The sequence below is a fragment of the Halomonas saccharevitans genome, from assembly GCF_032333995.1.
GTDB classification, from domain to species: Bacteria; Pseudomonadota; Gammaproteobacteria; order Pseudomonadales; family Halomonadaceae; genus Halomonas; species Halomonas saccharevitans.
The window spans coordinates 55121-100193 of record NZ_JAVXUR010000001.1 but is presented as its reverse complement, the minus strand read 5'-3'; the positions used below and the strand labels follow the sequence as shown (position 1 = coordinate 100193).

Here is a 45073-nt window from a genome sequence, read left to right as displayed (position 1 = left end):
AGCGCATCACCATCCAGATCGCTGTCGACGCCGGCACCGTCGTTGTCGGTGATCAGGTTGCCGCTGTCGCTCAGCGCCGCGTCCTCGGTCACCGCTGCCGTGTTGGCGGTGGCCACCGGACCGTCGTTGGTGCCGGCGATGGTCACCGTCAGATCGGCTTGACTGGTGTCGCCGTCGGCATCGGTCAGCGTGTAGGTGAAGGTCTCGGTGAGGCTGTCGCCCTCGCCCAGCGCCTGCACGGCGGAATTGCCGTTGTCGAGCTGATAGCTCCAGGTGCCGTCGCCGTTGTCGGTGAAGGTACCGTACTGCACGCCGCTGACGTCGGCAGCGTCAAACGTCACGCCCTCGGGACGGTCGGCGCCCAGGGTGTCATTGATCAGGACGTTGCCGCTGATAATGTCACTCGCATCGTCTTCCCGAAGGCTCGCCATGTCATCCCGGGCCGTCGGAGCATCATCGTTGATGTCGATAGTGAGCGTCGCGGGGGCAGAGACATCGCCATCATCATCGGTCACGCGTACCCCGAACAGATCCTGTAACTGATCGGCCTCACCGCTCTCGCCGGCTACAGGATGATCAGCACTCTGGGTCAGGGTGTAGGACCAGCTGCCATCGGTGTTCACGCTCAGCGTGCCATACTCACCGCTTACCTCGGTGCCGTCGGCCGTGACAGCAATCCAGGTGCCATTTACGTTCTGCACCTCGATGAGAGCCAGAAGATCATCGCCAGTATCGATCTGAAACGCCCCGGACGTGTTCAGCGTGCCGCCACCGCTGCCCTCGGAGAGGGCAGCTTCCCACACGACATCACCGTTACCATTGAGATCGACCGTCGCGACAGTCGGTATAGAGTCCGGCGCTTCATCGAGCGCTTGATCCTGAGTCTCGAAGGTTGCGCCCAGAGAGTTTAAGCCGTATTCGAAGGCGAGCGGATCGAGGTTCTCGCTGATGCGCGCCAGACGCACGAAGTCATGACCACCGCCCGGGCCACCGGCGCCCCCGGCGCCTGCTGCGGTGGCATCGAGCCCCTCGAGCAGGTCGCCCTCGCCCTCATCGAGGGCCGTCAGCAGCGCTTCCAGATCGTCATCCTGGACGCTGGCCTCCTCCGCGGTCACCGGCTGCTCGGCGTCGAGATCGGCCGAGATGGCGATCTCCTGCCCTTCGCCAATCACGGTGGGGTCGAGGCCGTCGGCGAAATCGAGCACCACCCGGCCATTATCGGAGGTGACGAGAATCTCACCCTCCTGCAGGGTATCGCCCACCCGCAGCTCGCGGAGATCGCCCGAGGCATCGCGCGCCCAGGCCTGGCCAGTAATGGAGATGATGGTAGCGATGGTCATGAGTCGACTCCCTGCGTACGAATCGCGTGCGAGGCCGCCCAAGGAAGAACGGCTGATACCCAGACACTAGAGCAGCCGTGAAGGCCACACTATTGTACCGATGGCCATGGTTCGGCCTGCTGACAGTCGGCATGACTCGAGGCGTCCGAATCAGACCTCAACCGTAAGGGAAGGTAAACGTCAGGCGGTTTCCCGCTGACCGAGCTTCAGGATCAACTGCAGCCGGTCGCGCACGCCAAGCTTGCGGAAGATGGCACCGAGGTGGGCCTTGACCGTGCGCTCGGTGATCTCGAGCCGGCGTGCGACCTCCTTGTTGCTCTGGCCTTCCGCGACAGCCAGCGCCACGGCCCGCTCGCGCTCGGTCAACTCCGACAGGACTTCGTCCTGCTGTCGCGACTCGCCACCGAGGGCCCGGTAGGCGCTGCCCATGACCTGAGCCAGCAGTTCGGGTGGCACCCAGATTCCCCGGTGACTCGTCACCAGGGCCATCTGGCGCAGAAGTTCGGGAGGTGACAGGGCATGGGCATAGCCGCGGGCGCCGGCGTCGAGTGCCCGCAGGGCCTCCAGCGGGTCGGGCGCATAGCTCAGCACCTTGACGATGGCCCCCCGACCACTTAGCAGGGTGACAAGGGTTGGCCAGGCCTCGATATGGCTCATCACCCATACGCTGTCGCCTTCCCCTGCCTGAGCACGGGCCTGCTGGCGACTGACGAGGCGCGCCTCACTGAAAGCGGCTTGCCAACGCGGGATATCGTCACGCCCGTGACAGACGAAGAGCTGTGTCATCAACGTTCTCCCATGGAGTTCTCCCAGGCCCGCAGCACGGGCTTGAGCAGGTACTGCATCACGGTGCGCTTGCCGGTCAGGATGTCCACCTGGGCCGTCATGCCCGGAATCACCTCCAGTTCTCGGTGCCGCTGGGCATCCTCCCGCGTGCGCACCCGCACCAGGTAGAAGGTATTGCCCTCGTCGTCGGTGATGGTGTCGGCGCTGATGTGATCGAGCTCGGCCTCGAGGCCGCCGTAGATGGCGAAGTCGTAGGCGGTCAGCTTGATGGTCGCCGGCTGGCCGGGCCGCAGGAAGGCGATGTCCTGGGGGGCGATGCGCGCCTCCACCAGCAGGGCATCGTCGGTGGGGACGATGTCGACCACCTCCTGGCCGGGCTGTACCACCCCGCCGAGAGTATTGATCCCCAGGCGCTGCACCACGCCGTCGACCGGCGAGCGGATCTCCGACAGGCGCACCCGATCCTCGAGCCCGGCGCTCGACTCATCGAGCGCGGCCAGCTCGCCCAGGGTCCGCGAGAGCTCGGTTCGCCACTCGTTACGGGCGTTCAGCTCCACTTCACGAAGCTGGGCCTGGGCCTCATCGATCGCCGACTGCAGGCGCTCTACCTGAGCGGCCGCCTGGGTGCGCTCGCCGCTGGCCCTCGAAACATCACGCCGCAGTCGCAGCACCTCGACCTCGGAGACGGCGCCGGACTGCAGCAGAGGCCGCGTGAGATTGAGTTCCTGACTGGCCATGCCGAGCTCCCGTGCCGCGGTATCCCGCCGCGACTGGGCCTCTTCGAGTTCGGCGCGGCGCTGGGCGAGCCGCTCCTCGAGGATGCTCTGCTCCTCGGAGAGCTTGTCGAGGCCGCTCTCATACAGCGCACGCTCCTGGGCCACGATCGCCGGGGCCTGCTCGAAGAGCGCGTCCGCGGGCGTGAATGACGACCCGGTGGCCAGCGCCCTCAGGCGCTCGGCGCGCGCCTGCAGCGACTGAGCGGTGGCGCGATTCTCGCGGAACGTCGACAGAAACCGCGTGGGGTCGATGCGCATCAGCAGCTCGCCGGCCTCGACGCGCTCGCCCTCGCGCACCAGGATCTCCTGCACCACCCCACCGTCGAAGGACTGCACCCGCTGCAGCTGGCTGGAGGGGATCACCCGCCCGGTGCCGCGGGTCACCTCGTCGATAGGCGCCAGCCAGGCCCAGACCAGCAGCGCCGCCACGGCCAGTACCACCACGTAGAGAAAGGCCCGGGCTCGGATCGGGTCTTGCTGCAGCCGCGCCCAGTCGGCGTCGCTTGCCCAGTCGCGATTCAGGTGCGCCGCGCTGACGCGGCGAGCGAAGAGTCGATCGATGAAGGGGCGAAACGGTCGCCCGCCCGTCTCGGAGAAACGGCCGATGGCCTCGAAGCCCTGCTGCTCGGCGCTCTTGCGAGACTCGGTCATCAGCTGGCCCTCCCGATCTGTCCCTTGCGCAGGGCCTCCACCACCTTGTCCCGCGGCCCGTCGGCCACCACCTTGCCGCCATCGATGACCAGGATGCGATCGACCAGCGACAGCAGCGAGGTGCGGTGGGTGACGATCACCAGGGTCTTGCCCTGGCCGTAGGACTTGAGGCTGGCCTTGAAGGCCTCCTCGCTGGCGTGATCCATGGCGCTGGTCGGCTCGTCGAGCAGCAGGATGCGCGGATCGTGGACCATCGCTCGAGCGATGGCCACGGCTTGGCGCTGGCCACCGGAGAGCATCTGGCCGCGTTCGCCCACCGGCAGGTCGACGCCTTGGGGGTGGCCGTTGACCAGGCCGTCGAGGCCGCTCAACTTGATCGCCCGCAGCAGTGCCTCGTCATCCACGCCGTCGCTGCCGCCGCCGGCGAGGATGTTGTCGCGCAGCGAGCCGTAAAACAGGCTGACGTCCTGGGACACGTAGCCGATGTGGCGGCGCAGCTGCAGCGGATCGAACTGTCGGATGTCCACGTCATCGATCATGACCGCGCCCGCCGTGGGCTGGTAGAGCCCCAGCAGCAGCTTGTTGAGCGTGGTCTTGCCACAGCCCACGCGCCCCAGCAGCGCCACCCGCTCACCCGGCTCAATGGTCAATGAGACGTCGCGCAGGGCATCGCGCTCCGCCTCGGGATAGCGCAGCGAGACCTTGTCGAAACGGATCTCGCCGCGCACCACCGGGCGATCGATGAAGGCCTTGCCCTCGGGTCGCTCCACCGGGCGCTCCATCACCTCATCGAGGGACTGCAGCGCAGTGGAAGCCTGGTGATACTGCGCCAGCAGCGCCGCCGCCTGGCTGATCGGGGCCATGGCGCGAGACGACAGCAGGTAGGCTGCAATCAGCCCGCCCTGGGTCAGATTGCCTTCGATGATCTGGAAGACCCCGATGAGGATTACGCATACCGCCACGCTGTGCTGGGCCCAGAGTGCCACGCTCGACACCGAGGAGCTGACCAGGCGCAGCTGAGCGGAGGTGCGCGACAGGAAGGCCGAGGCCTTCTCCCAGCTGCCCTGGATGCGGCTCTCGGCGCGCAACGACTTGACCGTTTCCAGGCTGGAGACCGATTCCACCAGGGTAGCGTTGCGCTGGGCCCCCACCCGCCAGGTGGTCTCGGAGAGTTCATGAAGCTTGCCCTGGGCGGCCATGGCATAGAGCAGCACGAAGACGATGCCGACCAGCAGCGGAATCACCAGCGGCGGACCGATCAGCGCGATGATGCCCACGAACATCAGCACGAAAGGCAGATCGACCAGCGACACCACCGTAGCCGAGCCGATGAAGGCCCGCACCGACTCGAAGGACTGCAGGGTGGCCGCGAAGGACCCCGTGGAGGCCGGCCGCGCCTCCATGCGTAACCCCAGCACCCGGGCCATGATCGACGACGACAGCTTGACGTCGGCGCGACTGGCCGCCAGATCGACGAAGGCGTTGCGCATCAGTCGCAGGGCCAGGTCGAAGCAGAGCACGATGAAGATCCCCGCCGCCAGCACCCAGAGCGTCTCGGTGGCGTGGTTCGGCACCACCCGGTCGTAGACGTTGAGCACGAACAGCGGCATCGCCACCGCAAAGAGGTTGATGACCACCGAACCCGCGATGACGTCGCGATAGAGCTTGCGATTCTCGCGGATCACGCCCCAAAACCAGTGACGCGAACGCTGGCGGTTGACCTCGGGCCCACGGGCGTCGAACCGAAAGCGCGGGCGCACATAGATCGCCTGGCCGCTGAAGCTCTGCTGCAGGCCGTCCAGGCTCACCTCGGTCTCGGCATCGCCCAGCTCGGGGAAGATCACCCGCGCACGCCGCGCCTTCAGGTCCAGGGCCACCAGCACGCAGGCGCGCCCCGGCTCAAGCAGCAGCACGGCGGGAAACAGGGCGGGGTTGAGCTGTACCAGGCGGCTCTCGGTGATCCGTGCGGTGAGCCCGGCGCGAGACGCGGCGCGAGCGAACACGCCAGGCGTCAGGCGCCCCTCTTCGAGGGGCAGGCCGGCGATCAGCGACTCGGCCGTGGCCGCACGATCATGCACTTGAGCAATAGTCTGGAGGCACTCGAGCAGTTCATCACGCACCGCCGATCGAGAGGGCCCCGGGCCCGGATCCAGCTCTTCTTTCTGTGACACAGCCACCTCATACGTCAAATCGCCCCACCGCGTTCACGGTGGAGCGGGGCATTACAGCATGCCTTATCCTGCTCGCGTTCCGCCCGGTCGTCCGGTCAACCGCGAACCGCATAGCTACCGGCGAGGCCCTGAGCGTCGCGCCAAGCGGCGGCAAGCTCACCACTTGGTGTCGGTGAACCGGCCTTGAGATCACTATCGAGGCCGCTGAGATCCAGGTTCTCGCCGACACGCTCCAGGGTGACCTCGACGCGACGGTTCTGGCGACGTCCGTCCACCGTGGCGTTGCTCGCCACCGGCTGGCGGGAGCCATAGCCGCGGGTCTCGATCAACCCTCGCTCGACCCCTTGGCTGACCAGATAGCGCGCCACGCTGTCGGCACGTGCCTGGGAGAGCGGGTCGTTGATGGCATCAGAGCCGGTGATGTCGGCATGGCCGGCGATGAACACCCGGGCCAAATTGTTCATGCCGCGAATCTCGGCGGCCAGCGCATCGAGCTCGGCGCGGGCATCGCCGCTCAGCTCGGCGCTGTTGATCTCGAACAGAGCATCGGCGGAGAGGGTCACGTCCGGTGCCCGAGCCGGCGCCTCGATGCCGCCGGTGAAGTCGGCCAGGGTGAAGCCCTGGGGGCCCTGGGCGGGACAGATCACGTCGGGATTGATCGCCACCCCGTCGCTGCCGAGCTCTGCCAGGGTTGGCATGTCGTCGCGACGTACCTCAAGCGTCTGCATCAGCTGGCCCATGGCGGCCAGGGTGCGGGCATCGGCCAGCGCCACGTCATATTGGGCATTGGCATAGGCGCGACTCGCCTCGAAGTACTCGTTCTCGCTGTCGAGGACGTCGAGCAGGGTGCGCTGGCCGATATCGAACTGCTGCTGATAGGCCCCGCGGACCCGGTCGATCGACTGGCGATGCTCGTTGAGGTAGCGCAGCTGCTCGCGCAGTCGCTGGGTATCGTTGTAGGCGATTTGGGTGGTCTGGCGGACGTCGACGCAGGCCTTCTCTCGCAGGTTGACGGCCTGCTCGACCCGCTCGCTGGCGGCCAGGAAGGAGGCACGGTCGCTGCCGCCGCGATAGAGGTTCATGCTGGCCACCAGCTCAATGCTGTGGCGATCACGATGCTCGCCGTCGGCAACCCCGTCGTAGCTGCCGTCGTTGTTCTCATAGGTGCCGGTACGGCCGCGCAGATCGAGGCGCGGCTGGAAGGCCGAGCGGGTCCCACGCTGCTCGGCGCGGGAGGCCTCGATGTTCTCGATGGCCGCGTGGAACTCGGGATTGCCCTGAAAGGCCAGGTCGACGGCCCGGCCGACATCCGCCGGCAGGCGCTCGTCCATCTCCGGCACCGGCGCCAGGTTCTCGGCCGGCAGGCCGCCGACGATGCGCTGGAAGCGCGCCGTCACGTCGTGCAGGTTGGAAGCCTCAGTCAGCAGGTTGGACTCGGCCAGCGCCAGACGACCACTGATCTGCTCCAGGTCGACGCGTCGCCCCGCCCCCGACATCGCCCGCTCCTCGATCTGGTTGTAGACCCGCAGGTGCTCGCGGTAGTTGTCCTGAGCCAGACGCACCAGTTCACGGCGGCGCTGCACGTCCAGGTAGGCGCGGGTCGCTTCCAGCGCCACCTCCTCGCTCGCCCCCAGCAGCTCGTAGTAGCGCACCAGCTCGGCACGATCGAGGCGCTCGACCTCGCTGGCCGTGGCCAGGCCGTCCCAGAGCATCTGGGTGATGGTCAGCTCGGCGTAGCTGGTATCGTAGCTGCCACGCTCATCGAGCTGGCGGTCCTCCAGGCCGATACCCGCCGCCACGTCGACGCTCGGCAGGTAGTTGCCTCGCGCAACGCCGATATCGTTACCCGCGGCCTGGAAGCCGTTGAAGGCCGCCATGACTTCAGGGTTGGTCGAGATCGCCTGCTGCACGACCCGGCGAAGATCGGTGCTCCCCGGAACCGCCAAGCCCTGTGGCAGCGACTGGGCGACCGCCGCGGCGATCGGCGCAAGCGACAGGGACGCGCCCACGACGACGGAACCGACGAGACGGCGGGCGTGGACGAGTGGCACAGCATCGGCGATGAATTTCATGGGCATTCCCTTTAGAGGAGCGGTGGCATGTGCGAAAGCGAACCAACATGCCGGGCGATGAGGTAGTGGTGTTGTCGTGACGGCTTTTACCCATCTTCAGCAAGCCGACTGACGCCTTTGCCACTCGCGGATTACGACCATCGCACAACGTTAGTGCCGGGCAGGAAAGTCGAGCAAGCAACGGCGTTAAACGCTTCATGCCTTTGCATGATGTGTCGGTTTGTAATCAATAGTAACTTAACAGCGGCATTTGTCCACCTTCCGCCTGAGCGACACGAAGACATGCCGTACCCAGGCGGCACGAGTGAAGGCAGCCTAGCGTCACGTACGGCGGCAAACGTGGTATCGTCTGACCGTCACCGAAACGGCGTGGTTACACCAAGGAGAACGTCATGGCCTCATCGGAAATCCAGAAGACCCGCGTGATCAACGAGCTGCGGGACTTCATCAAGAAACTCCTGCAGGATCCGAAGATTCTCGAGCAGTCACTGGACATTACCCGGCGCCAGCTCACCGAAGCGGGCGACGGCGATGTGATGGCGCGGATCGCCAACGAGATCTCCGAAACCACCAGCGTGCACATCCCCGAGGACCCCACCGAGCACTCGGAGGCCGACCGGCTATTCCTGGAGCTGCTCAAGGAAGTCGCCAGGGAGGAGCAGGCGCTCTACTGAGCCCTGTCGCCCGACGGTGTCTTCGTGATCGCGCCCGGCCTTATGCCGGGCGCGGCAGTAAGGTACCTTCCCCAGCGAGACTGCGCCGTGCGAGCGTTACACGACGTTGGTAGAATGCCGGCCACATCGTCACTGCTGCTCCCCTCGAATGACCTATCTGCTCAAGCTCCACCCCGAAATCACCATCAAGTCCCGCTCCGTGCGTCAACACATGACCCGCTGCCTGGCCAGCAACGTGCGCAATACCCTGCGCCTGCTGGAACCCGGCGTGCGCGTGAAGGCCAGCTGGGACGCCCTGCGCGTCCGCTTCCCACAGTCCCTGCCCCCCGAGCGTAAACGCGAGCTGGAAGAGAGCCTGACGCGCATCCCCGGCATCAATGAGGTGCTGGCGACTCAGGAGGTCTCCTGCGTCTCGCTCGATGAGGCCGCCGAGTGGATCGTGCCCCACTGGACGCCGGCGATCGCCGGTCGCCGGTTTCGCGTCCGCGCCAAGCGACGCGGCGAGCATGCTTTCTCATCGGTGGATCTGGAACGCCACCTCGGCAGCGCCCTGCTGGCGGCCGAACCCTCGGCGCGGGTCGATCTGAAGCATCCTGAGGTGGTGGTATCGGTGGAGCTGACCGGGGAGCGACTGCAGCTGATCCGCTCGCGCCGCCCCGGCCTCGGCGGCTACCCGCTGGGCGTGCAGGGCGAGGCCCTGGCGCTGGTCTCGGGCGGCTTCGATTCGCCGGTCGCCGCCTGGCGCATGCTGCGCCGCGGCATCAAGACGCACTATCTGTTCTTCAACCTGGGCGGGCCGGCCCATGAGGCGGGCGTCAAGGAGGTGACCCATCACCTCTGGCAACGCTACAGCGCCTCGCACAACGTCGACTTCACCTCGGTGCCCTTCGAGGGCGTGGTCGCCGAGATCCTGCGCAGCATTCCCGACGGCCTGATGGGGGTGATCCTCAAGCGCATGATGGTCCGCGTGGCCAGCCGCATCGCGGCCCGTGCGAACATCCCGATGCTGGTCACCGGTGACGCCATCGCCCAGGTCTCGAGCCAGACGCTCACCAACCTGGCGCTGATCGATGCCGCCAGCGAGCGGCCGATCCTGCGACCGCTGGTCACCGAGGACAAGCAGGAAATCATCGACACCGCCCGGCGCATCGATACCGCCCGCTTCGCCGAGCAGATGCCGGAGTACTGCGGCGTCATATCGCGACGCCCCCACACCCGTGCCCCCGCCGACAAGGTGATGGCCGCCGAGGCCGCCTTCGACTTCTCGGTGCTGGAGGCCGCCGTCGACGCCGCCACCGTGACCCGAGCCAATCGGCTGGGGGATAAGCCGTGCGAGCCCGGCGAGGTGACCGTCGTCGATGGCCCGGCGCGGCTCGCCGAGATGCCGGCGGTCAGCGTGATCGACATCCGAAGGCCCGACGAGTGCGAGGAAACACCGCTCAAACTTGCCGACGTGCCCTGCCTGGAGATCCCCTTCTACGAACTACAGGACCAGGCGCAGCACCTGCCCGCCGACCGCGAGTACCTGCTCTACTGTGACCAGGGGGTGATGAGTCGCATGCAGGCCCTGCACCTGGCCGACCGGGGGCTCGATCACTTCGGGGTCTATCGCCTCGCGGCGACGGGCTGAGCCGCGACGGCCGGCCGCGTCGCCGCGGTGGAAGATGGCTTTCAGGGATGCCTAGCAGGAAGCATTCACCGGGATGGCTCGAGGGGATGGCTAGAAGAGATGGCTAGTGGGGATGCCTAAGATGATCGACGAAGGCGCGCCAGCTCGCCGGCAGCGGTACCCAGCCGGCATCGACCATCTTCGGCAGCGCGACCAGCAGGCAGACGACCACCGCCCCCACCGCCATCGCCCAGCCGCTGTCGATGGCGATCCCCTTCCCGGCCAGCACGTAGATCAAAGTCATCGGCGACATGCCGAGTGCCGTCGCCACCAGAAAGCGGCTCGTGGAGAGCGCCGTGAGCCCTGATGCGTAGCTGATCAGCGCGAAAGAGACGACGGGAATCAGCCGGGCCACCAGCACCATGCTGAAAAGAATGTGCTGCGGGCACTCGGGAAACAGGGCGACATGCCCATGCAGGAGCCGTTCGATGACCGGCCGACCCACCAGCCGCGCGATCCAGAAGCTCAGGCCGGCGCCCGTCAGGGCCCCGGTCATGCTAAGCACAAAGGCCAGCAGGGGATCATAAATCATGCCCGCCGCCACGCTGACCACCATGGTGGGAATGGGACCCACCACCACCGTGAGCGCCATCACGCCCGCCAGCATCAACGGCCCCCAGGGCCCCAGCCTCAAGCCCAAGCGCTCCAGGCGCACGGGATCGATCCACCCCGCCTGATAGACCCAGAGCCCCAACGCCATCAGCCCCGCCAGCATCACCAGTGCCAGCAGCGCCTGCTTCCCATGCCGCGGCTCGATTCGCATACTGCCATCCCTTGCCCGTGGGTCAGACAACGTGTGACGGGCGACCGCGCGCCAGCAGCACAAGAGGGCACGGGCCTTCTCCTACAGTCTAGCCCGATCAACCTGCCGGCCCGGCGCCGACAGGAGACGATCATTGCCCCTCAATGGCCGACCGCCAGGCGGGTGCAGTGGGGGACGAAGATGCTACAATCCCAGCCCTGATTTCACGGATATTTCGCATGGCGGCCTCGACTTCGCCCAGGCGTCGAGTCGGCCGCCATGTACCACGCTACGGGAACCTCTGAGCCATCATGTCGAATACCGCTCCGCGCAAGATCCTGGTCACCAGCGCCCTGCCCTATGCCAACGGCGACATCCACCTGGGCCACCTGCTGGAGTACATCCAGACCGACATCTGGGTGCGCTTCCAGAAGAGCCGCGGCCACGAGTGCCACTACGTCTGCGCCGACGACGCCCACGGCACCGCGATCATGCTTCGCGCGGAGCAGGAAGGCATCACCTCGGAGGCGCTGATCGAGCGGGTCTCGCGTGCCCATCAGACCGACTTCTCCCGCTTCGGGGTGGCCTTCGACAACTACCACTCGACGCACTCCGTGGAGAACCGCCACTTCAGCGAGCTGATCTACACCCGGCTGCGCGACAAGGGCCACATCGCCACCCGCGATATCGAGCAGATGTACGACCCCGCCAAGGGGCTCTTCCTGGCCGACCGCTTCATCAAGGGCACCTGCCCGAAGTGCAGGACCGAGGATCAGTACGGTGACAACTGCGAGGCGTGCGGGGCCACCTACACCCCGGCGGAGCTGATCGACCCGGTCTCGGCGATCTCCGGCGCCACCCCCGAGGTGAGGAGTTCCACTCACTACTTCTTCAAGCTGCCGGAGTTCGCCGACTTCCTGAAGGCCTGGATCGACGATGATCATGTCCAGCCGCAGATCCGCAACAAGCTGATGGAGTGGTTCGAGTCGGGCTTCAACGAGTGGGACATCTCTCGCGATGCTCCCTACTTCGGCTTCGAGATCCCCGATGCGCCGGGCAAGTACTTCTACGTCTGGCTCGACGCGCCGATCGGCTACCTGGCGAGCTTCAAGAACCTCTGCGAACGCGAAGGCCTCGATTTCGATGCGTACTGGTCGCCCGGCTCCGACGCCGAGATCTATCACTTCATCGGCAAGGACATCGTCTACTTCCACGCGCTGTTCTGGCCGGCCATGCTGCACGGGGCCGACTTCCGCACCCCCACGGCCGTTAACTGCCACGGTTTCGTGACGGTGAACGGCGCCAAGATGTCCAAGTCCCGGGGCACCTTCATCAAGGCGGCGACCTACGCCGACCACCTGAACCCCGAGTACCTGCGCTACTACTTCGCCGCCAAGCTCACCTCGCGGGTCGACGACCTGGACCTCAACCTCGAGGACTTCGCCGCGCGGGTCAACAGCGACCTGGTCGGCAAGGTGGTCAACATCGCCAGCCGCTGCGCCGGCTTCGTCAAGAAGCTCGGCGGCGGCCAACTCGCCGCCCACTGCAGCGAGCCCGACATGGTTGCGCGCTTCATCGCCGCCGGTGACGAGATCGCCGATGAGTTCGAGGCGCGTGAATTCGGCCGCGCCATGCGCCGCATCATGGAGCTGGCCGACGAGGCCAACACCTACATCGCCGAGGCCGAGCCCTGGGTGCTGGCCAAGCAGGAGGGCCGCGAGCAGGAGGTGCTCGACATCTGCTCGGTGGGCATCAACCTGTTCCGCCAACTGATGGTCTACCTGGCCCCGGTGGTGCCGGTGATGGCCGACCAAGCCCGCGACTTCCTCAAGCTCGAGAACCTCGACTGGCACAGCCGCCACGCCCTGCTGGTGGATCACGAGATCGCCAAGTTCAAGCCGCTGATGACCCGCGTGGAGCGGGACAAGATCGACGCCATGATGACGGCATCGAAGGAGGATCTGGTGGAAGAACAGAAACTGAAAGAGGCCGCCAAGGGGCCCCTGGCCGAGACGCCGATCGCCGACGAGATCACTTTCGACGACTTCGCCAAGGTCGACCTGCGCATCGCCCGCATCGCCAAGGCCGAGTACGTCGAGAAGGCCGACAAGCTGCTCAAGCTGACCCTGGACCTGGGCGGCGAGAGCCGCACCGTGTTTGCCGGCATCCGCGCCGCCTATGCCCCGGAGGCCCTGGAGGGACGCCTGACCGTGATGGTGGCCAACCTGGCGCCGCGCAAGATGCGCTTCGGCGTCTCCGAGGGCATGGTGCTCGCCGCCGGCAACGACGATGGCATCTATCTGCTCAGCCCCGACGCCGGCGCCGAGCCGGGCCAGCGGGTCAGCTGAGCGACCGTGGCGACGCCAACCGCTGACGCCTCTCGCGCCGAGCTGATCGAGGCGGTCGACGCCCTGCTGCCCCAGACCCAGTGCGGCAAGTGCGGCCAACCGGGCTGTCGCCCCTACGCCGAGGCGATCGTCGACGGCGAGGCGATCAACCGCTGCCCGCCCGGCGGGGAGGCGACGGTGGCCCGGCTGGCCGAGCTGACCGGACGCGAGCCTGTGCCGCTCGCCGAGCCGGCCCAACAGCCCCTGGTAGCCTGGATCCGCGAGGACGAGTGCATCGGCTGCACCAAGTGCATCCAGGCCTGCCCGGTGGATGCCATCCTCGGCGCCGCGAAGCGGATGCATACGGTCATCGCCGACGAGTGCACCGGCTGCGAGCTCTGCGTGGCGCCCTGCCCCGTGGACTGCATCGACCTGCTGCCCCATCCCGCCTGGGAGGCCGCCGAGAGCGATGCGGCGCGCGACGCCTACCTGGCGCGCCGCGCCGCGCTGGGTCGGCGTCGTCATCGGGCCCGCGAGCAGCGCCTGGCCAGGCAGGCCCGCGAGAAGCGCCTGGAGCGCCAGAAGCGGCTGATTCAGCAGCGCCAGCGCTCAGCAGACACGGCGGCGGCCGGCCCCACGCCGCAGCGCCAGCGGCAAATGGCCGTCAAGGCGGCGGAACAGGCGCTGCGCCGAGCCCGCCAGCAGCTGGCCCACGCCGAACGCCAGGGCGACGCGACCACCCGGGAGGCGGCGCAACAGCAGGTCGACGCCGCCCAGCGGCTGCTCGACGATGCCCGCAGGGCGCTTTAGCAACCCGACGCGGCAGAATGACACCCGACACCTTCCCGCACCATCGCGTGGGGCTTATCCGGCAACTGCCGCCCCCCGCTCTTGCCAGGGACTGCCTTGACTACTCCTCTCCCTTAAGAAAGAGGATTCCCAATTCACCGAGAACCGGACTCGGAGACGAGCTCCATGCCACTTACATTCTCTCCAAGGGCTAACACCGCCAGCCCGGCGGCTTTAATGTTGACCGCAGCGTTCACGTCACGGTTGTGCTCTGCGGCGCACTCAGGGCATGTCCAGGCGCGAATCTGCAACGGCATCTCGGGCATCACGTACCCGCAGGCGGAGCATCGCTTGCTCGACGGATACCACGGGTCAATGGCCGATACCTGTCGATCCGCCCAGGTCGCCTTGTATTCCACCTGGCGCACAAATTCGCCCCACCCTGCATCGCTGATCGACTTAGCCAGCGAGCGGTTGCGCAGCATGTTCTTCACCTTGAGGGATTCGACGCAGATCACTTGGTTCTCGTTGACGATCTGCCGGGACAGCTTGTGCAAGCGGTCCATCCGGCAATCGGAGATTTTGGCGTGAAGGCGCGCCACTTTCTGCCGGGCCTTGGCACGGTTCTTCGAGCCGAGCTTCTTCTTGCTCAGCCGACGCTGTGCCTTGGCCAGGCGGGTCGCGTATTTCGCCGCATGGCGGAGATTGCCGATTCGATGCCCATCGCTGGTGACGAACAGGTCTTTCAGACCGAGGTCAATGCCCACCATCTTCGGGGTGACAGGCAATGCCTCGGGGTCGAACTCGCACAGGCAGCTGACGAAGTAGCGCCCCGCCGAGTCCTTGGAAACAGTCACGGTCGTCGGCTCGCTGGGCAAGTCACGACTCCAGCGGATCGCGAGCGGCGCCTTGCACTTGGCCAGGAACAATTTCCCATCGCGATACGTGAATGCCGATCGCGTGAACTCCGCCGACTGGCGGTGTCGCTTGCTCTTGAAGGCCGGGTAGCGAAAGCGGCCCTCAAAGAAGTTCTTAAAGGCGGTCTGCTGGTGACGAAGGCACTGCTGAAGCGGTACCGAACTCACTTCGCTGAGGAACGCGGTGTCTTCGGCCTTCTTCATCCGCGACAGCTCAGCATTTGCCGCTGTAAAGCCGATTTTCTCTTGGCGCTGCTGGAACGCATCGGTGCGATAGCGCAGCACGGCATTGTAGACGAAGCGCACGCACCCGAAGGTCCTGGCCAGGAGCTGTTCCTGTTCAGGCGTGGGGTAGAAGCGATATTTGTAGGCGCGTTTCGTCATATCCGTACTGTATGAATAAACATACATAGATAGCAACCACCAGAGAAGGAGGCAGCGAGAACAGGGTCGTCCTGGCGGACGAAGGGCTATCCCTTCCCGCACTAAAAAGTACGGGGTATCTCGCGCAAAACTGATGAACGCCCAGAAACGCTTTGACATCTTCGCGCGGCTGCGCGACCACAACCCCGAGCCGACCACCGAGCTTCACTGGTCTGGCCCCTTCGAGCTGCTCGCCGCGGTGCTGCTCTCGGCCCAGGCCACCGACGTGGGCGTCAACAAGGCCACGGCTCGGCTCTTCCCGGTGGCTAACACGCCCCAGGCGATCCTCGACCTGGGCCTCGACGGCCTGAAGGAGCACATCCGCACCATCGGCCTCTACAACACCAAGGCCGAGAACCTGATGAAGGCCTGCCGGATCCTGGTCGAGCAGCACGCGGGCGAGGTCCCTCGCACCCGCCAGGCCCTGGAGGCGCTGCCGGGCGTGGGGCGCAAGACCGCCAACGTGGTGCTCAACACCGCCTTCGGCGAGCCCACCATCGCCGTGGACACTCATATCTTCCGGGTGTCCAACCGCACCGGGATCGCCAAGGGCAAGGATGTGGTCGAGGTCGAGCAGAAGCTGATGCGCCATGTGCCTCGGGAGTTTCGCCAGGATGCCCACCACTGGCTGATCCTGCACGGACGCTACACCTGCCTGGCCCGCAAGCCTCGCTGCGGCAGCTGCGTCATCGAGGACCTCTGCGAGTTCAAGGACAAGATCGACCTCTAGAGCTTGTCGCGGCGGGTCGCATCGATCGCCCCGCCAACGCCGGAGGATCGATCACGCGCTTCTGATGCCGATATGCCTCGTCGATCCGGCCTAGGGTCTTCGCATCACAAGACCCGGTCGCCGAAAGGGCCCGGGGAGGGACCGATACCGAACGGGCGGCGCGGCTTTGAAGGCTGAAGGCTAGTAAGTGAAGCTCGCCCTTGGGCGAGCTTCATCACGCGTGTCGATGGCGCGCGGTGGCGATCACTCCAGGGTATTGCCCTGCTCGATCACCCCGCTGCCGACGCTTTCGCCGTTCTGGAACCACTCCAGCTGGTTGCCGTCGATCTGGGCGGCATAGCAGCCGAAATCGGTGCCGGGATAGCAGACGCCCTCCTCGGTGATCTCGTAGGTACCACCGCCGGCGGCATCCACGTAGGTGCCGTCCTCGGCGAAGTAGCTGGTATAGACGCCACCTCCCATCCCACCTTGGAAGGTATTGCCGACCAGCGCTTCGCGCAGCTCATCCGCACTCGAAGCGGCCATGGCGCCGGTCGTTCCCGCCCCCATGGTCACAAGGGCGGCAAAAAAGGCGGTGCGGGTCATCTTGGACAGAGTCATCGAGGCTCTCCTGGGTGGATGATGTCTAGCTTTGTAAGGATACCGCTTTGGGCCAAACGCGCCCGTGAGCCCCGGTCGGCCCGCATTACAGGGCACCTGCCGTTTCATGCACAGAGCCGACATGGCACACAGCCGACCCGGCAAATATCACAGCGATAGCGGGCTCTTAACGGGCCCTAATCCATTCGGTTTTACGAATACACAAACGCATCGTCCTGGCTTCACGTTCAGAATTCAAGTCGCCCGCGCGGCACCACTGGCATCAAGCGCCCCGGCAGCACACGCCTGCAACACCCGAAACGCATCCCGGTGGCCCAGCCGCGTCTGGAAGCGATTCCTCGGCGAGTGATCGCACCTGGGTTGCCCGGGAGAAGCGCGGTCGTATCGGGCCGTGAGCATGCTCGGTTGTCTCACGCTGCATGGTAGGCGCAAGAATGATCGTTGGAAATGTGGCTGGAGTAAGCGGAACACCCAGCAAGCGTTTCGAGAGGCGCTCTGCTAGGGTGAGCGGCACCGCGAATGACGGACGACACGAGGCCTCTACCGCCATGGCGATGCTCAAGTATCTGTTACTTCCCCCGCTGGCCAATGGGCTGCTGACGCTGCTGGGAATGGCGCTGTGGTCGCGGATGCGGCTTCTCGGCGGCCTGCTGGTGGTACTGGGCCTGGGCGGGCTGCTGGTGCTCGCCACGCCGATGACCAGCTATGCCCTGCGCCAGGGACTCGAGCCAGCGGCGCTGGCCGGCCCGAGTCAGCTGCGCGAGGCCCGGGCCATCGTCATCCTAGGGGGCGGTCGCGACGTCGATGCCCCGGAGTTCGGCTGGGGAGACGCCCCCGCCAATGCCAGCTGGCGGCGGCTGGCCTACGGCGCCCACCTGCACCGCCAGACCGGGCTGCCAATCCTGGTCAGCGGCGGCCGAGTCCATGACGAACACAGCGCCGAGGCGAGCCTGATGGCCGCGGCGCTGCGCGAGGTCTTCGAGGTGCCGGTCAGGTGGATGGAGGGAAGCAGCCGCGATACCGCCCAGAATGCCCGCCACACCGCCGAGATGCTCGGCGCGGACGGGATCGAGCACGTCGCGCTGGTCTCACAGGCCTGGCACCTGCCCCGGGCGCAGGCCGAGTTTGAACGGGCAGGACTTAGCGTGACGCCCGCTCCGACCGAGTTTGCAAGCCCGCCGAGCGGCGGCACCGCCGACTGGCTACCCCGCGCCTACCATCTCCACCAGAGCACGCGCGCCCTGCATGAATGGCTGGGACGCGCCGAACTGGCGCTGCGCGAGCGTCTGCTGCGCCGCGGCGAGTGACCCGACGTCCACACGCCGGACGGTCCCGCCCTTGAGAGGCAGTGAGATGCCCGGCGAGCACGACCTCCCATTTCCCTCGGCACTTTCTCTTCAGCCCTTTCTCTTCAGCCCTTTCGCCTCGACCCATTCTCATCGACAAGAGACTCGACATGCTGGACCTTCTGCTTCCCCTGAGCCTGTCCGCCGTCTTCGGCACCGTGGTCGGTACGCTGTTCCGCCTCTCCCGCCTGCAGGGTCACGAGCGCCCCCTGCGCTTCCCCCTGGTGGGCCTCACCGCCGGGATCACGGCCTTCTTCCTCCATCTGATGCTTAACGCGGTGACCGGCGCGCCGGTCTGGCTGCTGCCGGTGCTGGTGATCCTGCAGGTCTGGCTGTGGCTGGGGCCGCTGGGGCCGAAGGTCGACGGGTCTCAAGACTGAACTGAAAAGAGCCGAGCGAAACGCCCTAACGACGACATCACGACGACACCCGCCGCGGCAGGCCGCGACGGGTTTCAATGAGCGCATGCGCCCCGTAGCAATGGCGCGTCGCGCCCCTACTCGGCCAGGGCCAGCGGGAGATCCTCGCCCCGGGTCCACTCGGCCATCGAGCCGTCATAGAGGCGAACCTGGTCGAAGCCCGCCACCTCGCTGAGCACGAACCAGTCGATGGCCGCCCAGTGCGCGGTGTTGCAGAACGCCACGGTGGGCACCTCGCGATCCAGCTCGGCGGCGTTGATGCGCGCGCCGAGCATCTCGTCATCCAGGTACCAGACCTGCTGGCGCTGCGTCAGCAGGCGATGGAACGGCAGGTTGCGGGCGCCGGGAATGGTCCCCGGCGCCGTGGCCGCGGGCGACTGAGTCTCCCCGCGGAAGTAGTCCGCCGGCCGGGCATCCACCAGCTGCGCCTGGCTCTCGCGGGCGACCTGCACCTCCTCGGTGGTGGCGATCAGCGTCGTATCGAGCTGGCCCTGGAAGTCGGCGGCGTCGGGGGGCGGGGTCGCGCCGCTGGCGACCTCCTGCTGCTGGGCCTGCCAGCCGGCAAAGCCGCCATCAAGGATCGCCACCTCGTCGTGCCCCAGCACCTTGAAGGTCCAGTAGACCCGGGCGGCGCTGCCGAAATCGGTGGCGCCGGTCCCCGCGGGCACGATGACCACGGTGTCGTCGTTATCGATGCCGAGCCCGCCGATCAGCGACTCGAGGTTCTCAACCGACGGCAGCAGGCCGGCGACGTGGTCTCGGGTCTCGCGCCAGCCGGCCTGGGTGTAGCTGCTGTAGACGCTGCCAGGGATGTGCGCGGCCTCGAAGCTGCCGCGATCGCCGCCGTCGTCGATGCTCGATCGTACGTCGAGCACCACGAGATCTTCGCCACCGAGCCGCTCGGCGAGCCAGCCGGCCTCGACCAGCGGCTCGACATCGGCGGCGATCGCCTGGGACGTTGCCATCGCCAGGCCCAGCCCCATGAACACGGACTTGATCATATTCCCGACCTCTTTACTCGGATATAGATGAATTCATTATCCGGCCTTGATCAGCGACCACAATATGCACAAATAGAATGAATGGTCAGAAGATCCTGGAAAAAGGTCATAAGAGCATTCACGGCAGCGAGAACTCTCCCACCGCCTCGACCGTGCGACGATAGGCGGGCCGCTCGCGGCAGGCCGCCAGGAAGGCGCGCAGCCTCGGAGTGTCGGCCAGGCCGCCGCCGGCCTCCAGCGCCAGCAGCGGGAAGCTCATCTGGATATCCGCCGCGCTGAAGGCCTCACCGGCAAACCAGGGCGCGCGCTCGAGTTCGGCCTCCCAATAGTCGGTCAGTTGGCGGATCTGCGGCGCCAGGAACTGCTGCTCCACGCCGCGGGCGAAGAGCCGGCCGATGGGCCTGGCGAGTGCCGGCACCGGGGGCCTGCCGAGGCTGGCAAATACCAGCCGCATCACCAGGGGCGGCATCGCCGAGCCCTCCGCGTGGTGGAGCCAGAAGCGGTAGCGCTCACGCGCCTCGCTGCCCGCTGGCGGTACCAGGGCATCCTGCGCCGCGAAGCGCTCGATCAGGTACTCGAGAATCGCCCCCGACTCCGCCACCGCTCGGCCGCCTCGCGCCTCGTCGGTGATCACCGGCGACTTGCCCAGCGGATGCACATCGCGCAGCGAAGCGGGAGCCAGCATGGTGCGGGCGTCGCGCCGGTAGGTGACGATCTCGTAGTCGACGGCCAGCTCCTCGAGCAGCCACACGACCCGCTGTGAGCGGGAGTTCTCCAGATGGTGAACCTTGATCATGCCTCTCTCCTTGTGTCTGTCCCGAATGGCCGGGGTGATCTGCGCCACCCTAGCACGCCGCCCCGGCTCGTCTCCTGCCAAGGTCGTCTTTGCCCGCCCTCGGGGGGCCACTAAACTGATCGGCAACGCTGCATAAAATCAGACACGAAAGACCGCACACGCCGAGACGTCGTACAGCAGAGTCTTCATATATATAAGGAGGGCACCATGGCCAAGGTGCTGGTGGTGGATGACGAGCCCAACATCGTCCTGTCCCTGGAGTTCCTGATGCAGCAGGCCGGCTTCGAAGTGGACACCGCCGAGGATGGCGAGAACGCCCTGGCACGCATCGCCGAGGCCGCCCCCGACCTGCTGCTGCTCGACATCAGCCTGCCGGGTATCAGCGGCTTCGATGTCCTCGAGCGCCTGCGCGCCGACCCGACCCACGCGCGGCTGCCGATCGTCATGCTCACCGCCCACGGCCGCGAGGTGGAGCGGGAGAAGGGCCTCGCCCTGGGCGCCGACGACTACGTCACCAAGCCCTTCTCGACCCAGGCGCTGGTCGACAAGGTCAAGACGCTGCTCGCCGAGGCCTCCTGATGACCCGGCGCAGCAAGAGCCTTCCCCGCCGCCAGCGGCTGATCGGCCTGTGGCTGCTGCTCAGCGGCGTCAGCGTCTTCGGCGGCATCATCTTCGCCCTGTGGCTCGACGGCCTGGCCGGACTCACCGGCATGGCGCGGGTCTGGCTGTGGCTCGGCTGCCTCTCCGGCGGCGGCACCATCTTCCTGGTCGGCCTGCTGCTGGAGCGCCAGCTATTCACCCCGCTGCGCCACCTGCAGGTACAGCTGGCCCGCCTGGTGGCCAAGCCCGATGCCCGCCAGGACTATCCGCCCGAGGGGTGGCTCAAGGGCCTCGGCCCCGACCTGATGCGCGTTCGCGAGGCCTGGCGCGCCGATCGCGAGCGCCTGGCCACCGCCCATGCCGAGGGGGCGCTGAGCGCGACCCGCGTACGCCAGGAGCTCGAGACCCTGCTGCAGGTGCTCGATACCCCGCTGCTGCTCTGCGATCACCACCGCCGGCTGCTGCTCTTCAATCAGGCCGCCGAAACGCTCTTCGAGGGCCACCCTGGCCTCGGGCTCGGCAAGCGGCTCGACGCCCTCCTGCCGATCACGAGCCTCGAGGATGCCCTCGGCGAGCTGCCCGACGACGGTGCGCCCCGGGAGATCCTGGTGCCCTGCGACGAGCGGTGGCTGCACGCGGTGCTGCGCCGCGTTCCCCACAGCCACCAGGAGACCCTGCTGACCCTCACCGACACCACCGCGGCCTGGTCCAGCGAGATGGGCGCCCGCGCGGAGCTCGCCGAGATGCTGCCACCCCTGCGGCGCCACAGCGCGAGCCTCTCCAGCGCCGCCGACGCCCTGGTCGGCGTGCGCACGGCATCGCCGACCAGCGAGCTGGGTCAGCGCCTGGAGGCGGTGATTGACGAGGAGGGCCGGGCGCTGGCTCGCCAGCTCGAGCAGATGGGTCGGGTCATGGAGGAGATGCATCGCCAGGGCGAGCGGCTGGTCCCGCTGTGGTCCAATGACCTCTGGTCGTCGCTCGCCGCACGCCATGGCCAGAGCGGCGCGCAGATCACCCCCATCGGCATGCCTGCCTGGCTCAAGGCCGACGCGCCGGCGCTGCTGGCCCTGCTCGACTCGCTGCTGCCGCGGCTGGCAAGCCACGCCGGTCGGCGGGAGCTCGAGGGCGAGGTCTGCCTGGGCAATCGGCGGGTCTACCTGGACCTGATCTGGCACGGCGGCGTGCTGGGCGAATCCCAGCTCGAAGCGTGGCGCGGCGAGCGGCTGGAGGCTCTGCCCTTCGCGCCGCGGGTCGCCGACGTGCTGCGCCAGCACGGAAGCGATGCCTGGAGCCTCGCCGACGGCGACGGCGTACACGCCCGCCTGCGCCTGCCGCTGCCGGCGACCGACCGGGTCGCCCCGCCCCGCCCGCGCACCCCGCCGCGCCCGGAGTTCCACGATTTCGGCATCGCCGAGATGCCGGCCCCGGACGCCGAGCTGGCGGCACGCCCCCTGCGCACCCTCGACGTGGTCGCCTTCGACACCGAGACCACCGGCCTGGAGCTGCGCCGCGGCGACACCGTGGTGAGCATTGGGGCCTGCCGGATCGTCAATGCCCGGCTGCTGGCCAGCGACGTCTTCGACCTGCGGGTCAACCCCGAACGCCCCATCCCCCCGGCCAGCACGGCCATCCACGGCATCACCGATGACGACGTCGCCGGCGCCCCGCCGCTCTCCGTGGCCCTGCCGCGCTTTCGCGACTACATCGGCGAGGCGGTGATACTCGCCCACAACGCGGCCTTCGACCTGCTGGCCATCCAGCCGCCCGGCGGCGGCGTCGACTTCGACATGCCGGTGCTCGACACCCTGCTGCTGTCCCGGGCGCTGGACGAGAGCCTCGACGGTCACGACCTGGACAGCCTGGCCGACCGCTACGACCTGAGCTTCCCGCCCGGCACCCGCCATACCGCCCTGGGCGATGCCCGGGTCACGGCGGAGCTGTGGCTCGCGCTGCTGCCGCGACTGGAGGCCCGGGGCATCGAGACACTGGAGCAGGTGCTGGCCCTCCAGACCAGCGCCCTCGACCGTGAGGACGCCTACGCCTCGTGAACGCCCCTCGCCGCAAGGAGCGCCTGGTCGCCCTGATCGTGCTGGCGGCGCTGCTGTTCTCGCCGCCACTGGTACTGATCGCCGCGCCCTCGGCGGACGGCATCAGCCGGCTGGTGCCCTACGTCTTCCTCGCCTGGGGCGCGGTGATCGGCCTGATGGCCTGGCTGATGGAACGTCGGGATGAGGATTGACGGGATGAGGACGGACAGGCGATGACCAGCGGGCTCGTGGTGGTAATTCTCGCCTTCGGCTATCTGGCGCTGCTCTTTCTCATCGCGGCCTGGGGGGATCGGCGTGCCGCGCTGGGCCGTTCGCTGATCGGCTCCCCCACCGTCTATGCCCTCTCCATCGCGGTCTACTGCACCGCCTGGACCTTCTACGGCAGCGTCGGGCGTGCGGCCCAGTTCGGCCCCAGCTTCCTGCTGATCTACCTGGGCCCGACCCTGGCGATGCTGATGGCGCCCTTCGTGATCGGCAAGATGGTGCGCATCGCCAGCGCCCAGCGCATCACCTCCATCGCCGACTTCATCAGCGCCCGCTACGGCAAGAGTTCGAGCCTGGGTGCGCTGGTCGCGCTGATCGCCCTGGTCGGCATCACCCCCTACATCGCCCTGCAGCTCAAGGCGATCACCGTCAGCCATGCCGTGCTGGTCAACTATCCCCAGGCCGCCGACCTGCCCCTGGCCGATGAGCGATTCTGGAGCGACCGGTCGTTCTGGGTCGCGCTGGTGCTGGCGGTCTTCATCATCCTCTTCGGCACCCGCCACCTGGATGCCAGCGAACGCCACGAAGGCATGGTCGCCGCCATCGCCTTCGAGTCGCTGGTCAAGCTGGTGGCCTTCCTGGCGGTGGGCGTGTTCACCGTGTTCGTGCTTTTCAACGGCCCCGCCGACCTCTTCGCCCAGGTAGGCGAGCGAGCCGAGCTCACCCGGCTGCTGAGCCTGGAGGCGGTGCCCGGCGGGGCGCTGGGCTGGGTGGGCATGCTGGCGCTGGCCTTTCTCGCCTTCTTCACCCTGCCCCGACAGTTCCAGGTCCTGGTGGTCGAGAACGTCGACGAGCGCCATATCAAGCGGGCCGGCTGGCTCTTCCCGCTCTACCTGCTGGTGATCAACCTGTTCGTGATCCCCATCGCCCTGGCCGGGCTGCTGCTGGGCGGCGGCGACTCCGACAGCTTCGTGCTCACCCTGCCGCTCTCCGCCGGCCTGGAGGCCCTGCCGCTGCTGGTCTTCATCGGCGGCCTCTCGGCCGCCACCGGCATGATGATCGTCGAGACCATCGCCCTGTCGACCATGGTCAGCAACCAGCTGGTGATGCCGCTGCTGCTGCGCTCGAACCGCCTGCACTTGAGCACCCGGGGCGAACTGGCCGGCTGGCTGCTGGGTATCCGCCGCGTCAGCATCCTGCTGATCCTGCTGCTCGGCTATCTCTATCATGCGCTGATCGGCGAGACCTACAGCCTGGTGACCATCGGACTGGTCTCCTTCGCCGCGGCGAGCCAGTTCGCCCCGGCGCTGCTGATCGGCCTCTACTGGCGCGGCGCCCGGCGTCGCGGCGCGGCGTTGGGCATGAGCGCGGGCTTTCTGGTCTGGGCCTGGACCCTGCTGATCCCGGGCTTCGCCCAGTCCGGCTGGCTGGACCCGGGCTTCCTCGCCCAGGGGCCCTGGGGCATCGACTGGTTGCGCCCCTATGCGCTGTTCGGACTCGAGGGCTGGGACATCTACACCCATTCGCTGCTGTGGAGCCTCGTCGCCAACGTCGGCCTGCTGGTGGGCGTGTCGCTCTTCACCCGCCCCTCGGCACTGGAGCAGACCCAGGCGGCGCTGTTCACCGAGGCCATGCCCCCCGGCCTGGTGCCGACCTCGCTGTGGCAGGGTCAGACCACCCGCGGCGAGCTGCGCGCCCTGCTCGACCGCTACCTGGGCGAGGCCACCAGCCGGCGGGTCTTCGCCCATCCCGCCGGCGAGGCCGACGAAACAGAGGATGACGACCAGCCCGCCTCCGCGGCGCTCTCCCTCAGGGCCGAGCAGGCCCTGGCCGGGTCGCTGGGCAGCGCCTCGGCCCGGGTGTTGATCGACTCGGTGGCCCGCGGCGAGGCGCCCGACCTGGAATCGATCCTGCGCATCCTCGATACCACCTCCGAGACGCTGGAGATGAACCGCCGCCTCGAGCAGAAGTCCAGCGAGCTGGCCCGCGCCAGCGAGGAGCTGCGCGCGGCCAATGAGCGGCTGCGCGAGCTCGACCGGCTCAAGGACGAGTTCGTGGCCATGGTCAGCCACGAGCTGCGCACGCCACTCACCTCGATCCGCGCCTTCGCCGAGATCCTGCGCGACAACCAGGCGCTGCCCGACGAGAAGCGCGAGCACTTCCTCGATGTGGTGGTGCGCGAGAGCCAGCGCCTGTCACGGCTGATCGAGGAGATCCTCGATCTGGCCAGGCTCGAGAGCGGCCGCCTGACCCTTGACCCCAAGCGCCTCGACCTGGTGGCGCTGACGCGCCAGAGCGTCGATGCGGTGCAACGCCTCCAGGAGGACCGCGGCGTCACCCTAGAGGTGGAGATCACGCCCGAGACCGCTTGGGTGATCGGCGATGCCGACCGTCTCGAGCAGGTGACTATCAACCTGCTCGACAACGCCGGCAAGTTCGCCGCCGACGACGATCCCCGCGTGCTGCTGCGCCTGGCGCGCCACAAGAACCACTATCGCCTCGCCGTCGAGGACAACGGCCCCGGCATCGCCGAGGGCGAGCGCGAGCGGGTCTTCGAGAAGTTCCACCAGATCCAGCACCAGGAGAGCGGCGAGACACGCGGACGCCCGCGCGGCAGCGGGCTCGGCCTGCCGATTAGCCGCGGCATCGTCGCTCACCTGGGCGGCCGGTTGTGGATCGAGGAGGCCAGCCGACTGGGCGGCGCCTGCCTGGTGATGGAGCTGCCCGAGGCGCCGGCCGAGGACCCCTCTCTCGGTAAAGAGGCCGGTAAAGAGGCCGGTGGAGTGCCCGATGAAACGCCCGAATCGAAGCCCGGCGGCCGCCCTGACGGGGCCTAGCCGAAGAGCATCAGGGCTCTGCCGGCGAGCACGACGAGGAGTGAACCGGCGACTCAGCCCGCCCGACGGGCGCGACGCAGCAGCGCACGGATCCCGCGGAGATCGTGGCGCAGAAGCAGGCGCTGATCCTCACGCAGGCGGGTGATGTCCACCCAGCCATCCGGCGTGCGCCCCTCGACCAGTGCCAGGCGCTGCTCCGTCAGAATCAGCCCCTGCAGCCGCTCAAGCGCCGCTGTCAGCGCCTCGGCCTGCTCGGCGGTGAGCGCCTCGCACATCACCAGCGCGACCAGGCGCGCGCGGGTATCCGGTGGGCGGACGCCGTGGCGAAGGGCCAGCAGGCGCACCGCGCCGACCAGCGGCAGCAGGCCCTGGCGCTTTAGGCTGAGAGCGCGCTCGTGGGGGGCATCCTCATCGTCGCCGCGCAGCCGACCGAGACGGTCCAGGGCCACGGGCAACTCATCAAGCAGGCTTGCCATCTCGTCGAGGAAGAGGTGCGCGGCGGGCAGATGCCGGGCTACCTGCTCGGCCAGCCCCTCGGCCAGCGCCGGCTCGCCGAAGACCGGACGGAAATCGAGCAGGATGTTGGCCTGCTGCACGCGCTTGATGCGCCGCTCCGCCGTCCATATCTCCAGCTGCGCCCGCCACTCCGAGAGCCGCTTGCGCCACATCGGAAAGCGCGCCATGACGTGCCCCCGACAGAGCGGAATGCCGGCCGCATCGAGCCGCGCGGTGAAGCGCTCGCCCAGCGCCTGGAAGTAGCCGTCGATCTCGGTATGCCGCGCGTCGGGGTAGTCAGCGATGATCATGGCGTTGTCCTGATCCGGCGCCAAAAGGCTCTCGTGGCGGGCGCCCGAACCCAGCACCAGCACGCAGAAAGCCGCCGGCGGCGCTCCCCAGCCCTGGGCCCGCATCTCGGAAAGCGAGAGCTCGATGGCGCGCCGATAGAGCCAGTCGTTGTGGTCGCTGATCAGCTGGCTGATGCGCCCGGCGGGCAGATCGAGGCGGTCGAGCGCGGAGACGAGCTCACCCTGCCAGGCATGGGCCGCGGCGAGGTCGGGATGCGGGCCGAGGCGCTCGAGTGCCCCGCGCAGCGGGTCCAGCAGCGCAGGCCAGGCCGCGGGATCGGGGTGTGCCTCGTCGGCGAAGAGCGCCCGCCAGGACGAGGAACGGTGCAACAGGCGCATGGACTCTCCGTGTCATGTCACGAATCGGCATTTCCTCGAGTCTAACGAGGGCATCCATTCGCCACACTTGGGCGAAAGGCCAAGGCGGAGGGAAGAGATGGCCGGCAGGCGATCACAGGACAACTATGACAGGAAAGCTGCGACAACAAGACCATGACAGAAAAGCCATGACAGAGAGGCGATGGCCGCGGGGACCATGACAGCCGAGGGCGGTTAAGGAAGGCGTTTAAAGACGGCCTTCAGTAAGGACTTTCTAAGGCCCTTAAGAGAGGGCACTTCAAGGAGAGAACGACGCGCCCCGTCGGCGGGAGCGTCGTTAGTGTGGCACCGCGGGCGCCGCTCAGCGCGGCGAGAACATGTCGTCGCCGACCTCGTCGATGAAGCGCTCGGCCTTGCGGACCATCAGGGTGTCGCAGGCCTCGCGGCCGGGCACCATGTCGGAGCGCTCGAAGCGGTGCTCGAGCATCTCGCCGGCCTGCTCCTCGCTCGAGGGGATCGGCTTGCGGATCCAGCCGCTGACGCGAAACTGGCCGCCCATGTCGGCGGGCTCGGAGACGATCAGATAGCCCTTGTATTCGACCGGCTCGGCGGCGGGCGCGCCCTTGGGCTCGCCCTCGTTGCCCCCGAACAGGCCGGACAGCAGCTTCTTCAGCATGGAACCTCCTGACAGAAAGACGCCGGCACGAGGCCGGCGTCGGGGTGGCTCAATCCTGACGGCGACCCTTGCCGGCGGCGATGCGCAGGCGCAGGGCGTTGAGCTTGATGAAGCCCTCGGCATCCTTCTGGTCGTAGGCGCCGGCATCGTCCTCGAAGGTCGCGATGGACTCGTCGAAGAGCGAAGCGTCGGACTTGCGGCCGGCGACGATGGCGCTGCCCTTGTAGAGCTTCATGCGCACCACGCCGGAGACGTTCTTCTGAGTCTCGTCGATGGCGGCCTGCAGCATGCGACGCTCCGGGCTCCACCAGTAGCCGTTGTAGATCACCTCGGCGTACTTGGGCATCAGCTCGTCCTTGAGGTGCGCCTCCTCGCGGTCCAGCGTCAGCGACTCGATGGCGCGGTGGGCGCGCAGCATGATGCTGCCGCCCGGCGTCTCGTAGCAGCCGCGCGACTTCATGCCCACGTAGCGGTTCTCAACGATGTCGAGGCGGCCGATGCCGTTGTCGCCGCCCATCTTGTTGAGCTTCTCGAGCACCTCATGGGGCTTCATCGGCACGCCGTCGATGGCCACGATATCGCCCTGCTCGAAGGTCAGCTCGACGTAGGTGGGCTGGTCCGGCGCGGCCTCCGGCGAGACGCTCCAGCGCCACATGTCTTCCTCGGCCTCGGCCCAGGGATCCTCGAGGATGCCGCCCTCGTAGGAGATGTGCAGCAGGTTGGCGTCCATGGAGTAGGGTGACTTCTTCTTCTTGGAGGAGAAGTCCACCGGAATGTCGTGCTGATCGCAGTAGGCCATCAGCTTTTCGCGGGAGTTGAGGTCCCACTCGCGCCACGGGGCGATCACCTTGACGCCCGGCTTCAACGCGTAGGCGCCGAGCTCGAAGCGGACCTGGTCGTTGCCCTTGCCGGTAGCGCCGTGGGAGATGGCGTCGGCGCCGGTCTGGTTGGCGATCTCGATCAGGCGACGGGCGATCAGCGGGCGCGCGATGGAGGTGCCGAGCAGGTACTCGCCCTCATAGATGGTGTTGGCGCGGAACATCGGATAGACGTAGTCGCGCACGAACTCCTCGCGCAGATCCTCGATGTAGATCTCCTTGACGCCCAGGGCCTCGGCCTTGGCGCGCGCGGGTTCGACTTCCTCGCCCTGGCCGATGTCCGCGGTGAAGGTCACGACCTCACAGTCATAGGTTTCCTGCAACCACTTGACGATGACGGACGTGTCCAGGCCGCCGGAATAGGCGAGCACGACCTTCTTGACATCGGACATGCTGAGGCTCCTTTTGGCTAACGATCATGAAAGGGGGAGATTATAGCGCGACGAGCCTCCAGCGAACACCGGCGACGGGACGCGCTGCGGCCAAGCTGGTAGACTGCCGCGGTCTAGAGAAACGATGCCCCAGACAAGGAGAGGTGCATGAGCGAGGCGATGGCCCGCGAACTCATGGCGCAGCGGTTCCGCAGCTTCCTGCCCGTGGTGGTGGACCTGGAAACCGGCGGCTTCAACGCGCAAGGCGATGCGATCCTGGAGATCGCCGCGGTAACCCTGACCATGGACCCGGAAGGCAACCTGCTGCCCGATGCCACCTATGCCTACCATGTCACGCCCTTCGCCGGGGCCAACGTGGAACAGTCGGCACTGGACTTCACCGGCATCCGCCTCGATGACCCGCTGCGCCAGCAAGTCGCGATCAGCGAGGCCGAGGCGCTGGGCGAAATCTTCCGCCCGGTGCGCAAGGCCATCAAGTCCCACGGCTGCACCCGCGCCGTGCTGGTCGGCCACAACGCGGCCTTTGATCACGGCTTTTTGAACGCGGCGGTGGCGCGCTGCGGCATCAAGCGCAATCCCTTCCACCCCTTCTCGAGCTTCGATACCGCGTCGCTCGCCGGCCTGGTCTACGGCCAGACCGTGCTGGCCCGCGCCTGCCGCGCCGCCGGCATCGAGTTCGACAACAGCGCCGCTCACTCGGCCCGCTACGATACCGAGCGCACCGCCGAGCTGTTCTGCGCCATGGTCAATCGCTACAAGGACCTGGGCGGCTGGGACCTGGCGCAGCGCGAGCAGGGCATGGAAGAGGCCTGAACGCCCGTATGCCCCGAGACGCCTACCAACGAAAACCCCCGCCGGCGCTGGCCGACGGGGGTTTTGTCATGCTGCGCGGCGCGCAGGCGGCCCTCAGGCCTGGGCGTCGCCCTCGCCTTCCTGGGCGCGCGCGGCCGCGGCCTTGACCAGGGTCTCCAGCTCGCCGGACTGATGCATTTCGGCGACGATGTCGCAGCCGCCCACGAGCTCGCCCTCGACCCACAGCTGCGGGAAGGTCGGCCAGTTGGCGACCTTGGGCAGCTCGGCGCGGATGTCCGGGTTGTCCAGCACGTTGACGAAGGCGAAGCGCTCGCCGCAGGCCATCAGGGCCTGGACGGTCTGTGCGGAGAAACCGCACTGCGGCAGCTGGGGCGTGCCCTTCATGTAGATCAGGATCGGGTTCTCGCCGATCTGGCGCTGAATGTTCTCGACGGTAGTGCTCATGACGTCTCCCTTACTCGTTTACTGGACTCGCCTGCCGGGCGACCCGGGGGGATTCGGGCAATACCCGACCGCGCGGGTCGGCCTTGTGGATGCAGCCATTCTACTGATGCCGGGCGCGTTGCGCATCCCCCGTGGGCTGGCTAGGATGGTCGTTTTTCCCCGTGGAGCGACCCCATGGCCATCCGCCATTTCCTCACCCTGCTCGATCTCAGTCCGGACGAGCTGCGCTACCTGATCCAGCGCGCCATCTCGATCAAGAATGGCCTGAAGACCCACGGGCCCACCTATACCCCCTTCGCCAACCGCACCCTGGCGATGATCTTCGAGAAATCCTCGACGCGCACCCGGGTCTCCTTCGAGACCGCCATGGCGCAGTTCGGCGGCCACGCGCTGTTTCTGTCGTCGCGCGACACCCAGCTCGGCCGCGGCGAGCCGATCGGCGACACCGCCCGCGTGCTCTCGGAGATGGTCGATGCGGTGATGATCCGCACCTTCTCCCACCAGGGCCTAGAGCAGTTCGCCTCGGCAAGCTCGGTGCCGGTGATCAATGCCCTGACCGACGACTACCACCCCTGCCAGCTGCTGGCCGACGTGATGACCTGGACCGAGCTGCGCGGCAGCGTCAAGGATCGCACTGCGGTATGGATCGGGGACGGCAACAACATGTGCCACTCCTGGATCAACGCTGCCCGACAGTTCGACTTCCGGCTGCGCATCTGCTGCCCCGAGGGCTATGAGCCCCGCCAGGACATCCTCGACGCCGCCGGCGACCGGGTCAGCATCGTGCGCGACCCGCATGCCGCCGTGGCCGACGCCGACCTGATCACCACCGACGTCTGGGCCTCCATGGGCCAGGAAGAAGAGCAGGCCAAGCGCGAGGCGGACTTCGCCGGCCTGCAGGTCACCGAGGCGCTGCTCGATCACGCCCGGGAAGACGCCCTCTTCCTCCACTGCCTGCCCGCCCACCGCGGCGAGGAGATCAGCGAGACCCTGCTCGACGACCCGCGCGCCGTGGTCTGGCAGGAGGCGGGCAACCGCCTGCACGCTCAGAAGGCGCTGATCGAGTTCCTGCTGTTGGGACACGTGGACAGCTGACGGAGACGCGGCGGAGGCCACCTTATACCTTGGTATGACATCGACCTTCGTCGCATGTATAATGCGCCGCAGCAATCCCGTTCAGGAGATGCGGCAGCATGAATCATTCCCACCCCAGTCACAGCGGCATGCAGCGCAGCCTGCGTCAGTGCCTCTCCCACATGGCCGCCATGCTCTATCGCCACGGCCATGTGCTCGAGACCGTCACCGTCAGCCATCGCGGCCTCGATCGCCAGGCCCTGAAGACCCTGGGAGCGGCCACCAGCGACTGGGCGCCCTGCCAGACGATCCTTGAGAACAGCCAGGCCGCCACCTGGAACGACCAGCAGCGCCTGGTGCTCACCGGCCTCGGCCGCGAGCTGCTGTTCGACATGTTCGGCGAAGGGGCCGCCGACTGCGCCTGAGCCCGATGCCGGGCTAGCGTATCGGGACCAGCCTCAAGACCAGACCTGAAGACCAGCCCTGGAAAATGCCCGGGCGCGCCCTCGATTGCGCGCCCGGGCATTTTTGGTTACGTTGTGACGACTTGTCGGGGAGCCCCGGTACGCTCATGGAGACGTGCACGGGGGCTGAGATCGGTACGGCCGAACCCGTTGAACCTGATCAGGTTGATGCCTGCGGAGGGAACAAGCTGTCGTCTCGCCCAGCAGCCCCCTTTCGTCATCCAGCCTGTTCCTCCACGTCTTCTGCTGGATGGACAACGCCATGACACACCCCACCGATAGAACCATCGCCGTGGCCGGCGCCGGCCTGCTGGGCCGACTGGTCGCCTGGCAACTCCTGCGCGACGGCCATGCCGTCACCCTCTTTGATGCCGGCGACCTGGAGCACCCCGCCGCTGCAGCCTGGACGGCGGCCGGCATGGTGGCGCCACTGTGCGAGACCGCGGTCTCCGAGCGCAGCGTCTTTGACATGGGGCGCTTCGCGCTGGCCCAGTGGCCGCGCTGGCTCGACGCTCTCAATGCCGGCGACCTGTGGCATCACCAGGGCAGCCTGATGGTGGCGCACGCCCAGGACATGGGGGAGCTCACCCAGTTTCGTCGCGACCTCACCCACGTACTTGGTGAGGAGCCGCCCTGCCAGTCGCTCGACGACGCCGAGATCCACCGCCTGGAGCCCGACCTGGCGGCGGGCTTTCGACAGGGCCTCTACCTGCCGGGCGAGGCTCACCTGGACAATCGCGCCCTGCTCGAGCGCCTGCTGACCGAGATTCGCCGCCTGGGTGGCACCTGCCATGCCCACTGCCCGGTGGACACCTTCCCCGGCGAGATCGAGACCCGCGACGGCCGGCATGCCTTCGATCTGGTCATCGACTGTCGCGGCACCGGCGCCCGCCAGCATCACGCCAGCCTGCGCGGGGTGCGCGGCGAGACGCTGCACGTGCAGACGTCGGAGCTCCGCCTCACCCGCCCGGTGCGCCTGATGCATCCGCGCTACCAGCTCTACGTGGTGCCCAAGCCCGACCAGCGCTTCGTCATCGGGGCCACCCAGATCGAGAGCGAGGACCGCTCGCCAGTCTCTCTGCAGTCTTCCCTGGAGCTGGGCAGCGCCCTCTACACCCTGTCGCCGGCCTTCGCCGAGGCACGCATCCTGGAGCAGGGCGTCAACCTGCGCCCCGCCTTCCGGGACAACCTTCCCCATGTCACCCAGCGTGACGGCCTGATCACCGCCAACGGCCTGTTCCGCCACGGCTATCTGCTGGCACCGGCGGTCGCCTGCCACCTGCTGGCCACTATCCGCGGCCGGGGCAAGCAGCCCTTCGCCGAGACCCTGACGGGACATCCGCCCCAGGAGAGCGCTGCATGAACGAGATCACCCTGAGCCTCAACGACGAAACCACCCGCCTGCCGACCGATACGGCGCTGGCAGATGCCCTGGACACCTGGCACTACACCGAGCGGCGCGTCGCCGTGGCGATCAACGGCGAGTTCGTGCCCCGCTCGGCCTACGCCGAGCGGGTCCTTAAAGACCGCGATCGCATCGATATCGTGGCCCCGGTGGGAGGCGGCTGATGAACGCATTACACGACGACACCCTGACGCTCTACGACGAGACCTTCTCCAGCCGCTTCCTGCTTGGCACGGCCCTCTACTCGTCGCCCGCGGTGATGCAGGAGTCCATCCAGGCCGCCGGCTGCGACATGGTGACCCTGGGGCTGCGCCGCCAGAATCCCGCCGAGGGCGACGGCGACGCCTTCTGGCAGATCCTGCGCGACAGCGGCTGTCGGCTGCTGCCCAACACCGCCGGCTGCCGCTCGGCCCGGGAGGCCATCACCCTGGCCCAGATGTCCCGGGAGATGTTCGACACGCCCTGGATCAAGGTCGAGGTGATCGGCGACGACTACAACCTGCAACCGGACCCCTTCGGCCTGCTGGAGGCTTGCCGGACGCTGATCGACGACGGCTTCAAGGTGCTGCCCTACTGCACCGACGACCTGGTGCTCTGTCAGCGGCTGCGCGACGCGGGCTGCCAGGCGCTGATGCCCTGGGGCGCGCCCATCGGCACCGGCCGCGGCCTGATGAATCGCTACGCCCTTCAGACCCTGCGCCAGCGCCTGGACGTGCCGCTGATCATCGACGCCGGCCTCGGCGCCCCCTCCCAGGCCGCCGAGGCCATGGAGATGGGCTTCGACGGCGTGCTGCTCAACACCGCCGTGGCCAAGGCCCACCGACCGGCGCTGATGGCCGAGGCCTTCGCCGAGGCGATCATCGCCGGGCGCAAGGCGTATCGCGCCGGGCTGATGCAGCAGCGCCAGACCGCCAGCCCGAGCACGCCGACCGTCGGGCAGCCGTTCTGGCATAGCGGCGGCTGACGGATACCACCGGGCCACCGACACACCGACCCGCGCAGCGGCCGAAAGGGATGACGCCGGGTCGGGGAAGTCTGCTATCGTCGAGTCGAATCGACAGCGATGACAGGAGGCACCCCGTGAGCAGCGAACGCGTTCCCGAGACCATGGCGGCCATGCTGCTGACCGGGCATGGCGACGTCGACCGCCTGGCCTATCGCACCGACGTTCCCGTGCCGGCCCCGGCTCGCGGCGAGGTGCTGGTGAAGGTCACGGCGACGGCCAAGAACAATACCGACCGCAAGGCCCGCGAGGGCCTCTACCCCACCAGGGACAAGGGCGAGGTGACCTCCTTCGCCATGGGCGGCTCCCCCACCCTGACCTTCCCGCGCATCCAGGGGGCCGACGTGGCCGGGCGCGTCGTCGCCGTAGGCGAGGGCGTACCGGCCTCGCGCCTCGGCGAGCGCGGCCTGCTCGACTTCAACCTCTACCCCGATGGACGCCGCGACCTCAACCTCATGCCGGACTACTACGGCCACGGCGCCGACGGCGGCTTCGCCGAGTACATCGCCGTGCCGGCGGACCAGTTCCAACACGTGCCCAACCCCGAACTCGCCGATGCCGAGCTCGCCGCCATGGGCATGTGCTCCTACCAGACCGCCTACCACATGATGACCTCGGCTCGCGTCGCCGCCGGCGAGCGGGTGCTGGTCACCGGCGCCAGCGGCGGCGTGGGCACGGCGCTGATCCAGCTGTGCCGGATCGTCGGCGCCATCCCCTATGCGGTGAGCCAGCTCGACAAGGCCGACGCCCTCCTCGCACTCGGCGCCGAGGCGGTCATCGATCGCGGCGACCTGCCGAGCTTCGTCGATCGCGTGCTCGAGGCCACCGAGGGCGCGCCCATCGATGCGGTGATGGACCTGGTGGGCGGCGAGATGACCGGCCGCTTCATCGACACCATGATCGTCGACATGGCCAGACGCGCGAGCTATCCGCGGCTCTCCATCGCCGGCGCCAGCGGCGGCAACGTAAGCGAGCTGATGTGGACGCGCATCTATCTCTATCAGGTGCAGATATTCGGCGTCTCCCACGGCACCCGCGAGGAGGCCGAGCAGCTGATGGCCTGGATACGCGACGGCCGGCTCAAGCCGGTGCTCCACGCCGCCTTCAAGCTCTCCGAGCTGCACGCCGCCGAGCGTTACTTCGTCAACCGCGGCAGCGGCTACCTGGGCAAGATCGTGATCGTGCCGGATGCCGAATGGGCCGAACATGGTGCGCGCTTCGCGCTCGAGGAACCCGCATGAGCCAGCCACTGACCCTGCAACTGATCGATACCCACGCCGGCGGCGACGTCAGCCGCATCGTCGTCGGCGGCATCGCGCCGCTGCCCGGCGCCACCGTCCGCGACCAGATGCACTACCTGCGCGACGACGCCGATGGCCTGCGCCGCCTGCTGCTGGAGGAGCCCTACGGCATCCCCGAGATGTCAGTGGACCTGCTCGTCCCCCCCAGCGACCCCAGGGCTGCCGCGGGCTACATCATCATGGAGGTGATGGGCTATCCGATCTATTCCGGCTCCAACACCATCTGCACCGCCACCGCGGTGCTGGAGAGCGGCCTGGTGGCCAAAGTGGAGGGACGCCAGCAGTTCACGCTCGAGTCCCCGGCGGGACTGGTGCAGATCGAGGCGCTGGTCGAGAACGGCGTGGTGGAGGCGATCACCTGCGCGGGACTGCCGAGCTATATCGATACCTACCGCGCCAGCCTCCACGTGCCCGGGCTCGGCGACGTGACCTACAGCGTGGCCTACAGCGGCGGCTTCTATGCCCTGGTGGACGCCACGGAGCTCGGCTTCTCGCTGGTGCGTAAGGAGGAGCGGGCCCTGGCCGACTGCGCTCACCGGATCGTCGAGGCGATCCAGGCCGAGCGCGGCTTCTCGCACTACACCCTGGGCGACGTGGGCCCCCTGCCCTTCCTGCACTTCATGGGGCCCGTCGAGCAGGTCGCGGACGGCTACTATCGATCCCGCTCGACCACCTACGTGCATCCGGGCGTGATCTGTCGCAGTACCACCGGCACCGGCACCTCGGCGCGCCTGGCGCTGATGCACCACGAAGGGCGCCTCCGGCCAGGCGATCGACTCGAGACCATCTCGCTGCGCGAGACCGGCTTCATCGGCGAGTGCATCGGCACCCGTCCGGAGGGCCCCCTGACGGTGGTGGACAACACCATCACCGGCAAGGGCTACGTGCTGGCCCACTCCGACATCGTGGTCAACTGCACCGACCCGCTGGTGGAGTGCCACGGCCTGCGCCATATCCTCAGCGCCGGCCAGGACGCCTTCGACTGAGGGACGGCCGCGCGGAGAACGGGAAGACCGGGAGCGGAAAAGCCCGAGAGCGGTCACGATGATAAAAGAGTGCTAGTAAGAAAGACCGCTAGCGCCAGCGCCAATCGGGCTCGAAGGGCGTGATGTCACAAAGCTCGCCGCCGCGTGTCATCTCGCGGCGCAGGGAGAAGTCCGCTAGCACCTCACCGGGATCGAGGCTCGCCAGCTCATCGAAGGCGAGGCCCTGCCACTGCTCACGGCTCACCTTGACGCTGAACAGGTAGCGGCGCCCGCCGCCATCGGCGGCCGGGTCATCGAGGCGCCGATAGCCCGAGACCAGCGCCAGCTCGATGCGCGGCAGCCGCGCGAAGGCTGCACCGAGCACGCGAAAGGCCACGCCATGCAGGTAATCCCGGTAGAGCTGGCGCTGACGCGTGACCGTGAGCCGCTGCGGCGACAGCTTGATGCGCTTGGCGGGCATGCTCCAGCGACGGTCGGGCATCTCCTCGGGGCCTGGCAGGTCGATATCCAGGGCGATGGTGCGGTAATCATCGACCAGCGCGAAATCGATCAGCGTCTCGCGCGGCCAGTCGAGCTCCTCCAGACGCTCGACCAGCGTCTGCTGCATGGCGTCAGGGTCGTCCCAACTTGCCTCGTCCTCGCGCCGCTGGCGCTGGAACTCTCGGGCGTCGAACTCCGCCTTTCGCCACTCCCAGGCCCGATAGGCCTGTGCGTGCTCTGCCTGGCGTCGGGCGTTCTCGCGGTCGTGCCGCCGGCGGGCCGGCGCCCAGAGGCCCTGCCACCAGGCGGGGCGCGTCTCGGCCACCGGCACCGGAGGCGACTCCGGGTAGCTGCGCGGCCGATAGCCGGTGGCATCCGGGGCCGGCGTCTGCTCGTGCAGGCGGCCGAGCCGCTCAAGCTGCGCATTGAGGTCCTCGCAGTGCGCGCCGAGGGCCTCGCGCAGCTCCGCCTCGGCGCGGCGACGCACCTCTCGGGCCCCGGCCGCGGTCATTCGCGTGCCGTCTGCCTGCCGATAGCGAACCTCTCCGCTGGCGGTGATCTCCAGATCCACGGGCAGCGGCTCGTCGGCTTCGCCGCCCGCGATCAGCAGGCTGATCCCGGGCGGCCCCAGCGACAGCCCGGGGCGCAGGCGCGTGGTGTGAAAGCGCACGCCGGGTGCGAGACGAATACGACGCTGGAAGCGAAACTCCATGGTGATCTCCCCGACGGCCTGTCCATAGCAATGGCCTACTGTAACCCCTATTAGCCATGAAGTAAGGGCGCCATTGAGGGAAGACGCCGTGCGGGAAGCGCCTCGATGATCGTCCAATCGACGCCACGCCCCTTCTGGCAGCAGCCGAAGGACCCGGGCAAGGAGACACTCGTGCTGCCGGACAGCGCCTGATGCTAAGAGAACCGCGTGGAGCTTCCCTAGTTTTCCCCCAGCGCACGAAAAAGCCGCCTGGCGCGATGCGCTAAGCGGCTGATTCGAAGTGTCTTGTTGGTGGAGCCTAGCGGGATCGAACCGCTGACCTCAACACTGCCAGTGTTGCGCTCTCCCAGCTGAGCTAAGGCCCCACGTCGTTCCCGCCCTGCGAGAACGAGGCATATAGTACGCAACGCCTTGGCGTGCGTCAAGTCCCTAGTGGCGTTTTCGCATCTTGGCCCTTGTGCCAATTTGACTTAGACACGTAATGTGACACTCTTGGCACCGTCAGCCATCCGACCGGTCGATACGCAGGCGACTCTTCTCGCACGCTCGCCTCTCGCCGACTCTCACCACCACGTCTCAGGAGCGCCCGCGTGATCAGGGTTCTTGTCGCCGATGACCACCACCTGGTGCGGACCAGCATCGCCCATCTATTGAACGCCGAGCACGGGATCCGCGTGGTCGGCGAAGCGGCCAATGGCGAGGAGGCAATCACCCAGGCACGCACGCTCGAGCCGGACATCGTGCTGATGGACATCCGCATGCCCGGCATCGGCGGCCTGGAGGCGACCCGCAAGATCCATCGTTTCGCCGGCGATATCCGCATCCTGGTGCTGACGGCCTTCATCGAGGAGGCCTTCGCTCAACGGCTGCTGGAAGCCGGCGCCCAGGGATTCATCAGCAAGGGTTGTCAGCATGACGAGATGGTCGAGGCCATCCACTGCGTATTCGACGGCAAGCGCTACGTCAGCCCGGAGATCGCCCAGCGGCTGGTACTGTCGCGTATCGACGCGCCCGACAACCCCTTCGACGAGCTCTCCCAGCGCGAACTTCAGGTCGCCATGATGGTGGTCAACTGCCAGCGCGTCGCCGATATCGCCGAGCGCATGTTCCTCAGCCCCAAGACCATCAACACCTATCGCTACCGGATCTTCGAGAAGCTCGGCGTGGCCTCCGACGTCGAGCTGACCCACCTAGGCCTGCGCCACGGCTTGGTCGACGGCTTCAGCAACGTCGACTGATCCTTGAGGCGCAATCGAATCTGATAGAATCGGGTCCCGTTTCTCTCTTCCGGCACGCCGCAACCATGAGCTTCGATTCCCGAGACTTCCTCGGCAGCGTCAGCCAGTCACCCGGGGTCTATCGCATGCTCGACGAGCAGGGCGAGACCCTCTACGTGGGCAAGGCCCGTCGACTGCGGGCGCGCCTGGCGAGCTACTTCCGCGGTGCCCACAACGCGAAGACCCAGGCCCTCGTAGGCCGCATCGCCGATATCCAGATTACGGTGACCAACAGCGAGACCGAGGCGCTGATCCTCGAGCAGACGCTGATCAAGGAGCTGCGGCCGCCTTACAACATCCTGCTGCGCGACGACAAGTCCTACCCCTTCATCTTCGTCACCGACCGCCACCCCTTCCCGGCCCTGGAGTACAAGCGCGCCCGGGTGCGTCGGGACGACGGACGCTACCTCGGCCCCTACCCCAGCAGCGGCGCCGTGCGCGAGAGCCTGTCGCTGATGCAGAAGATCTTTCGCATCCGCAACTGCGAGGACAGCGTCTTCGCCCATCGCACCCGGCCCTGCCTGCAGTATCAGATCCAGCGCTGCAGCGCGCCCTGCGTGGACTTCATCAGCGAAGCAGACTACCGCCGGGACCTGGAACATGCGGTGATGTGCCTGGAGGGCAAGAGCGAGGCGGTGACCCGGGAGCTGACCGAGGCCATGGAGGCGGCCAGCGCCAACCTGGACTTCGAGGAGGCCGCCCGGCTGCGCGACCAGGTCCAGGACCTGCGCCAGCTGCAGCAGCGCCAGTTCGTCGACACCGGTAACGGCGACGCCGACGTCTTCGCCCTGGCCAGCCGTCCGGGGGCGCTGTGCATCTCAGTGCTCACGGTGCGCCAGGGCCGTCTGCTGGGGGCGCGACACCACGCCCCGCCTAACGGGCTCGACCTGGGCCCCGAGGCCCTGCTTGGCGACTTCCTCAGCCAGTTCTACCTGGGTCAGGCCCGCGAGATCCCCGCCGAGGTGATCACCAGCCACCCGGTCCCGGAGGACGAGCTGATCGCCCAGGCGCTGAGCGAGCGCGCCGGCAAGCGTATACGAGTGACCGACCAGGTCCGCGGCCATCGTGCCCAGTGGCGGGAGCTGGCGCGCACCAACGCCGAGCAGCAGCTGGCAAGCCAGCTGGCGAGCCAGAATCAGCTTGCAAAGCGCTTCGACGCCCTGCGCGAGGCTCTCGATCTCGAGCACACCCCGCAGCGGCTGGAGTGCTTCGACATCAGCCACAGCCACGGCGAGGCCACCGTGGCCTCCTGCGTGGTGTTCGACGAAAACGGCCCCCGCAAGTCCGACTATCGGCGCTTCAACATTGAGGGCGTGGCCGCCGGCGACGACTATGCCGCCATGCGCCAGGCGCTGACGCGCCGTTTCAGGCGCCTGGCCGATGGCCAGGGCGAGCGCCCGGACATCCTAATCGTCGATGGCGGCAAGGGGCAGCTGAACATGGCCCGCGAGGTCTTCGCCGAGCTCGGCGTCACCGGCGTCGCGCTGCTCGGCGTGGCCAAGGGCACCACCCGCAAGGCGGGCCTCGAGACGCTGTTCGTCGAGACCGTCGATCGCAGCCTGGATCTCGATGGCGCCTCGCCGGCCCTGCACCTGATCCAGCACATCCGCGACGAGTCCCACCGCTTCGCCATCGCCGGCCACCGAGCGCGGCGCGACAAGACCCGGCGCACCTCAACCCTGCAGGACATCCCGGGCGTCGGCCCGCGCCGGCGGCGCGAACTGCTGCGCTTCTTCGGCGGCCTGCACGGCGTCAAGCAGGCCAATCGTGAGGAGCTCGCCCGAGTTCCCGGCATCAGCGCGACGCTGGCCGAGACGATCCATCGCGCCCTCCATGGATGACCTGCATGAATGAATAGCGCCGGGCGAGCTTACGAGGCGCTGCCGCCGATGCCCGGCATCAGCAGCTCTACATCCGGACGGCCGAGACGATTCATCGCGCCCCGCATGGATGACCCGAGCGCGGGCGGATAGAATGAGAGACTTTCCCGGCACCCAAGGCAAGGATCGCAACTCCCGATGAACATACCCAACCTGCTCACCCTGGCCAGAATCGTCTTCATCCCGCTGCTGGTGGTGCTGTTCTACCTGCCCTTCTCCTGGAGCATGCCGCTGGCCGCCGCGCTGTTCGCCCTGGCCGCCGTGACCGACTGGCTCGACGGCTACCTGGCCCGCCGCTGGGACCAGTCCACGCCCTTCGGTGCCTTTCTCGACCCGGTGGCCGACAAGCTGATGGTTGCGGTGGCCCTGTCGCTGCTGATCGAACGCTACGACGTGATCTGGCTGACACTGCCGGCGCTGGTGATCATCGGCCGCGAGATCGTCATCTCCGCGCTGCGCGAGTGGATGGCCGAGATGGGCAAGCGCGGCCAGGTGGCCGTCTCCTGGATCGGCAAGGTCAAGACCACGCTGCAGATGACTGCCCTCCTGCTGCTGCTCGCCTTCACGCCGGGCACGCCAATCGCCATGCTCGGCGTTATTACCCTGCATGTGGCCGCCCTGCTCACGCTGTGGTCGATGATCCTCTACCTGCGCGCGGCCTGGCCGCACCTCAGCAGCTCCATGCGCTAAGGCGATTGGCGCTCAAGGGATAGAAAGCGTTTGACAGTCACCGACTTATCCGTATAATACGCACTCGAGTCAGGCGGGAATAGCTCAGCGGTAGAGCATCGCCTTGCCAAGGCGAGGGTCGGGAGTTCGAATCTCCTTTCCCGCTCCATTCCCTACGAATGGTACGACTCATGAGGCTGGATGGCAGAGTGGTTATGCAGCGGACTGCAACTCCGTGTACGCCGGTTCGATTCCGACTCCAGCCTCCACTATTCCCTGGTTGCCCGCTCGTGACCGAGCCGCCCGGATGGCGAAATTGGTAGACGCAAGGGACTTAAAATCCCTCGGTGGCAACACCGTGCCGGTTCGAGCCCGGCTCCGGGCACCAGCTCACTAGCACTCTCCTGCTAGCACTATCCTGAAAGCGTCGGGCGCGACCCTCCAACGGGACGCCATCTCATGATCCTGCCGCGCCTGCGTGACCCCTACTTCAATTATCAGCATCGACGCAAGCTCTACGTGCTGCGCATCGTGCTGGCCCTCTGCGCCACCTTTACCCTCATCGAAGCATTTGCCATCCAGCACAGCGGCTGGGCCCTGGTCAGCACCATCATGGTGATGGGCAACCTTCCTCACATCGGCGGCGTGCTCGACAAGGGACGTCAGCGCCTGCTCGGCACCGTGCTCGGCGCCAGCGTCGGGCTTTTGCTGATCATGCTCCCCCTGCCCTGGCCCTACCTGGTGCCCTTCGGCGCCCTGTGCGGCATCGCCGCCGCCACCTGGCTGACCTTCGGCAATCGGCACGGCTACAGCGGCCTGATGTTCGCCATCAGCCTGCTGCTGGTGATAGGCGGCGGCCAGCAGGAGCTTAACATCGCACTATGGCGCGCCTTCGACGTGCTGCTCGGCACCCTCGTAGGCATCGCCGTCACGGTCCTGGTGCTGCCCCAGAAGGCTACCGACATGATGCGCTTCATGCTGGCCGACAATCTCGATCGCATGGCCCGCCTCTATCATGCCCACACCACCGCCACGGCCGCCCACGACATCGACGCCCGCGAGCTGCTCAAGGCCACCAGCAGCCTGCTGATCAAGCAGCGCGGCCTGGTGGATGCCATCCACCGCGAGCGACGCCTGACCCGCCACGAACTGGACGATCTGATCTCGCTGCAGCGGCGCATGCTCTCCACCATCGAGCTCTTGCTCGAGACCCACTGGAACAGCCGCGACGGGCACGAGCTCATCGAGGCCATGGACGGACTGCGCGAACAGCAGCACACCCTGGCACGCGGCATCGGCACCCTGGCCTTCCAGGTGCGCACCGGCCGGGCGATCGACGTCACCATTACCCCCTTCGCCCTGGACCGCCACGCCGAGCTTGCCGCCAACGCCCGGGCGAGCGACGGAAGACGCCTCTTTAGTCCCGGCGGCTATCTGTGGCTCAATCGAGAGCTGGCACGACTCACCGACGACCTGACCCGGCGCCTCGGCGACCTGGATCGCCTGCCCAGCCGGCGACTGCGCCGCCGAGCCCCCGACCACGGCCTCACCGACGCCCGGTCGACCGCCGATGACCACCACACGAGAAGGAAAGGCAGATGACTGACGGCAAGCATGAGGTGCTGGTCATCGGCGGCGGCGTCGCCGGACTGGTGCTGGCACTCGAGGTAGCCGACCATCGCCGGGTCACGCTGCTGCGACCGACCAGCGACGACCAGGGCGCCAGCCGCTGGGCTCAGGGGGGCATCGCCGCGGTACTCTCCCCCCAGGACGACATCGAGGCCCACGTCGCCGACACCCTGGTAGCTGGCGATGGCCTGTGCGATGAGACCGCGGTGCGATTCACCGTCGAGCAGGGCCCATCCGCCATCGCGTGGCTGCTGTCGCTGGGCGTGCCCTTCACGCCGGATCACAGCCCCGACGCCGGCTACCCCTATCACCTGACCCGCGAGGGAGGTCATGGCGCCAGGCGCATCATTCATGCCGACGACGCCACCGGGCGCGCGGTGGTCGAGACCCTGCGCCAGCACGTGGATGCCCATCCGAGCATCACGCTGCGCGGCGACCTCACCGCCATCGGCCTGGTCGGTGACGCCCAGGGCCACTGCCGGGGGGCGCGCTGCCTCGACGGCGAGGGCCGGGTGCACGAACTGCTCGCCGCAGATACCGTGCTCGCCACCGGCGGCGCCAGCGGCCTCTACCGCCACACCACCAGCCCCCAGCCGGCCAGCGGCGAGGGCATGATGATGGCCGCGGAGCTCGGCGCCGAACTGATGAACCTGGAGTTCCAGCAGTTCCACCCGACCTGCCTCTTCGATCCCGATGGCCCGGCCTTCCTGATCAGCGAGGCGGTGCGCGGCGAAGGCGGACAATTGCTCAATGCCGCCGGGGAACGCTTCATGCCCGGGATCGACCCCCGCGCCGAACTGGCGCCCCGGGACGTGGTCGCCCGAGCCATCGATGCCGAAATGCAGCGCACCGACACCGATCATGTCTTCCTGGATATCCGCCACCTCGGCGAGACCGCCATCCGCCAGCACTTCCCGACCATTCACGCCCACTGTGCGAGGCGAGGACTGGACATCGTCCAGCAGCCGATCCCGGTGGTGCCGGCCGCCCACTACAGCTGCGGCGGGGTGAGCACCGACCTCGATGGCGCCACCACGGTACCGCGCCTTTACGCCATCGGCGAGGTCGCCTGCACCGGCCTGCACGGCGCCAACCGCATGGCCAGCAACTCGTTGCTGGAGTGCCTAGTGTATGCGCGCAGCTGCGCCCGGCGACTGCTCGAGGCAGCGCCAGGCTCGGCGGCCGAGCTACTGACGGCACATTTCGGCGATCGGGTGGAATCCCCGGAGACCCTCACCGCCATCCGCGAAGCGATGCGCCAGCTGATGAGCGCCCGGGTGGCCATCGTTCGCACTGATCAGGGCCTCGACGAGGCCGCCAGGGAGCTTTCCCAGCTGCATCGAGATTTGGCCCTGCGCGTTCGCGAGGCCGCCCCGTCGGTGGAGTTGTCGAACCTTTGGCACGCCCTGCGCCTGGCGCGCCTCACCGTGGCTTCGGCGCGCGGGCGGCGCGAATCCCGCGGGCTGCACCACAATCCTGGCTGTGCCGTCCACGGCGACGCCGATCCGCACCCCTCGCGTATCCATCTGACGGCGCTCGAAGGGGCCTGACCCCCGCGCCACCGGGCCCTGGACCGCTCAAGGCAGCGGCAGCAGCTCCCTACGCAGCCGGCGAAGGGCTTCGGGGTCGCTGCTGTCCGGCCACAGCCACAGCCGACGCCCCTCGATCCAGAGCCCGATCAGCCAGGGGCCGAGGTAGTCGCAGCGCAGGCTGACCGGCCGCCAGGCCTCGTCAACGTGATCGCGCCAGGCCGCACTGGTCTCCCCGGCCGCCGTCGGCGTGAGGCGCAGCTGCCCCGAGCGTCGGTCACGCGCCATCAGGGCCAGCGTCCCGGCCAGCAGGCACACCGCCAAGGCGCCTGCCCAGGTGGCCGCCGCGACGCTGACCAGGCCGGCAACCATGGCGGCCA

General features: G+C 67.5%; 40 protein-coding genes, 4 tRNA genes and 1 riboswitch. Of the genes, 27 read left to right on the top strand and 17 right to left on the bottom strand.

All coding sequences use genetic code 11. From position 1 onward, the window contains the following. The 5 genes from RSO68_RS00500 to RSO68_RS00480 form a co-directional block, all read right to left on the bottom strand. On the bottom strand, positions 1-1340 hold a 1340-nt coding region (locus RSO68_RS00500), incomplete at its 3' end, for a retention module-containing protein (RefSeq protein WP_315585036.1). A gap of 180 nt (positions 1341-1520) precedes the next feature. After that, positions 1521-2126 (bottom strand): response regulator transcription factor, encoded by a 606-nt coding sequence (locus tag RSO68_RS00495; protein ID WP_315585035.1) that lies wholly within the window; start codon positions 2124-2126, stop codon positions 1521-1523. Further along, positions 2126-3553 (bottom strand): HlyD family type I secretion periplasmic adaptor subunit, encoded by a 1428-nt coding sequence (locus RSO68_RS00490; protein WP_089852112.1) that lies wholly within the window; start codon positions 3551-3553, stop codon positions 2126-2128. The genes RSO68_RS00495 and RSO68_RS00490 overlap by 1 nt, the downstream gene beginning before the upstream one ends. Next, complete coding sequence (locus RSO68_RS00485; protein ID WP_089852114.1) at positions 3553-5724, bottom strand: type I secretion system permease/ATPase; 2172 nt, start codon at positions 5722-5724, stop codon at positions 3553-3555. The genes RSO68_RS00490 and RSO68_RS00485 overlap by 1 nt, the downstream gene beginning before the upstream one ends. Before the next feature lie 95 nt (positions 5725-5819). After that, complete coding sequence (locus tag RSO68_RS00480) at positions 5820-7796, bottom strand: TolC family outer membrane protein (protein WP_315585034.1); 1977 nt, start codon at positions 7794-7796, stop codon at positions 5820-5822. A 392-nt stretch (positions 7797-8188) separates the two neighbouring features. Between RSO68_RS00480 and RSO68_RS00475 the strand changes: the two genes are divergently transcribed. Then, positions 8189-8470, top strand: coding sequence for a hypothetical protein (locus RSO68_RS00475; protein WP_315585033.1), 282 nt, complete (start codon positions 8189-8191; stop codon positions 8468-8470). A gap of 148 nt (positions 8471-8618) precedes the next feature. Further along, complete coding sequence (thiI, locus tag RSO68_RS00470) at positions 8619-10100, top strand: tRNA uracil 4-sulfurtransferase ThiI (protein WP_315585032.1); 1482 nt, start codon at positions 8619-8621, stop codon at positions 10098-10100. 103 nt (positions 10101-10203) lie between these two features. Here the strand turns inward: thiI and RSO68_RS00465 are convergent, their stop codons facing one another. Next, positions 10204-10902: a TVP38/TMEM64 family protein gene (locus RSO68_RS00465; RefSeq protein ID WP_315585031.1), complete on the bottom strand. Its 699-nt coding sequence runs from the start codon at positions 10900-10902 to the stop codon at positions 10204-10206. A 290-nt stretch (positions 10903-11192) separates the two neighbouring features. Between RSO68_RS00465 and metG the strand changes: the two genes are divergently transcribed. Both metG and rsxB read left to right on the top strand, forming a co-directional pair. Beyond that, entirely contained in the window at positions 11193-13229 is a 2037-nt protein-coding gene (metG, locus tag RSO68_RS00460) for a methionine--tRNA ligase (RefSeq protein WP_315585030.1), read from the top strand. Positions 13230-13235: 6 nt separating this feature from the next. Beyond that, positions 13236-14018 carry an electron transport complex subunit RsxB gene (gene rsxB / locus RSO68_RS00455; RefSeq protein WP_315585029.1) on the top strand — a complete coding sequence of 261 codons (783 nt, stop codon included), beginning with the start codon at positions 13236-13238 and terminating at the stop codon, positions 14016-14018. Between the two features lie 134 nt (positions 14019-14152). Here rsxB and RSO68_RS00450 read toward each other — a convergent pair whose 3' ends face one another. Beyond that, entirely contained in the window at positions 14153-15298 is a 1146-nt protein-coding gene (locus RSO68_RS00450) for an RNA-guided endonuclease InsQ/TnpB family protein (protein ID WP_315585028.1), read from the bottom strand. Between the two features lie 133 nt (positions 15299-15431). On the opposite strand from RSO68_RS00450, the gene nth reads away from it, so the two are divergent. Then, positions 15432-16067: an endonuclease III gene (gene nth / locus RSO68_RS00445; protein ID WP_315585027.1), complete on the top strand. Its 636-nt coding sequence runs from the start codon at positions 15432-15434 to the stop codon at positions 16065-16067. Positions 16068-16310: 243 nt separating this feature from the next. Here nth and RSO68_RS00440 read toward each other — a convergent pair whose 3' ends face one another. Then, positions 16311-16667: a hypothetical protein gene (locus RSO68_RS00440; RefSeq protein WP_315585026.1), complete on the bottom strand. Its 357-nt coding sequence runs from the start codon at positions 16665-16667 to the stop codon at positions 16311-16313. A gap of 548 nt (positions 16668-17215) precedes the next feature. Here RSO68_RS00440 and RSO68_RS00435 point away from each other — a divergent pair. After that, complete coding sequence (locus RSO68_RS00435) at positions 17216-17974, top strand: YdcF family protein (protein WP_315585025.1); 759 nt, start codon at positions 17216-17218, stop codon at positions 17972-17974. 149 nt (positions 17975-18123) lie between these two features. After that, entirely contained in the window at positions 18124-18393 is a 270-nt protein-coding gene (locus RSO68_RS00430; RefSeq protein ID WP_089849198.1) for a hypothetical protein, read from the top strand. 116 nt (positions 18394-18509) lie between these two features. Here the strand turns inward: RSO68_RS00430 and RSO68_RS00425 are convergent, their stop codons facing one another. Both RSO68_RS00425 and RSO68_RS00420 read right to left on the bottom strand, forming a co-directional pair. After that, on the bottom strand, positions 18510-19433 hold the full coding sequence (locus RSO68_RS00425) for a sulfurtransferase (RefSeq protein WP_315585024.1): 924 nt from the start codon (positions 19431-19433) through the stop codon (positions 18510-18512). Positions 19434-19551: 118 nt separating this feature from the next. Further along, positions 19552-20229: a glutathione S-transferase gene (locus RSO68_RS00420; protein ID WP_315585023.1), complete on the bottom strand. Its 678-nt coding sequence runs from the start codon at positions 20227-20229 to the stop codon at positions 19552-19554. A 207-nt stretch (positions 20230-20436) separates the two neighbouring features. On the opposite strand from RSO68_RS00420, the gene RSO68_RS00415 reads away from it, so the two are divergent. The 4 genes from RSO68_RS00415 to RSO68_RS00400 are packed head-to-tail and all read left to right on the top strand — an operon-like array spanning position 20437 to position 25918. Then, entirely contained in the window at positions 20437-20808 is a 372-nt protein-coding gene (locus RSO68_RS00415) for a response regulator transcription factor (RefSeq protein WP_089849194.1), read from the top strand. Further along, on the top strand, positions 20808-22877 hold the full coding sequence (locus tag RSO68_RS00410; RefSeq protein WP_315585022.1) for a 3'-5' exonuclease: 2070 nt from the start codon (positions 20808-20810) through the stop codon (positions 22875-22877). Before RSO68_RS00415 ends, RSO68_RS00410 begins: the two co-directional genes overlap by 1 nt. Further along, positions 22874-23068, top strand: a complete 195-nt coding sequence (locus tag RSO68_RS00405) for a hypothetical protein (RefSeq protein WP_089849190.1) — start codon at positions 22874-22876, stop codon at positions 23066-23068. Before RSO68_RS00410 ends, RSO68_RS00405 begins: the two co-directional genes overlap by 4 nt. A 21-nt stretch (positions 23069-23089) precedes the next feature. Beyond that, positions 23090-25918, top strand: coding sequence for a sensor histidine kinase (locus RSO68_RS00400; RefSeq protein ID WP_315585021.1), 2829 nt, complete (start codon positions 23090-23092; stop codon positions 25916-25918). A gap of 53 nt (positions 25919-25971) precedes the next feature. On the opposite strand, the gene RSO68_RS00395 is transcribed toward RSO68_RS00400, so the two are convergent. The 3 genes from RSO68_RS00395 to RSO68_RS00385 all read right to left on the bottom strand — a co-directional run bounded on the left by RSO68_RS00395 (position 25972) and on the right by RSO68_RS00385 (position 29027). Then, complete coding sequence (locus tag RSO68_RS00395; RefSeq protein WP_315585020.1) at positions 25972-27102, bottom strand: DUF294 nucleotidyltransferase-like domain-containing protein; 1131 nt, start codon at positions 27100-27102, stop codon at positions 25972-25974. Between the two features lie 340 nt (positions 27103-27442). Further along, positions 27443-27757 (bottom strand): HlyU family transcriptional regulator, encoded by a 315-nt coding sequence (locus RSO68_RS00390; RefSeq protein ID WP_315585019.1) that lies wholly within the window; start codon positions 27755-27757, stop codon positions 27443-27445. 49 nt (positions 27758-27806) lie between these two features. Beyond that, positions 27807-29027, bottom strand: coding sequence for an argininosuccinate synthase (locus RSO68_RS00385; RefSeq protein ID WP_089849181.1), 1221 nt, complete (start codon positions 29025-29027; stop codon positions 27807-27809). Between the two features lie 147 nt (positions 29028-29174). Here RSO68_RS00385 and rnt point away from each other — a divergent pair, with 147 nt between their 5' ends. Continuing rightward, positions 29175-29840, top strand: coding sequence for a ribonuclease T (rnt, locus tag RSO68_RS00380; protein WP_089849179.1), 666 nt, complete (start codon positions 29175-29177; stop codon positions 29838-29840). A gap of 93 nt (positions 29841-29933) precedes the next feature. Here the strand turns inward: rnt and grxD are convergent, their stop codons facing one another. Continuing rightward, positions 29934-30284, bottom strand: a complete 351-nt coding sequence (gene grxD / locus RSO68_RS00375; RefSeq protein WP_089849176.1) for a Grx4 family monothiol glutaredoxin — start codon at positions 30282-30284, stop codon at positions 29934-29936. 174 nt (positions 30285-30458) lie between these two features. Here grxD and argF point away from each other — a divergent pair, with 174 nt between their 5' ends. From argF to RSO68_RS00340, 7 genes are all read left to right on the top strand, one after another. Further along, positions 30459-31379 carry an ornithine carbamoyltransferase gene (gene argF, locus RSO68_RS00370; protein WP_089849174.1) on the top strand — a complete coding sequence of 307 codons (921 nt, stop codon included), beginning with the start codon at positions 30459-30461 and terminating at the stop codon, positions 31377-31379. A gap of 98 nt (positions 31380-31477) precedes the next feature. Next, positions 31478-31783 (top strand): hypothetical protein, encoded by a 306-nt coding sequence (locus tag RSO68_RS00365; RefSeq protein ID WP_089849172.1) that lies wholly within the window; start codon positions 31478-31480, stop codon positions 31781-31783. A gap of 116 nt (positions 31784-31899) precedes the next feature. Continuing rightward, positions 31900-32022, top strand: a riboswitch (TPP riboswitch). Positions 32023-32084: 62 nt separating this feature from the next. Beyond that, on the top strand, positions 32085-33185 hold the full coding sequence (thiO, locus tag RSO68_RS00360) for a glycine oxidase ThiO (RefSeq protein ID WP_315585018.1): 1101 nt from the start codon (positions 32085-32087) through the stop codon (positions 33183-33185). After that, on the top strand, positions 33182-33391 hold the full coding sequence (gene thiS, locus RSO68_RS00355; RefSeq protein ID WP_089849168.1) for a sulfur carrier protein ThiS: 210 nt from the start codon (positions 33182-33184) through the stop codon (positions 33389-33391). The genes thiO and thiS overlap by 4 nt, the downstream gene beginning before the upstream one ends. Beyond that, on the top strand, positions 33391-34191 hold the full coding sequence (locus tag RSO68_RS00350; protein WP_089849166.1) for a thiazole synthase: 801 nt from the start codon (positions 33391-33393) through the stop codon (positions 34189-34191). Before thiS ends, RSO68_RS00350 begins: the two co-directional genes overlap by 1 nt. Before the next feature lie 143 nt (positions 34192-34334). Then, positions 34335-35471 carry an alcohol dehydrogenase catalytic domain-containing protein gene (locus RSO68_RS00345; RefSeq protein WP_315585726.1) on the top strand — a complete coding sequence of 379 codons (1137 nt, stop codon included), beginning with the start codon at positions 34335-34337 and terminating at the stop codon, positions 35469-35471. Further along, entirely contained in the window at positions 35468-36517 is a 1050-nt protein-coding gene (locus RSO68_RS00340) for a proline racemase family protein (protein ID WP_089849164.1), read from the top strand. Before RSO68_RS00345 ends, RSO68_RS00340 begins: the two co-directional genes overlap by 4 nt. Positions 36518-36605: 88 nt before the next feature. On the opposite strand, the gene RSO68_RS00335 is transcribed toward RSO68_RS00340, so the two are convergent. After that, a complete protein-coding gene (locus RSO68_RS00335) occupies positions 36606-37709 on the bottom strand; it encodes a DUF4236 domain-containing protein (RefSeq protein ID WP_089849161.1) in 1104 nt (367 codons plus the stop codon). Between the two features lie 289 nt (positions 37710-37998). Next, positions 37999-38074: transfer RNA gene (locus RSO68_RS00330), tRNA-Ala, on the bottom strand. A gap of 225 nt (positions 38075-38299) precedes the next feature. On the opposite strand from RSO68_RS00330, the gene uvrY reads away from it, so the two are divergent. From uvrY to nadB, 8 genes are all read left to right on the top strand, one after another. After that, positions 38300-38947, top strand: coding sequence for a UvrY/SirA/GacA family response regulator transcription factor (gene uvrY, locus RSO68_RS00325; protein ID WP_089849159.1), 648 nt, complete (start codon positions 38300-38302; stop codon positions 38945-38947). Positions 38948-39012: 65 nt separating this feature from the next. Beyond that, complete coding sequence (gene uvrC, locus RSO68_RS00320) at positions 39013-40827, top strand: excinuclease ABC subunit UvrC (protein WP_089849157.1); 1815 nt, start codon at positions 39013-39015, stop codon at positions 40825-40827. A 177-nt stretch (positions 40828-41004) separates the two neighbouring features. Beyond that, entirely contained in the window at positions 41005-41556 is a 552-nt protein-coding gene (gene pgsA, locus RSO68_RS00315; protein WP_089849155.1) for a CDP-diacylglycerol--glycerol-3-phosphate 3-phosphatidyltransferase, read from the top strand. Positions 41557-41629: 73 nt separating this feature from the next. Next, a tRNA-Gly gene (locus tag RSO68_RS00310) sits at positions 41630-41704 on the top strand. Between the two features lie 26 nt (positions 41705-41730). Beyond that, positions 41731-41804, top strand: a tRNA-Cys gene (locus RSO68_RS00305). A gap of 32 nt (positions 41805-41836) precedes the next feature. Next, a tRNA-Leu gene (locus tag RSO68_RS00300) sits at positions 41837-41923 on the top strand. A 71-nt stretch (positions 41924-41994) separates the two neighbouring features. Further along, the gene (locus tag RSO68_RS00295) at positions 41995-43137 is read left to right on the top strand and encodes an FUSC family protein (protein ID WP_315585017.1); all 1143 of its coding nucleotides are present in this window, start codon (positions 41995-41997) and stop codon (positions 43135-43137) included. Beyond that, complete coding sequence (gene nadB, locus RSO68_RS00290) at positions 43134-44714, top strand: L-aspartate oxidase (RefSeq protein WP_315585016.1); 1581 nt, start codon at positions 43134-43136, stop codon at positions 44712-44714. Before RSO68_RS00295 ends, nadB begins: the two co-directional genes overlap by 4 nt. A gap of 27 nt (positions 44715-44741) precedes the next feature. On the opposite strand, the gene RSO68_RS00285 is transcribed toward nadB, so the two are convergent. Beyond that, the gene (locus RSO68_RS00285; RefSeq protein ID WP_089849150.1) at positions 44742-45065 is read right to left on the bottom strand and encodes a hypothetical protein; all 324 of its coding nucleotides are present in this window, start codon (positions 45063-45065) and stop codon (positions 44742-44744) included. Positions 45066-45073 lie beyond the last annotated feature (8 nt).

Bases quoted from the DNA above. Each gene is read 5' to 3' on its own strand.
- RSO68_RS00495 (WP_315585035.1), bottom strand. From the start codon at position 2,126: ATGACACAGCTCTTCGTCTGTCACGGGCGTGACGATATCCCGCGTTGG.
- RSO68_RS00490 (WP_089852112.1), bottom strand. From the start codon at position 3,553: ATGACCGAGTCTCGCAAGAGCGCCGAGCAGCAGGGCTTCGAGGCCATC.
- RSO68_RS00480 (WP_315585034.1), bottom strand. From the start codon at position 7,796: ATGAAATTCATCGCCGATGCTGTGCCACTCGTCCACGCCCGCCGTCTC.
- RSO68_RS00475 (WP_315585033.1), top strand. From the start codon at position 8,189: ATGGCCTCATCGGAAATCCAGAAGACCCGCGTGATCAACGAGCTGCGG.
- thiI (WP_315585032.1), top strand. From the start codon at position 8,619: ATGACCTATCTGCTCAAGCTCCACCCCGAAATCACCATCAAGTCCCGC.
- RSO68_RS00465 (WP_315585031.1), bottom strand. From the start codon at position 10,902: ATGCGAATCGAGCCGCGGCATGGGAAGCAGGCGCTGCTGGCACTGGTG.
- metG (WP_315585030.1), top strand. From the start codon at position 11,193: ATGTCGAATACCGCTCCGCGCAAGATCCTGGTCACCAGCGCCCTGCCC.
- RSO68_RS00450 (WP_315585028.1), bottom strand. From the start codon at position 15,298: ATGACGAAACGCGCCTACAAATATCGCTTCTACCCCACGCCTGAACAG.
- nth (WP_315585027.1), top strand. From the start codon at position 15,432: ATGAACGCCCAGAAACGCTTTGACATCTTCGCGCGGCTGCGCGACCAC.
- RSO68_RS00440 (WP_315585026.1), bottom strand. From the start codon at position 16,667: ATGACTCTGTCCAAGATGACCCGCACCGCCTTTTTTGCCGCCCTTGTG.
- RSO68_RS00435 (WP_315585025.1), top strand. From the start codon at position 17,216: ATGGCGATGCTCAAGTATCTGTTACTTCCCCCGCTGGCCAATGGGCTG.
- RSO68_RS00430 (WP_089849198.1), top strand. From the start codon at position 18,124: ATGCTGGACCTTCTGCTTCCCCTGAGCCTGTCCGCCGTCTTCGGCACC.
- RSO68_RS00425 (WP_315585024.1), bottom strand. From the start codon at position 19,433: ATGATCAAGTCCGTGTTCATGGGGCTGGGCCTGGCGATGGCAACGTCC.
- RSO68_RS00420 (WP_315585023.1), bottom strand. From the start codon at position 20,229: ATGATCAAGGTTCACCATCTGGAGAACTCCCGCTCACAGCGGGTCGTG.
- RSO68_RS00415 (WP_089849194.1), top strand. From the start codon at position 20,437: ATGGCCAAGGTGCTGGTGGTGGATGACGAGCCCAACATCGTCCTGTCC.
- RSO68_RS00410 (WP_315585022.1), top strand. From the start codon at position 20,808: ATGACCCGGCGCAGCAAGAGCCTTCCCCGCCGCCAGCGGCTGATCGGC.
- RSO68_RS00400 (WP_315585021.1), top strand. From the start codon at position 23,090: ATGACCAGCGGGCTCGTGGTGGTAATTCTCGCCTTCGGCTATCTGGCG.
- RSO68_RS00395 (WP_315585020.1), bottom strand. From the start codon at position 27,102: ATGCGCCTGTTGCACCGTTCCTCGTCCTGGCGGGCGCTCTTCGCCGAC.
- RSO68_RS00390 (WP_315585019.1), bottom strand. From the start codon at position 27,757: ATGCTGAAGAAGCTGCTGTCCGGCCTGTTCGGGGGCAACGAGGGCGAG.
- RSO68_RS00385 (WP_089849181.1), bottom strand. From the start codon at position 29,027: ATGTCCGATGTCAAGAAGGTCGTGCTCGCCTATTCCGGCGGCCTGGAC.
- rnt (WP_089849179.1), top strand. From the start codon at position 29,175: ATGAGCGAGGCGATGGCCCGCGAACTCATGGCGCAGCGGTTCCGCAGC.
- grxD (WP_089849176.1), bottom strand. From the start codon at position 30,284: ATGAGCACTACCGTCGAGAACATTCAGCGCCAGATCGGCGAGAACCCG.
- argF (WP_089849174.1), top strand. From the start codon at position 30,459: ATGGCCATCCGCCATTTCCTCACCCTGCTCGATCTCAGTCCGGACGAG.
- RSO68_RS00365 (WP_089849172.1), top strand. From the start codon at position 31,478: ATGAATCATTCCCACCCCAGTCACAGCGGCATGCAGCGCAGCCTGCGT.
- thiO (WP_315585018.1), top strand. From the start codon at position 32,085: ATGACACACCCCACCGATAGAACCATCGCCGTGGCCGGCGCCGGCCTG.
- thiS (WP_089849168.1), top strand. From the start codon at position 33,182: ATGAACGAGATCACCCTGAGCCTCAACGACGAAACCACCCGCCTGCCG.
- RSO68_RS00350 (WP_089849166.1), top strand. From the start codon at position 33,391: ATGAACGCATTACACGACGACACCCTGACGCTCTACGACGAGACCTTC.
- RSO68_RS00345 (WP_315585726.1), top strand. From the start codon at position 34,335: ATGGCGGCCATGCTGCTGACCGGGCATGGCGACGTCGACCGCCTGGCC.
- RSO68_RS00340 (WP_089849164.1), top strand. From the start codon at position 35,468: ATGAGCCAGCCACTGACCCTGCAACTGATCGATACCCACGCCGGCGGC.
- RSO68_RS00335 (WP_089849161.1), bottom strand. From the start codon at position 37,709: ATGGAGTTTCGCTTCCAGCGTCGTATTCGTCTCGCACCCGGCGTGCGC.
- uvrC (WP_089849157.1), top strand. From the start codon at position 39,013: ATGAGCTTCGATTCCCGAGACTTCCTCGGCAGCGTCAGCCAGTCACCC.
- pgsA (WP_089849155.1), top strand. From the start codon at position 41,005: ATGAACATACCCAACCTGCTCACCCTGGCCAGAATCGTCTTCATCCCG.
- RSO68_RS00295 (WP_315585017.1), top strand. From the start codon at position 41,995: ATGATCCTGCCGCGCCTGCGTGACCCCTACTTCAATTATCAGCATCGA.
- nadB (WP_315585016.1), top strand. From the start codon at position 43,134: ATGACTGACGGCAAGCATGAGGTGCTGGTCATCGGCGGCGGCGTCGCC.
- RSO68_RS00285 (WP_089849150.1), bottom strand. From the start codon at position 45,065: ATGGTTGCCGGCCTGGTCAGCGTCGCGGCGGCCACCTGGGCAGGCGCC.